Source organism: Aeromonas sp. 603757, from assembly GCF_049171255.1.
Classification (GTDB): Bacteria; Pseudomonadota; Gammaproteobacteria; order Enterobacterales; family Aeromonadaceae; genus Aeromonas; species Aeromonas veronii_A.
In genome coordinates this window covers 1-57,337 of the sequence record NZ_JAAKOE010000013.1, presented here as the reverse complement: position 1 = coordinate 57,337, position 57,337 = coordinate 1, and the positions used below count along the sequence as shown (strand labels likewise).

At 58.0% G+C, this 57,337-nt stretch carries 53 protein-coding genes and 1 pseudogene (1 of these 54 cut by a window edge); 39 read left to right on the top strand and 15 right to left on the bottom strand.

Translation table 11 applies throughout. The features are described 5' to 3' along the window. From rnpA to G5332_RS13470, 5 genes are all read left to right on the top strand, one after another. Positions 1 to 136, top strand: partial view of a ribonuclease P protein component gene (gene rnpA, locus G5332_RS13490; RefSeq protein ID WP_005342318.1) — the final stretch only. 224 nt of this gene lie to the left of the window's left edge; the window shows 136 of its 360 coding nt (coding positions 225–360); its start codon lies beyond the left edge, outside the window; the stop codon is at positions 134 to 136. Next, positions 103 to 351 carry a membrane protein insertion efficiency factor YidD gene (yidD, locus tag G5332_RS13485; protein ID WP_075116235.1) on the top strand — a complete coding sequence of 83 codons (249 nt, stop codon included), beginning with the start codon at positions 103 to 105 and terminating at the stop codon, positions 349 to 351. Before rnpA ends, yidD begins: the two co-directional genes overlap by 34 nt. 5 nt (positions 352 to 356) lie before the next feature. Then, positions 357 to 2,003, top strand: a complete 1,647-nt coding sequence (gene yidC, locus G5332_RS13480; protein ID WP_088868083.1) for a membrane protein insertase YidC — start codon at positions 357 to 359, stop codon at positions 2,001 to 2,003. A gap of 99 nt (positions 2,004 to 2,102) precedes the next feature. Then, positions 2,103 to 3,464, top strand: coding sequence for a tRNA uridine-5-carboxymethylaminomethyl(34) synthesis GTPase MnmE (gene mnmE / locus G5332_RS13475; RefSeq protein ID WP_139459600.1), 1,362 nt, complete (start codon positions 2,103 to 2,105; stop codon positions 3,462 to 3,464). Positions 3,465 to 3,626: 162 nt separating this feature from the next. Further along, on the top strand, positions 3,627 to 3,818 hold the full coding sequence (locus G5332_RS13470; RefSeq protein ID WP_227341694.1) for a hypothetical protein: 192 nt from the start codon (positions 3,627 to 3,629) through the stop codon (positions 3,816 to 3,818). Here G5332_RS13470 and G5332_RS13465 read toward each other — a convergent pair. The 9 genes and pseudogenes from G5332_RS13465 to G5332_RS13425 all read right to left on the bottom strand — a co-directional run bounded on the left by G5332_RS13465 (position 3,771) and on the right by G5332_RS13425 (position 15,935). After that, entirely contained in the window at positions 3,771 to 4,751 is a 981-nt protein-coding gene (locus tag G5332_RS13465) for a hypothetical protein (RefSeq protein WP_421172839.1), read from the bottom strand. The genes G5332_RS13470 and G5332_RS13465 overlap by 48 nt on opposite strands. Positions 4,752 to 4,767: 16 nt before the next feature. Continuing rightward, the gene (locus G5332_RS13460) at positions 4,768 to 6,042 is read right to left on the bottom strand and encodes a hypothetical protein (RefSeq protein WP_227341693.1); all 1,275 of its coding nucleotides are present in this window, start codon (positions 6,040 to 6,042) and stop codon (positions 4,768 to 4,770) included. A 40-nt stretch (positions 6,043 to 6,082) separates the two neighbouring features. Further along, entirely contained in the window at positions 6,083 to 7,957 is a 1,875-nt protein-coding gene (locus G5332_RS13455; RefSeq protein WP_421311284.1) for an HAD-IB family phosphatase, read from the bottom strand. 189 nt (positions 7,958 to 8,146) lie between these two features. Continuing rightward, positions 8,147 to 8,380, bottom strand: a pseudogene (locus G5332_RS13450) (IS3 family transposase); the annotation flags it as partial. Positions 8,381 to 8,404: 24 nt separating this feature from the next. Then, positions 8,405 to 10,387 (bottom strand): Fe(3+)-hydroxamate ABC transporter permease FhuB, encoded by a 1,983-nt coding sequence (gene fhuB, locus G5332_RS13445; RefSeq protein WP_421172840.1) that lies wholly within the window; start codon positions 10,385 to 10,387, stop codon positions 8,405 to 8,407. Continuing rightward, positions 10,384 to 11,268 carry an ABC transporter substrate-binding protein gene (locus G5332_RS13440; RefSeq protein ID WP_421172858.1) on the bottom strand — a complete coding sequence of 295 codons (885 nt, stop codon included), beginning with the start codon at positions 11,266 to 11,268 and terminating at the stop codon, positions 10,384 to 10,386. Before G5332_RS13440 ends, fhuB begins: the two co-directional genes overlap by 4 nt. 33 nt (positions 11,269 to 11,301) lie before the next feature. Further along, entirely contained in the window at positions 11,302 to 12,066 is a 765-nt protein-coding gene (locus tag G5332_RS13435; RefSeq protein WP_421172841.1) for an ATP-binding cassette domain-containing protein, read from the bottom strand. Between the two features lie 46 nt (positions 12,067 to 12,112). Beyond that, a complete protein-coding gene (locus tag G5332_RS13430; protein ID WP_421311283.1) occupies positions 12,113 to 13,759 on the bottom strand; it encodes a multidrug ABC transporter permease/ATP-binding protein in 1,647 nt (548 codons plus the stop codon). Positions 13,760 to 13,838: 79 nt separating this feature from the next. Further along, positions 13,839 to 15,935 carry a TonB-dependent siderophore receptor gene (locus tag G5332_RS13425; protein ID WP_421172843.1) on the bottom strand — a complete coding sequence of 699 codons (2,097 nt, stop codon included), beginning with the start codon at positions 15,933 to 15,935 and terminating at the stop codon, positions 13,839 to 13,841. A gap of 396 nt (positions 15,936 to 16,331) precedes the next feature. On the opposite strand from G5332_RS13425, the gene mioC reads away from it, so the two are divergent. From mioC to G5332_RS13295, 26 genes are all read left to right on the top strand, one after another. Next, on the top strand, positions 16,332 to 16,781 hold the full coding sequence (mioC, locus tag G5332_RS13420; protein ID WP_201959052.1) for an FMN-binding protein MioC: 450 nt from the start codon (positions 16,332 to 16,334) through the stop codon (positions 16,779 to 16,781). A 508-nt stretch (positions 16,782 to 17,289) separates the two neighbouring features. Continuing rightward, positions 17,290 to 19,179: a tRNA uridine-5-carboxymethylaminomethyl(34) synthesis enzyme MnmG gene (gene mnmG, locus G5332_RS13415; protein WP_075116263.1), complete on the top strand. Its 1,890-nt coding sequence runs from the start codon at positions 17,290 to 17,292 to the stop codon at positions 19,177 to 19,179. A gap of 8 nt (positions 19,180 to 19,187) precedes the next feature. Then, the gene (rsmG, locus tag G5332_RS13410; protein ID WP_421172844.1) at positions 19,188 to 19,814 is read left to right on the top strand and encodes a 16S rRNA (guanine(527)-N(7))-methyltransferase RsmG; all 627 of its coding nucleotides are present in this window, start codon (positions 19,188 to 19,190) and stop codon (positions 19,812 to 19,814) included. A 26-nt stretch (positions 19,815 to 19,840) separates the two neighbouring features. Further along, positions 19,841 to 20,644 carry a ParA family protein gene (locus tag G5332_RS13405; protein ID WP_005357226.1) on the top strand — a complete coding sequence of 268 codons (804 nt, stop codon included), beginning with the start codon at positions 19,841 to 19,843 and terminating at the stop codon, positions 20,642 to 20,644. Continuing rightward, positions 20,641 to 21,549 (top strand): ParB/RepB/Spo0J family partition protein, encoded by a 909-nt coding sequence (locus tag G5332_RS13400; RefSeq protein WP_005342343.1) that lies wholly within the window; start codon positions 20,641 to 20,643, stop codon positions 21,547 to 21,549. Before G5332_RS13405 ends, G5332_RS13400 begins: the two co-directional genes overlap by 4 nt. Before the next feature lie 190 nt (positions 21,550 to 21,739). Then, complete coding sequence (locus tag G5332_RS13395; protein WP_216952492.1) at positions 21,740 to 22,150, top strand: ATP synthase subunit I; 411 nt, start codon at positions 21,740 to 21,742, stop codon at positions 22,148 to 22,150. 8 nt (positions 22,151 to 22,158) lie between these two features. After that, positions 22,159 to 22,941, top strand: coding sequence for a F0F1 ATP synthase subunit A (gene atpB, locus G5332_RS13390; RefSeq protein WP_216952488.1), 783 nt, complete (start codon positions 22,159 to 22,161; stop codon positions 22,939 to 22,941). Positions 22,942 to 22,999: 58 nt separating this feature from the next. Then, complete coding sequence (gene atpE / locus G5332_RS13385) at positions 23,000 to 23,242, top strand: F0F1 ATP synthase subunit C (RefSeq protein ID WP_005307205.1); 243 nt, start codon at positions 23,000 to 23,002, stop codon at positions 23,240 to 23,242. A gap of 55 nt (positions 23,243 to 23,297) precedes the next feature. Continuing rightward, positions 23,298 to 23,768: a F0F1 ATP synthase subunit B gene (atpF, locus tag G5332_RS13380; protein ID WP_204480536.1), complete on the top strand. Its 471-nt coding sequence runs from the start codon at positions 23,298 to 23,300 to the stop codon at positions 23,766 to 23,768. A gap of 13 nt (positions 23,769 to 23,781) precedes the next feature. Next, positions 23,782 to 24,315, top strand: coding sequence for a F0F1 ATP synthase subunit delta (gene atpH / locus G5332_RS13375; protein WP_204480539.1), 534 nt, complete (start codon positions 23,782 to 23,784; stop codon positions 24,313 to 24,315). A 15-nt stretch (positions 24,316 to 24,330) separates the two neighbouring features. After that, positions 24,331 to 25,872, top strand: a complete 1,542-nt coding sequence (gene atpA, locus G5332_RS13370; protein WP_216952485.1) for a F0F1 ATP synthase subunit alpha — start codon at positions 24,331 to 24,333, stop codon at positions 25,870 to 25,872. A 42-nt stretch (positions 25,873 to 25,914) separates the two neighbouring features. Next, a complete protein-coding gene (gene atpG, locus G5332_RS13365) occupies positions 25,915 to 26,781 on the top strand; it encodes a F0F1 ATP synthase subunit gamma (protein ID WP_041210471.1) in 867 nt (288 codons plus the stop codon). A gap of 33 nt (positions 26,782 to 26,814) precedes the next feature. Continuing rightward, positions 26,815 to 28,203, top strand: coding sequence for a F0F1 ATP synthase subunit beta (gene atpD / locus G5332_RS13360; protein WP_026455856.1), 1,389 nt, complete (start codon positions 26,815 to 26,817; stop codon positions 28,201 to 28,203). Positions 28,204 to 28,221: 18 nt separating this feature from the next. Beyond that, entirely contained in the window at positions 28,222 to 28,650 is a 429-nt protein-coding gene (locus G5332_RS13355; RefSeq protein ID WP_005339345.1) for a F0F1 ATP synthase subunit epsilon, read from the top strand. A gap of 93 nt (positions 28,651 to 28,743) precedes the next feature. After that, positions 28,744 to 30,111 (top strand): bifunctional UDP-N-acetylglucosamine diphosphorylase/glucosamine-1-phosphate N-acetyltransferase GlmU, encoded by a 1,368-nt coding sequence (gene glmU / locus G5332_RS13350; RefSeq protein ID WP_227341682.1) that lies wholly within the window; start codon positions 28,744 to 28,746, stop codon positions 30,109 to 30,111. A 20-nt stretch (positions 30,112 to 30,131) separates the two neighbouring features. Continuing rightward, on the top strand, positions 30,132 to 31,535 hold the full coding sequence (locus tag G5332_RS13345; RefSeq protein WP_421172845.1) for an undecaprenyl-phosphate glucose phosphotransferase: 1,404 nt from the start codon (positions 30,132 to 30,134) through the stop codon (positions 31,533 to 31,535). Further along, positions 31,519 to 32,838 (top strand): outer membrane beta-barrel protein, encoded by a 1,320-nt coding sequence (locus G5332_RS13340; protein WP_421172846.1) that lies wholly within the window; start codon positions 31,519 to 31,521, stop codon positions 32,836 to 32,838. Before G5332_RS13345 ends, G5332_RS13340 begins: the two co-directional genes overlap by 17 nt. Position 32,839: 1 nt before the next feature. After that, entirely contained in the window at positions 32,840 to 33,379 is a 540-nt protein-coding gene (locus G5332_RS13335; RefSeq protein ID WP_266135142.1) for a polysaccharide biosynthesis/export family protein, read from the top strand. Positions 33,380 to 33,394: 15 nt separating this feature from the next. Continuing rightward, complete coding sequence (locus G5332_RS13330; RefSeq protein ID WP_421172847.1) at positions 33,395 to 35,536, top strand: GumC family protein; 2,142 nt, start codon at positions 33,395 to 33,397, stop codon at positions 35,534 to 35,536. After that, positions 35,533 to 36,747 carry a lipopolysaccharide biosynthesis protein gene (locus tag G5332_RS13325; protein WP_421172848.1) on the top strand — a complete coding sequence of 405 codons (1,215 nt, stop codon included), beginning with the start codon at positions 35,533 to 35,535 and terminating at the stop codon, positions 36,745 to 36,747. Before G5332_RS13330 ends, G5332_RS13325 begins: the two co-directional genes overlap by 4 nt. After that, complete coding sequence (locus G5332_RS13320) at positions 36,744 to 38,123, top strand: capsular biosynthesis protein (protein ID WP_421172849.1); 1,380 nt, start codon at positions 36,744 to 36,746, stop codon at positions 38,121 to 38,123. Before G5332_RS13325 ends, G5332_RS13320 begins: the two co-directional genes overlap by 4 nt. Beyond that, positions 38,120 to 39,130: a glycosyltransferase family 2 protein gene (locus G5332_RS13315; protein WP_266135138.1), complete on the top strand. Its 1,011-nt coding sequence runs from the start codon at positions 38,120 to 38,122 to the stop codon at positions 39,128 to 39,130. The genes G5332_RS13320 and G5332_RS13315 overlap by 4 nt, the downstream gene beginning before the upstream one ends. Beyond that, entirely contained in the window at positions 39,127 to 40,341 is a 1,215-nt protein-coding gene (locus tag G5332_RS13310) for a glycosyltransferase family 4 protein (protein WP_421172850.1), read from the top strand. Before G5332_RS13315 ends, G5332_RS13310 begins: the two co-directional genes overlap by 4 nt. After that, positions 40,338 to 40,829 carry a serine acetyltransferase gene (locus G5332_RS13305; RefSeq protein ID WP_266135136.1) on the top strand — a complete coding sequence of 164 codons (492 nt, stop codon included), beginning with the start codon at positions 40,338 to 40,340 and terminating at the stop codon, positions 40,827 to 40,829. Before G5332_RS13310 ends, G5332_RS13305 begins: the two co-directional genes overlap by 4 nt. Continuing rightward, positions 40,816 to 41,943 carry a glycosyltransferase family 4 protein gene (locus tag G5332_RS13300; protein WP_421172851.1) on the top strand — a complete coding sequence of 376 codons (1,128 nt, stop codon included), beginning with the start codon at positions 40,816 to 40,818 and terminating at the stop codon, positions 41,941 to 41,943. The genes G5332_RS13305 and G5332_RS13300 overlap by 14 nt, the downstream gene beginning before the upstream one ends. Next, entirely contained in the window at positions 41,940 to 42,347 is a 408-nt protein-coding gene (locus G5332_RS13295; protein ID WP_201963356.1) for a hypothetical protein, read from the top strand. Before G5332_RS13300 ends, G5332_RS13295 begins: the two co-directional genes overlap by 4 nt. A 32-nt stretch (positions 42,348 to 42,379) precedes the next feature. Here the strand turns inward: G5332_RS13295 and G5332_RS13290 are convergent, their stop codons facing one another. The 5 genes from G5332_RS13290 to blrA form a co-directional block, all read right to left on the bottom strand. Further along, entirely contained in the window at positions 42,380 to 43,777 is a 1,398-nt protein-coding gene (locus tag G5332_RS13290) for a DUF4832 domain-containing protein (protein ID WP_421172852.1), read from the bottom strand. Positions 43,778 to 43,911: 134 nt separating this feature from the next. After that, entirely contained in the window at positions 43,912 to 45,267 is a 1,356-nt protein-coding gene (gene creD / locus G5332_RS13285; RefSeq protein WP_421249747.1) for a cell envelope integrity protein CreD, read from the bottom strand. A gap of 120 nt (positions 45,268 to 45,387) precedes the next feature. Continuing rightward, a complete protein-coding gene (blaOXA, locus tag G5332_RS13280) occupies positions 45,388 to 46,182 on the bottom strand; it encodes an OXA-12 family class D beta-lactamase (protein WP_421249748.1) in 795 nt (264 codons plus the stop codon). A gap of 81 nt (positions 46,183 to 46,263) precedes the next feature. After that, positions 46,264 to 47,685 carry a two-component system sensor histidine kinase CreC gene (blrB, locus tag G5332_RS13275; protein ID WP_204480542.1) on the bottom strand — a complete coding sequence of 474 codons (1,422 nt, stop codon included), beginning with the start codon at positions 47,683 to 47,685 and terminating at the stop codon, positions 46,264 to 46,266. Then, positions 47,682 to 48,356, bottom strand: a complete 675-nt coding sequence (gene blrA / locus G5332_RS13270) for a two-component system response regulator CreB (RefSeq protein ID WP_204419943.1) — start codon at positions 48,354 to 48,356, stop codon at positions 47,682 to 47,684. Before blrA ends, blrB begins: the two co-directional genes overlap by 4 nt. Before the next feature lie 122 nt (positions 48,357 to 48,478). Between blrA and G5332_RS13265 the strand changes: the two genes are divergently transcribed. Together G5332_RS13265 and glmS are read left to right on the top strand one after the other, a co-directional pair. Then, positions 48,479 to 49,252, top strand: a complete 774-nt coding sequence (locus G5332_RS13265) for a DeoR/GlpR family DNA-binding transcription regulator (protein WP_005355851.1) — start codon at positions 48,479 to 48,481, stop codon at positions 49,250 to 49,252. A 56-nt stretch (positions 49,253 to 49,308) separates the two neighbouring features. After that, positions 49,309 to 51,141, top strand: coding sequence for a glutamine--fructose-6-phosphate transaminase (isomerizing) (glmS, locus tag G5332_RS13260; protein ID WP_421172855.1), 1,833 nt, complete (start codon positions 49,309 to 49,311; stop codon positions 51,139 to 51,141). A gap of 59 nt (positions 51,142 to 51,200) precedes the next feature. Here glmS and G5332_RS13255 read toward each other — a convergent pair whose 3' ends face one another. Continuing rightward, on the bottom strand, positions 51,201 to 51,977 hold the full coding sequence (locus G5332_RS13255) for a helix-turn-helix transcriptional regulator (protein ID WP_227341671.1): 777 nt from the start codon (positions 51,975 to 51,977) through the stop codon (positions 51,201 to 51,203). Between the two features lie 210 nt (positions 51,978 to 52,187). On the opposite strand from G5332_RS13255, the gene G5332_RS13250 reads away from it, so the two are divergent. Genes G5332_RS13250 through G5332_RS13225 form a run of 6 tightly spaced genes read left to right on the top strand, consistent with a single transcriptional unit; the run spans position 52,188 to position 57,015 of the window. Next, positions 52,188 to 52,949: a DUF3450 domain-containing protein gene (locus tag G5332_RS13250; RefSeq protein WP_005357258.1), complete on the top strand. Its 762-nt coding sequence runs from the start codon at positions 52,188 to 52,190 to the stop codon at positions 52,947 to 52,949. Beyond that, positions 52,946 to 54,250 (top strand): MotA/TolQ/ExbB proton channel family protein, encoded by a 1,305-nt coding sequence (locus tag G5332_RS13245; protein ID WP_421172856.1) that lies wholly within the window; start codon positions 52,946 to 52,948, stop codon positions 54,248 to 54,250. Before G5332_RS13250 ends, G5332_RS13245 begins: the two co-directional genes overlap by 4 nt. Continuing rightward, positions 54,247 to 54,777, top strand: coding sequence for a MotA/TolQ/ExbB proton channel family protein (locus tag G5332_RS13240; RefSeq protein ID WP_323894045.1), 531 nt, complete (start codon positions 54,247 to 54,249; stop codon positions 54,775 to 54,777). The genes G5332_RS13245 and G5332_RS13240 overlap by 4 nt, the downstream gene beginning before the upstream one ends. Then, the gene (locus tag G5332_RS13235; protein WP_005339369.1) at positions 54,774 to 55,175 is read left to right on the top strand and encodes an ExbD/TolR family protein; all 402 of its coding nucleotides are present in this window, start codon (positions 54,774 to 54,776) and stop codon (positions 55,173 to 55,175) included. The genes G5332_RS13240 and G5332_RS13235 overlap by 4 nt, the downstream gene beginning before the upstream one ends. Then, positions 55,172 to 55,834 (top strand): energy transducer TonB, encoded by a 663-nt coding sequence (locus G5332_RS13230; protein ID WP_005339371.1) that lies wholly within the window; start codon positions 55,172 to 55,174, stop codon positions 55,832 to 55,834. The genes G5332_RS13235 and G5332_RS13230 overlap by 4 nt, the downstream gene beginning before the upstream one ends. A gap of 2 nt (positions 55,835 to 55,836) precedes the next feature. After that, positions 55,837 to 57,015: a hypothetical protein gene (locus tag G5332_RS13225; protein ID WP_421311282.1), complete on the top strand. Its 1,179-nt coding sequence runs from the start codon at positions 55,837 to 55,839 to the stop codon at positions 57,013 to 57,015. Positions 57,016 to 57,337: the final 322 nt, after the last annotated feature.

The following is a 57,337-nucleotide window of genomic DNA, read 5'->3' as shown; positions in this document are numbered from 1 at the left end:
CCTCAAACAACATCAGCTGCCCGCTATCGACATCGTGGTGATCGCCAAGGCCGGTGTGAAAGAGATGGATAACGAGGAACTGTTCAAGTTACTGGAAAAGCTATGGCGCACCCTGTCACGCCGTTGCAATGGGTAGCTATCAAACTGATACGCCTGTATCAGCTAATCATTAGCCCTCTGCTCGGGCCGCGCTGCCGTTTTACCCCGACTTGTTCCCAATTTGCGATAGAAGCCATCCGACTTCACGGTTTCATAAAAGGCGTTTGGTTAGCCAGCAAACGTCTATTAAAATGCCATCCCTTATCCGAGGGTGGTTATGACCCGGTTCCGCAACCAAAGCGAAGAAACTGAAAACTATGGAATCACAACGCAATCTACTCCTGATCGGTTTGCTGTTCGTGAGCTTTCTGCTCTGGCAACAGTGGGAGTCCGACAAGGCTCCGAAGCCGGCCCCGACTACCGTGGCCCAAACCGAACATTTCGTACCTGAAGCCGGTCAGACCGGTGATATTCCTCAGGTTTCCGAGCAAGCCAACGCGACTGCCGCACGCAAGCTGATCACAGTCTCCTCTGACGTGCTCAAGCTGACCCTGGATACCCAGGGTGGCGACATCGTGTCTGCCGAACTGCTGTCTCACAAACTGGAAGAGGGCAAGGACCAACCGTTCGTGCTGCTGACCAGCAAGCCTGAGCACCTCTATATCGCCCAGAGCGGTCTGGTGGGTCGCAACGGTCCGGACAGTCAGGCCGAAGGTCGTCCTACCTATGAAGCCGCCCAGACCAGCTATCAGCTGGCCGATGGTCAGGATCAAGTCGTCGTTCCGATGACCTGGACCGACAGCAAAGGCGTGGTCTTCACCAAGGAGTTCATCCTCAAGCGTGGCGACTATGCCGTTGGCGTTGATTACAAGATCGACAACAAATCTGCCGAGCCGGTTCAGGTGCAGTTCTATGGTCAGCTGAAGCAGACCGTAGCAACGCCGAAGGATCAGGAAGGTCATGCCATGGTAGCCAGCGCTTACCGTGGTGGTGCCTTCTCCACTGAAGATACACGCTACAAGAAGTACACCTTCGACGAGATGAAGGATGCCGACCTGAACAAGACCACCAAGGGTGGTTGGGTCGCCATGCTGCAACACTACTTCGTCTCTGCCTGGGCTCCGAATGCCGACGATACCAACAGCTTCTACAGCCGCGTGATCCCGGGTAAAGGCCAGGCCATCATCGGTTACAAGGCGCCAATGGTTGACGTGGCTGCCGGTCAACAGGCCGAAGTGACCAGCAAACTGTGGGTCGGCCCCAAGCTGCAAGACCAGATGGCCAAGGTAGCTAACCACCTCGACCTGACTGTCGACTACGGCTGGCTGTGGTTCATCGCCCAACCGCTGCACTGGCTGCTGACCGTGTTCCACGGTTTCGTCCAGAACTGGGGTCTGGCCATCATCATGCTGACCCTGCTGGTGCGCGGCATCATGTTCCCGCTGACCAAGGCCCAGTACACCTCCATGGCCAAGATGCGCATGCTGCAACCCAAGATTGCGGCCCTGCGCGAGCGCTTCGGCGATGACCGCCAGAAGATGTCTCAGGGCATGATGGAGCTGTACAAGAAGGAGAAGGTCAACCCGCTGGGTGGCTGCCTGCCGATCCTGGTTCAGATGCCCATCTTCATTGCCCTCTACTGGGCACTGATGGAGTCTGTTGAGCTGCGCCACGCGCCGTTTGCCCTGTGGATCACTGACCTGTCAGTGAAGGACCCCTTCTTCGTGCTGCCAATCCTCATGGGTGCCTCCATGTGGTATCTGCAGAAGATGAGCCCGACCACCGTAACCGACCCGATGCAGCAGAAAGTGATGCAGTTCATGCCGATCATCTTCACTTTCATGTTCCTCTGGTTCCCGGCTGGCCTGACTCTCTACTGGCTGGTGAGCAACGTCATCTCCATCATCCAGCAGACCATCATCTATCGTCAGCTGGAGAAGAAAGGACTGCATTCACGCAGCTAATCTTCCCGTGATGACAAAAGAGGCGGCCTTCGGGCCGCCTTTTTTATTACAATGTCCCCCACTACGTTTTCCTATCAGCGAACAAACGAGCCAAGCAAGATGACAACAGATACGATCGTGGCCCAGGCCACCGCGCCAGGCCGTGGTGGCGTCGGCATAGTCCGGGTCTCCGGCCCCGCCGCCGAACAGGTCGCCGGGATAGTGCTCGGCAAGCTCCCTCGGGTGCGCTACGCCGAATATCTGCCGTTCAAGGATGAGCAAGGCCAGGTACTGGATCAGGGCATCGCCCTGCTGTTCAAAGCCCCCAACAGCTTCACCGGCGAGGATGTGCTGGAGCTGCAGGGCCACGGCGGCCCCGTCATCATGGACATGCTGATCCGCCGCATTCTGAAAATCGATGGCATCCGCCCTGCCCGCCCCGGCGAGTTCAGCGAGCGCGCCTTCATCAACGACAAGCTGGATCTGGCCCAGGCCGAAGCCATCGCTGACCTTATCGAAGCCTCCAGCGAACAGGCCGCTCGCAGCGCCATGCACTCCCTGCAGGGGCAGTTCTCCAGCAAAATCCAGCAACTGGTGGAGAGCCTGATCCGGCTGCGCATCTATGTGGAAGCGGCCATCGACTTCCCGGACGAGGAGATCGATTTCCTCTCTGACGGCAAGGTGGCGGGCGACCTCTACAGCATCATGTCCGAGCTGGACGACGTGCGCAGTGAAGCCAAACAGGGCGCTCTGCTGCGGGAAGGGATGAAGGTGGTGATCGCAGGTCGTCCCAACGCCGGCAAATCGAGCCTGCTCAACGCTTTGGCAGGGCGCGAGTCAGCCATCGTCACCGAGATTGCCGGTACCACCCGCGACGTGCTGCGCGAACACATCCATCTCGATGGCATGCCGCTGCACATCATCGACACCGCCGGTCTGCGCGACACTCAGGACAAGGTGGAGCAGATCGGTATCGAACGCGCCTGGGCCGAGATTGAACAGGCCGATCGGGTGCTGTTTATGGTGGATGGCACCACCACAGATGCGGTTGACCCGCGGGAGATCTGGCCGGAATTTGTTGATCGGTTGCCAAAAAACATCGGCCTCACCGTCATTCGCAACAAGGCAGACCTGACCGGCGAGGATCTGGCACCGAGCCAGGAGCTGGGCCACGCCGTCTACCGCATCTCCGCCAAAACCGAACTGGGGCTGCCCGCCCTGCGCGAACACCTGAAAGCCTGCATGGGCTTCCAGGGCAACACCGAGGGGGGCTTTATGGCCCGCCGCCGCCATCTGGATGCACTGGAGCGCGCCGCCGAGCGCCTGCTGGTGGCCAAGGAGCAGCTGGAAGTGTTCGTGGCCGGCGAGCTGGTGGCCGAAGAGTTGCGCCTGGCGCAGGAGTCCCTCTCCGAGATCACCGGCGAATTCAGCTCCGACGATCTGCTGGGCCGCATCTTCTCCAGCTTCTGCATCGGCAAGTAATGTGGTGAAAAATCAGCAATAAAAAGCAGCCAGCGAGAATATAAGACATTGTAAATATTGAACTTTGTTTTTTACTGACTATTCTTGCCTGATCTTGTTTCGTGAGAATTTACCCCGAGAGTACCCCGAAGTAACCTCTCGGGGTACTTTCGGGGGACAATTATGAAGATCAGCATCGAATTCCGCGAACCTGACGCCGAAGGCAAGCGCGCTCTGCGCTTAACCTATTACGCCGGCTCCTACCTTGAACCAACCACGGGCATCCGCAAGCACAAACGCCACTGCGCCATCACAATGACCACAGCATCACTTGCTGATGATGTTTTCCACTACACCATAATCAAAGTGGGCTGACGGGAAGTTGCTGTGATATTTCATCGCCTGCTCGACAAACTCATCTGCCAATGGTGCTCGTTGCCGATAGTCATGAAACAGAATGGCCTGGAGATGTCCCAGCTTGCTGCGCTGCTCATCGGAGGGCAAGCCCTCATCATCCAACAGGCAGACTGTGGGCCGCCCCATTAGAATGGACTCGGCGTGTATGGAGGAAGCACCGTTGCACAACACAACATCAGCCTCCTGAATCGCTCGGATCGAGCACTCCTCAGCGGGAATGATGCAATCGGGAAAACGATTATTGAATAATTTCTCTACCTGCGCCACGTCCCGCCAAGCAGGTAACTTGACTCTGACATTTTCCGTTATAAGCGGAGCAAAGTAATCGACTATTCCTGAATCACCAAATCTCAGACGCAAGTGTTCAAACATACTGATGAACAGTACAATCCTCGGTTTATTTTTTTGGGCTGGCTGGCTAGGACGAGCACTTTTTGTATGCTTTATCCATCCACTTTCTATGACTTTCGTATGACGACCCAAGGTCGCCTGGAGTGCAGAGGATGAAAAAGGCGTAAGTATGTAGTCAAAAAGATCCAAAAACCTTAGTTCATTGAGATTTTTATCTCCAAAAGGAGTAAGAAGATCATGTGGAATATATATGGATTTCTTAGGTTTTAATTTTTGAATTATTTCTAATGGCGATGAATAATTTGGGTAGTGTTCATTAAATTTTGGCGCCAAAAACTTTGCAACATCTCTAGTTAAATTAGTATGTGCTGATGTAATGTAGACAACATCCTCACCAATAAAGGGGGCAAGTAAATCTTCATCCTGCGCTGTGAGTTGGCCAAAATCCAACTCTGTGACATCATAACCAACCGCCCTAAGGTATTTGCATAAATCAGCCAACACATACTCAGAATCTACGCCTGAGGTAACAATTTTCATGAGGTCTGGCCTTTTATTATGTGGTAATTTGAGAAACAGCAAACTGATTATCGCTTGCTCTTATCCCCACTCGCGGTGTACGCGTCAACTTGGTGTCAATGACATCAATAATGAGAGTGCTGCCAACCTCAACCATTACCTTGGTAGACATGACAGAGAGTGCAATAATAGTAGAGTACTGCCCAGCGGTAACATTCACCTCTTCACATGGTATAAATTTAGGCTCACTTATTATCCTCCAACTACCATCATTAACCCATAATGTGATAACAGGCATATCTGCCGTGGATGCCTGAAGCATACAGGCATACATATGACTATCTTGCGGGCCTGAATAGCAAGCGACCAGAGAAGCATGTCCACTCCCAGCCCCCAACCACGAAAATTTAGCCTTTATACTAATCACATCATCTACAGCAGTTTTTGCCTGAGCAATGGCCAGAGAAAAACCATCAGCTGGCGCCATAAAACCAATCTTGGTCGAATCAAATGGTGTTATCATCAAATTCTCCCAATAGAAATTTTCGGTATTGCAAATTGGGAGTCTAGCCGCCCTAAGTGTTACACAGCTGGGCGACTCAGTATAAATCGCCGGTGCAGAACCAAATACAGAATAAGAACCATCAGGCAAACATCCAATAGAGACAAAATCACATTTTTGATTTTCCGAAAGCTGTGCTATCTCATAGAAACCAACCTTATGAAGACGTTTTCTAGTGTTCTTGCTATGTACCACAAAATGGCAATTATCGATATATAAAATATGACTTTGACAAGCCCTCAGAAGTAGATTTAGGATATGTCGCTCACCAATAAAATCCTGCATCAGCCAAGGTGATGTGATACCAATACTTGTTACATGACGATCTTTCAAATGCAATACAAAATCGTCAACATTGCGAACATAAATAACTTCCTGATCTTGCAACAGTAACGAGACACCATCATGTAGCACTGGACATGCAAAAACTATATTGCACTGCTGCCAACTCTTGATATTTTTAGAAATACCAACAAAAACATCTTCAAGCTCAGCCGCTGTAACTATCACATCGTGGACATTGGCTGATGACATCACCGGTAATGAACTGACTTTCTCGCACAGAAGTTCTGTTATAGCCTGAAGTCTGGAGATATCATCACGCAGAGTTAGCTGCACCTCTGACAGTTGCTGGTTACCTTGCTCAATCCCCTGACTCAGATTAACCAGCTGTTCTGAAAAAATGAGATCAGCATCGCACTTTCCTGAACGCCTCAGGAATGATTGGAGAAAACGCGTAAATCGACTCATGGTATCGTCATCCAATAATTATTATTCAGTACAGTTTTGCCTAACTGCTCTCTTCAGGTATACAGACAAGGGCATAGAAATGGGTGTTATCCCATCGGTTGTACTCTTTTGGATAAATATCAACAACTTCCTTAATGCTGAAACCGGCTTGACGTATAAGATCTATCTCATGCTGTAGCCATCTATATTCAGAGTAGTAATCTGTTCCTAGCTCTTTGGAGTAACCATCAACAATGACATCTTCAGTACACCCCATCTGATGCTTGACTATCAAAGTACCAGCAGGTCGTATCCATGAGCGAGCCTTCTGATAAATCCGTTCCGCCTCTGTTCTATTAAAGAAATTCATCACACCAAAAATGGTAACAAGATCAAATTTCTCTGCCACATCAAATATATTGAGATCTTCATTAATAACTTTCAGGTTGTCCGTTCTTTTTATAAAATCGCTAAAGTTAGAATATTTTTCTACAGCGACTATTTTAGAGAAATCTTCTGTAAGGTGATTAACAAGCAGCCCAGTACCAGCACCAAGATCAAGCAGGGTTTTACTTTTATCTGAGAAATGTTTGACTAACTCAATATCAAAAATAGAAAAATCGGGGGCTTTATTTCTAGTCTCTATTGGTGATTTTATTTTGCTGGCTAGTTTTTCATAATAACTATTTATTTTATGATTACCACTACTCCACGAGTCCACAAAATCAACAGCTTTCTTATAGTCTTCATAAGTGTCAATATCTTGCGCTCGTATTATCTTCGCAGACATTGGCAATAATGGTTCTAAAAGATTGTAAAGATGGCCCGAGGTAAATCTTATATTTTCCCTGCGGATGGCAGCAGGTCCAGACCACTCGTAATCACCATCATCTCTGGAAAATGAAACAACTTGTTCTTGTTCATTAAGCTTCACAAAAACTGCGTCTTCGCTCACTTTTTGACTCACCCCAATAAATTCTTGCTCTGCTTCAATGCACTGAGCAATATCATCTGGGTGAACTAATAGATCCCCATCCCAAGCAATAATCATTTCATTAGCATGTTTACCACCAAGATAGAGACTAGCGCCAGTTTTAGAGTGAAAATAATCGTGATTGAAAACAAAAATAATATCTTTTCTGATCGAGCATACTTCATCAATAAGACTGCTAGCCTGAAAACCAACAACTATTCTAAGATCACTTACATGCCGGAATTGTTCTAGCTGTAGATGAATAAGTGGCACCCCTTGTAGCTTAATAAGCGACTTTGTTTGTCCCAGCCCAAGGCGCGAACCAACCCCCGCAGCACTAATTACCACTGACCTTCCATTTTGAGGTGATTTTATCTGTTGCAGTAACCTGAGCATAGCAACAGAATCATATACTGCATAATCTGCAACTTGCATGACCGTATTTGCCGGTTGGTGAATCAAGCCGCAAGCAATAGAAACATCAGCGATCCTCATGGCCTCAGCATCATTATTTCCATCACCGATGAAAACGACTTGCTCACCTTGCGCTTGATACTCTTTAACAATATCTTCTTTCTTTAGTATTTTGGTTAATCGAACCTTGCCATTGGCATCAACTTCCCCTTCTGATGAACGAATTACGCACTCTATTTTTTTGGCTAATTCTGCGATCCAGCCATTATAATTTCCAGTGGCAATAATACAGTCATCACGGTTACTATTGATAAAATCGAGCAGAGACTGGTTAAGGGGAATATCCGCTACGATGCGAGCAACTTGAGCCACATCTAGGTGACCAAGTATGTCAACCCGCTTGATGAAACTTTCCATGAATGGGATCTGACCATTAATAGTCTGGGCAGTTAACTCTTCTATTTGCGTAGTGACATTGAAACTTTTAGCTATGATAGGCAATGTTTCACAGCAGCTAAGAGTTCCGTCGAGATCGAAAATAAATTTCATCCTTTGCCTCGCTAGATTGGCAATATCTAAACGTTTGTATTTATAAGACAATAAGCAAGTGAAGTCGAGACAATCTGGCGCAGGATCATACCCAGATCAGATGGACTTAGCCCACGATGGTAGACATATTCTGTTCTCACGACGAGACTTATTCGAAGACCTCTGGTGTGACGCGCATCCAAGGTGGCTCTAGCGTCGCACTCTGTAGTAGAACGCTTCAATGCAATCGAAGATTTCGGCGCGGACCAGATCGTGGGTTTTGTTGATCCTTTTTATGATGCGATCTTTTTTTCAGCGAACTGAAGAACGATTCAGAGACAGCATGATCCCAACAGTTGCCACGTCGGCTCATATTGGGGGCCAAGTTATTGGCCCCAAAAAACACTGCCTATCGTTACTGCCATATTGGCAACCCTGATCCGACTACACGATAGCCAATCCACAAACCTAAAGGCGGCGCAGGCACCACATGAAGTAAGCGCCCCCTAATAGGGTGGAGACCAGCCCGACCGGCACCTCCTGCGGGAAGAGGATCTGCTGGCCGACCCAGTCCGCCGATACCATCAACAGGGCGCCGGAAGCGGCGGCCCCAAGCAGGTGCCAGCGTGCCCGCACCAACCCCATCAGCTTGGCCATATGTGGTGCCAGCAGACCAACGAAGGAGAGCGGCCCCACCACCAGTGTGGCGCTGGCAGTGAGCACGGCCACCAGCAGCAGGATGGCGAGCTGGGCACTGTTGAGGCGAATGCCCAGCGCGGTCGCCACCGCACTCCCCATTGGCAGCAGATCGAGCCAGCGGCTGACAAGCAGGCAGGCGGCCAGCATCAACAGCGCCAGCCCCACCAGCCCATAGGCCACCGGCAGGGTGACGTAGTAGGTGGAACCGGACATCCATGAGAGCAGTTGCTGCACCCGCAGGTCACCGTTGGCCAACGCGATGGCCTGCAGCGGCTCAAACAACGCCGTGATGGCGATACCTGAGAGCAGGATCCGCTCCGGCTGGAAGCCGTGCTTGCGATTGACCACTACCAGCAGCAAGAGACAAGCGAAGGCCCCGATCAGGCCGCCCAGCAGCATTATGGGCAACGGCAAAGCTGGCAGCAGTAAGGCCGTCGCTATCACCCCCATAAAGGTGCCGCCGCTAACCCCCAGCAACTCCGGGCTCGCCATCGGGTTGTTGCTGACCCGCTGCAACAGGGTGCCCGCCAGCGCCAGCAGCACGCCAGCAGCCCCCGCCGCCAGAGTGCGCGGCAGCCGCCACTCCAGCTGGGCCTGCCAGCGCAGCCAGCTTGGCCAACTCCAGCCCATCATCCCCTGTCCAACCAGCAGGGAGGCGACCACGGCCAGCATCAGCCCGACCAGCAACAGGCCAATAAGGCGAGCCGGTGCCGGATGGCGGGCCACCAGCAGGCCGGCGTTTGCCTTTGGCGTACCCGACTTGATGCCAAGGCGCGGGATCAGCCAGAGCAGCAGCGGCGCGCCCAGCATGGCGGTCATGGCGCCAGTGGGGATCAAGACTGGCCAGAAGCGGCTCAGACTCTGCAGCAGCAGATCGGTCGCCGCCAGCAGCAGGGCGCCGAGGATCGGTGTCCACAATAGCCGTTGGCCAAGCTGACGGATCCCGAGCAGCCGCACCATGGCGGGCGCTGCCAATCCGATAAAGCCGATTAGCCCAACCACGCTCACCACGCAAGCGGTGACAAATACCGCCAAGCCAAGCCCCGCCAGTCGCAAGTGTTGGAGGGAGACCCCCAGACTGCGGGCGCTGGCATCATCCAGCTCCAGCACCGCCAGCGGGCGCACCAGTACTGCGGCCAGCAAAGCGGCTGCCAGCAGGCGGGGCAACAGATAACTCACCCCGCTCCAGCTGTTCTGCACTAGCGAGCCACTGCCCCACACCAGCAAGCCTTTCAGCTCCTCCTGAAAGAACAGCAAGAGCCCCATGCTGATGGCCGCCAGATAGAGGTTGATCACCAGCCCGGCAAAGACGATGACCACCGGATTGAGCTGGCGACGCCAGGCCAGGGCAAACACCAGTGCCATCGCAAGGCTGCCGCCGGCCATGGCGATCCACTCCCGCCCCAGCAGCAACCAGGAGGGGGCAAATAGGGTCACCATCATCAACGCCAGTTGAGCGCCGGAGGCTACCCCCAAGGTGGTCGGTGACGCGAGCGGGTTGCGCAGCACCTGCTGCATCAGGGTACCCGCCAGCCCGAGCGCCGCCCCGGCCAGCAGGGTGACCGCCAAGCGGGGCAGCCAGCTGAAATGCACCACCGCTTGGCTGACGTCATTCAGATTGGGGGTGAACAGGCTCTGCCACCAGAGCGCACTGGGCAGCTGGCGAGCCAGCTCCCAATACGCGAGCGAGAGGGTCAACCCCAGCAGGATCGAGACCGACCGCAGCAGCGGCGATGTGAGCAGTCGCTTCATCGGCTCGCCTCCATACGCTGGGCATCTTGCAGCAATGCATCGCTGAGCAGACCGGCGAAACGGCGGGCGGCAAGTACGCCGCCAAAACTCCAGACCGCAGGCAGATGCAGCACGGGGGCTTGGCGTACCAGCGGCAGATGCTGCCACAGCCCAGGCTCCTGCAGCCGTTCGCTCACCCCTACCGGGATGGGATCGACCACCACCAGCCGCGCGGTTGGCAAGGTCATAAACTGCTCGATGCTGACCACCGAGAAACCCCAGTCATTGGTCTGCTCCTGCCAGCCATTACGCAGCCCGAGCCGCGTCATCACCGCATCGAACAGGCTGTGGCGACCAAACACCCGCACATGGCGCTCATCGATAAACTGCACCACCAGCAGGGGCGGCAGATCCGCAGGCAATCCGGCCTGCATGCTGGCGAGATCCCGATCCAGCCCGGCCAGCAGCCGTTCGCCCTCGGCAGTTTTGCCCACCATACGGGCGAGAGTCAGGGTCACCTCGTGCAGTCTCTGCCACAGATCGGTTTGCCCATCATAGAGGGCGATGGTGCTCACCGGCGCGATGCGGGAAAGAGTTGGCGCCAGCGGGGCCGCCAGCGGCGAGATGAGGATGCGGTCGGGTTTGAGCTCTGCCAGCAGCTCACGGTTGGGCTGGGTGCGCAGGCCGATATCCACCACTCCGGCGGGTAGCCGTGGCTCGCCAACCCATGCCTGATAGGGGCCAACATCCCCAACGGCCAGCGGAGTCACCCCGAGTGCCAGCAGGGTCTCGGCTATGGTCCAGTCGACGGTGGCGACACGGGGTAGCGGCGCAGAGGCGATCGGGGATGTGTCGGCCTGCGCCGCAAGTGGCAGCAGCAGGCTAATAAGGCAGGGTGCCATCTTCTTCAATAAACGGTTCAAGAGAGCCCCCGGTCAGACGATGGCGATGGGATGAGCATGAGCCGGGTGGCGAATGACCTCCATCGGAATGCCATAGATGGCGTGCAGGGTCTCACTGGTCATGAGCCCCTCAGGTTCGCCGTGGGTAAGCAGGCGGCCGGAGTGGAGCGCCACCAGCCGATCACAGAAGCGGGAGGCCATATTGATGTCGTGAATGACGATGATGACCCCGAGGTTTAGCTGACGGCTCAACTGCTTGACCAGCGTCAGCACCTCCACCTGATGGGCCACGTCCAGCGCGGCCAGCGGCTCGTCCAGCAGGATGAAGCGGCTCTCCTGGGCCAGCAGCATCGCCAGCCAGACCCTGCCCCGCTCGCCGCCGGAGAGGGTATCCACCAGCCGATCGGCAAAACGTTCGGTATGAGTCAGAGCGATGGCACGCTCGACCTGACGGAGATCCTCCGCCCCCATCCGGCCCAGCAGGCCACGCCAAGGGTAGCGGCCCATATCCACCAGCTCCCGCCCGAGCAGATTCTCGGCGCTCGGCAGATGCTGGGGCAGATAGGCCACCTGACGGGCAAACTCCCGGTTGCCCCAGTCGGGCAGCGGCTTGCCATCGAACAGGATCTCGCCGTCGCTGAGGGGTTGCTGGCGAGCCAGCAGCTTGAGCAGGGTCGATTTACCCGAACCATTGTGGCCGATGAGGCCATAGACCTGTCCCTGCTCGAAACGCAGGTCGGTGGGGTGCAGCAGCGCGCGGTCATTGACCGTGAAGCTGGCTGATTTCATCTCGAACATAAGCAATTCCTGTGCTGGCTTGCCGCCAGTCTCATCGGTGCCGGCATCAAGCCGGCACCTCGCAATCCAGATGGGCGATCGCATCGCGGCTCACTGCGGCGCGGCGCGCCCCGGTCAGTTCAGTGAGCTGGCCCTGACGCATCTCCAGCAGGCGATCGGCCTGCGGGAAGTAGTGATCGTCGTGACTGATGGCAATCACCGTCTTGCCCATCTCCTTGAGGCGCGGCAGCAGCACCTGATAGAAGATGCGGCGGAACTGGGGATCCTGATCCGCGGCCCACTCGTCAAACAGCATCACTTCGCGCTGCTCGGCCAGCGCCAGCAGCAGAGCGACCCGCTTGCGCTGCCCTTGGGAGAGATCGATATCGGCGATAAAGCCATCCTCGATGGTGAGCTTGCTGCCCATCTGCAACCGCTCCAGCCACTCGGCCACCAGCTCATCCTTGGGTTCCGGCCCCAGCAGGTGCTGGAACAGGTGATAGTCGGTAAAGATGGCGGAGAAGAGCGCCATATAGCCGTTGCGATCGGTGATCGGCTCACCATCCAGCAGGATCCGGCCCGATACCGGCTGGTAAAGGCCAGTCAGCAGCATGGCCAGCGTCGACTTACCGGAGCCATTGCCACCGATGATGAAGATCTGCTCCCCCTTTTCGATGACCAGATCGATGGGGCCAACGGCAAAGCCGCCCTCCCCCTGATAGTGAAAGCTCACCTGCTCCAACTCGATACGCTGCCAGGGGCGGATGGCGGGCAGCAGCGGGAAGTCCGCATCCGGCTCGGCCAGATTGAGGGCGGCGATCTTGTCGAACGCCACCTGAGCGGCAAGCAGGGTCGGCAGGGCGCCAATCCCCTGCAACAGCGGGGTACGCAGGAACAGCAGGGTCAGCGCAAAGGTGGCGGCCACATTGGTGTTGGCCCAACCAAGGCCGTTGGCCAGAAAGAAGACCAGACCGATCGCCCCCAGCATCATGATATTCGACCAGTTCACCGCGCTCAGGTGATAGGTGTCGGCGCGGATGATCTGCTGGCGGTAGTCACGGGCATTTTGCTCATAGAGCTGGTGGTAAACGAAGTGAGCCCGCTCGCGGTTGAGCGCCAGCTCCTTGCTGCCCGCGATGATGGCCTGATAGTTCTGATAGAGCCGATCTTCGGCCTGACGCATGTGGGAGAGATGGCGATAAACACGGTTCACCAGCAACCAGCCCACCACCATGGTGACGGTGACCCAGAGCGCAGTCACCCCGAGCAATGCAGGAGAGAGCCAGCCAAGGTAAAGGGCAGAACCCAGCGTGAGCACCAGCCCCTGCACCAGCTCAGGCAGGCGCACGAAGGCGATGGTGATCTGGCCGATATCGCTGGAGAGGGAGGCCAGCAGTGGCCCCTGACCAATCTGGCGGATGCGGGCGACATCGGTATCCAACAGTTGCTTGAGCAGACGGCCACGCAACCGGTAGACAAAATGGTGACCGAGAGTGGTCAAGGCCAGCTGAGATCCGAGCGTGATCACCAGCAGCAACACAATCAGGCCGACCAGCTGACCGAGGATCGGCAGCGGATCACCTATAGATTCGATAAGAGACTGATTGATAAAAGCAATGACGCCAATCCCGCTGACGGCACTGAGCAGACTGAGCAGGGTAATGGCGATAAAAGGCCAACGATATTGGCGATAAACCAGAGACAAGAGTTCCATAACGGACCGGTATTCCAGATATATCAGAACAACTGCGGGTGAAAAGAAGGGCGGGAACCCGGTTCCCGCCCGACTTCGATTACCAGCGGTAGTTGATGCTGCCCACTACGCTGCGCGGCTCGCCGTAGTAGCAGTAGTAGTCACAACTGGCCACGTAGGTTTCACCCAGCAGGTTGTTGACGTTGAGCTGGGCGCGCCAGTTCTTGGCAAAGTCATACCCGATCATCGCATCCCACACGGTATGGGCCGGCACCTCGGCAGAGCCGTAGATGGGGGTGTAGTCCGCATTCACGGCGCCAATACCCACGCTGGAACCGATATAACGTACACCGGTACCCAGCTCCAGACCCGAAGCCACCCCTTGCTGCACCTTGTAGTTACCCCAGAAGGAGGCCTGGTGGCGAGGGATCAGGCTGGCACGGCGATCGCCACTGCCGGTGTCGTTGGTCTTGGCATCGGTGTAGGTATAAGCAGCGGTCAGACGCAGCGCATCGGTCACCTGCACGCTCCCTTCCAGCTCAACCCCCTGAGAGGTCACTTCACCCGCCTGGGTCTGCTGGCCGGAACCGGTAGAGACCAGCGAGTTGGTCTGGGCCAGATCGAACAGCGCCAGATTGATGTAACCGTCGAGGAAGGCTGGCGCATACTTCACGCCGGTCTCGTAGAGCTTGCCCTTGAGCGGCTTGTAGGAGTTTCGGGTGTTAGGATCGATCCCCGGCAGCACCTCGAACGACTCGGCATAGGCAAAGTAGGGAGAGAGGCCGTTGTCAGCCAGATACATCAGGCTGCCCGAGAGGGATAACTCGTGATCGTACTGGCGCTCGTCCTTGCTGGTATTGGTGTTGTGGGTTTCCACATAGTCGAAACGGCCACCGCCAGTCAGCAACCAGCGATCGTCCCAGCGGATCTGGTGCTGGGCATAGAGGCCGCTCTGGCCCTTGGAGCTCTTCTGGTGAGTGGCGGTCGACTCGTCAAAACCGGGGAAGCCGCTGTAATCCGGGTTCATGGTATTGATGGTGCCCATGGCGTAGTTGTCGGCCTCGACCCCTTCATTGACGTGACGCTGCAGATCCACCCCCAGCAGCAAGGTCTGCTCGGTGCTGTCGGTGTTCCAGTAGCCCACCATCTGGTTATCCATGGTGGCACTCTTGGTATTGCCATCACGGTAAACCAGGCCACGACTGGCAGTTGTGCCTTCATAGGTCGGGAAGATATAGGTCTGGCGCAGCAGCAGATCGTTATAGTTGAAGCGGACGTTCTGCTTGAACTCCCAGGTCTGGTTGAGCTGGTGGGCCAGCTCGTAACCGGTGGAGATCTGGGTATTGCGGTTGCGATCGTAATCCGGTTGGCTCAGGTTGGTGGAGGGATCAATCTGGCCACCTGACGTATTCAGGGTGCCATAGACCGGGAAGAAGCCGTTGGTCGGGACCCCTTCGTCGTGCAGGAAGCTGGCCAGCAGGGTCAGGCTGGTACGATCCGAAAGATCGAAGGTGACGCTCGGCGCCAGATAAACCCGATCGTTGTAGGTGCCGGTGAGCACACCATCACGCTCTTTATAAAGAGCAACCATGCGGTAACGGCTGTTGTCGGAGAGCGCGTCAGAGACGTCCACCCCGACTTGACGATGATCCCGGCTGCCAAGCTGCAGATCCACCTGCCCTTGCGGCGTGGCGGTCGGCCGCTTGCTGATGGCATTGATCACCCCGCCCGGAGGCGCCTCACCGTAAAGGATCGAGGCTGGCCCCTTCAGCACTTCTACATTCTCCAGACCAAACGGTTCCGGCGTCCAGACGTAATAGCCGGTGCCAAACAACCGGTTACCATCCAGATAAGAGGCGGCATCGAAGCCACGGACTTTGAACCAGTCGGTGTTGTTGTCGGAACCATAGAGACCGGTCAATACGCCGGAACGGTAGCGAATCGCTTCATCCAGCTGCAACACGGCGTGCTGATCCAGCTCCTCGCGATTAACCACGGAGACGGCGCGAGGGGTCTCGGCCATCGGCACTTCCACCTTCATAGCCGTACCTGTCACCACCATGGTTTCGCTGGCTTTGGGCAGCTCAGCGGTGGTTTGTTCGGCCATCAGCGGCAGGGAGACGAGCAAACCGGAGAGCGAAAGCACGCCGAAGGCGCCCTTCTTGCCGGGTCCTGTAGTGTATTTTTGCGCAATCATATTAAAGTCTCGTTTATCAATGAGTTATGTTGTTTTAATTGTTATTTGTGGTCGTTTGTCACGACATCACCCTGTTCCATGGGCGAATAAAACAGCGCAATCCTACTACAGGAGCCGTGATCGAATCGATTCAATAATTGCTAATCATTTGCATCTACATTGTTATCTGACTGCATCGTTGGCAGGATTTCGCGGGAGATGGGAGCCATCAGGAGAGCCATTAGCGGAGAAGAAAATTGAGAGGAAAATAAAGAAGCAGAAAAAAGATCGGCAGGATGGATCCGGCGGCATTATCTGACTGGATCCATTATCCCCAAGCTTTATCCATATTTATCCACACCCTTTGGCGGTAGAATCCGGCTTTCCGTTTCTTTGTCTGAAATCAGGATCCATTCCATGGCCAAACTCAATCTCGTCGTCGGCTCCATGCTGGGCGCCGCCGAATATGTCGCAGACCACGTCGCCAACCTGCTGGAACAGGCTGGGCACCAGACCCGGATCCACAACCCGGCCAAGCTGGCAGAGGTGCTGGATGATACGGGATCCATCCTGCTGGTGGTCACTTCCACCCATGGTGCCGGTGATGTACCCGACAACCTGCAACCCTTCGCCAAGGATCTTGCCGAGCAGCATCCGGATCTTAATTCATTGAAATATGGCGTGATCGCCCTTGGTGACAGCAGTTATGACACCTTTTGCCAGGGTGGCAAGACGCTGGATCGCCTGCTGGCCGAGTGCGGTGCCAGCCGGATCGGCGAGCGGCTCGACATCGATGTGACCCAACACGAGATCCCCGAAGATGCAGCAGAAGTGTGGATCCGCGACTGGATGACGATGATCGCCTGATCAGAGTGCGGGAGATCCTGAAAAAAAGCTTGATCTCCCCACTTATCCCCAGATCGACTATCCACCATGTTATTAACAGATTGATCCGGGGGAGTTGTTCTACAAGGTTACCCACAATGCCCAGGGGTAATGTGCATAACTACGGTGTAAAGCTCTGCAAAACCTATAGTTATCCATGTATTAGATCCAGACCGACAGACCTCTGTGTATAAAAGTCCTGGTTATCCCCTCGTTCACCGGGCCAGGATCCAAGCTTTTCCACAAGCTAGGATCGTCCTTAAATTAATGATCTTTATGATCAAAAAGTGCTTATCAACAGAAAGGGCGGATCCTAATAAGAGATCCAGTAAAAGATCGATCTAAAGATCCTTAAGATCTAATTAGTGGATCCTCCCTTCATACTGAACGTTAAGTAGACGTTCCCCTCAGGACGCGAAACAGATAGAATGTTCCGCCCTTTAGCCCAGGCAAATAAAGATCTTCAGGCGTGCAGATCAAGGTGATCCCAATGCAATACCATGAACAATTTGATGTGATCGTCGTCGGTGGCGGTCATGCCGGAACCGAAGCAGCAACAGCGGCAGCCCGTATGGGCATGAACACCCTGTTGCTGACCCACAATATCGATACGCTGGGACACATGTCCTGTAATCCGGCGATCGGCGGGATCGGCAAGGGACACCTGGTCAAGGAAGTTGACGCACTCGGCGGGATCATGGCGCGTGCCATCGATCTTGGCGGGATCCAGTTCCGCACCCTCAACTCCTCCAAGGGCCCGGCAGTGCGAGCCACTCGTGCCCAGGCGGATCGCCTGCTCTACAAGGCCGTCGTTCGCCAGATGCTGGAGAACTACCCGAACCTGAAGATCTTCCAGCAGGCTTGTGACGATCTGATCATGGACGGGGATCGTGTTGCCGGTGTGGTCACCCAGAGCGGGATCCGCATCAGCGGCAAGACAGTGGTGCTGACGGTCGGTACCTTCCTGAACGGGTTGATCCACATCGGGATGGAAAACTACAAGGGCGGCCGTGCCGGGGATCCTCCCTCGATCGCCTTGGCCCAGCGCCTGCGCGAACTGCCGCTGCGCATCGATCGCCTCAAGACGGGCACCCCGCCGCGCATCGATGCCCGCAGCGTCGATTTCTCCGTAATGCAGGAACAGCACGGCGACGATCCGCGTCCGGTCTTCTCGTTTATCGGCGATGCCAGCCAGCATCCCCGTCAGGTGCCCTGCTACGTCACCCATACCAACGAGCGTACCCACGAAGTGATCCGCAATAACCTGGATCGCAGCCCCATGTACGCCGGGGTGATCGAGGGGATAGGTCCGCGCTACTGCCCGTCGATCGAAGACAAGATCACCCGTTTCGCCGACAAGACTGCACACCAGATCTTCGTCGAACCGGAAGGCCTTACCACCCACGAACTCTATCCGAACGGGATCTCCACCAGCCTGCCGTTTGACGTGCAGGTGCAGATCGTCCGTTCCGTGCGCGGCTTCGAGAACGCCCACATCACCCGCCCCGGCTATGCCATCGAATATGATTTCTTCGATCCGCGGGATCTCAAGGCCAACATGGAGAGCAAGTGCATTCCAAACCTGTTCTTCGCCGGCCAGATCAACGGCACGACCGGTTACGAAGAGGCAGCGGCACAAGGCCTGATGGCCGGTTTGAACGCGGCCTTGCGTGCCCAGGACAAGGATCCCTGGAACCCGCGTCGGGATCAGGCCTACATGGGCGTGATGATGGATGATCTCTCCACCCTGGGGACCCGCGAGCCTTACCGCATGTTCACCAGCCGCGCCGAATATCGCCTGCTGCTGCGTGAAGACAACGCCGATATCCGCCTGACAGCCATTGGTCGCGAGCTGGGTCTGGTGGATGACGAGCGCTGGAGCAAATTCAACGCCAAGATGGAACAGGTCGAGCTGGAGCGTCAGCGCATGCGTTCAACCTGGATCCACCCGCAACATCCGTCACTGGAAGCGGTCAACGCCCTGGTCAACACCCCGCTGACCCGCGAACAGAGTCTGGAAGAGCTGCTGCGTCGTCCCGAGGTGACCTATGATGCGCTGATGGCCATCGAAGGTGTCGGTCCTTCCGTGACCGATCCTGCCGCGGCCGAACAGGTTGAGATCCAGATCAAGTACGCCGGTTACATCGAGCGTCAACACGATGAAGTGGAAAAGCAGCTGCGCAACGAGAACACCCTGCTGCCGCTGGATCTGGACTATCGCGAGGTGAACGGCCTCTCCAACGAGGTGAAAGCCAAGCTGAACGATGCCAAGCCGCAGACCATTGGTCAGGCTTCCCGCATCTCCGGCATCACCCCGGCGGCCATCTCCATCCTGCTGGTTCACCTGAAAAAACACGGCCTGCTGCGTAAAACCGCCTGAGGAATCCCATGTTGGAAAGATTGAACGGCCTGCTCAAGCAGGCCGAAATTGTTATCACCGATACCCAAAAGAGCCAACTGGTGCAGTTGGTCGAGTTGCTGCACAAGTGGAACAAGGCTTACAATCTCACCTCGGTGCGAGATCCGGAAGCCATGCTGGTCAAGCATATCCTCGATAGCCTGGTGGTAAGCCCCCACTTGCACGGTGAGCGCTTCATCGACGTGGGGACCGGTCCCGGCCTGCCGGGATTGCCGCTGGCGATCATCAATCCGGACAAGCAGTTCGTCCTGCTCGACAGTCTGGGCAAGCGGATCAACTTCATCCGTCAGGTGATCCAGGAGCTGGGTCTGACCAATGTGACGCCGGTCAAATCCCGGGTTGAAGAGTATCAACCTGAGGTGGGATTTGATGGTGTACTGAGTCGGGCATTTGCCTCGCTGGAGGACATGCTGAGCTGGTGTCACCACCTGCCGTCAGAACAGGGCAGCTTCCTGGCGCTCAAGGGACAATATCCCGAGCAGGAGCTTGCCCAGTTGCCTGCCAATATCCGTCTGGTAGCCTGTCATGAGTTGCGGGTGCCGGAGCTGGAAGGCGAACGTCATCTGCTGGAATTCAAACATATCCAGCCCGAATAGGGTCGCAGTTTCATTTAGGGGATCGTGTGGGAAAAGTCATCGCCATAGCCAACCAGAAGGGTGGAGTAGGTAAAACCACCACCTGTGTGAATCTGGCCGCCTCCATGGCTGCCACCCGGCGCAAGGTGCTGGTGATCGATCTGGATCCGCAGGGCAATGCCACCATGGGCAGCGGTGTCGACAAGTATGACGTCGAGCGCACCGCCTATGAGCTGCTGATCGAGGATGCCCCCATCAGCGAAGTGATCATCCCCGAAACCACCGGGGGGTATCACCTGATCGCCGCCAACGCCGACGTGACCGCGGCCGAAATCCGTCTGATGGAATTTTTCGCCCGCGAAATCCGCCTGCGCAATGCGCTGGCTTCGGTGCGGGACAAATACGACTACGTCTTCATCGACTGCCCGCCCTCTCTCAACATGCTGACCGTGAACGCCATGGCCGCCGCCGACTCCGTGTTGGTGCCCATGCAATGCGAATATTACGCGCTGGAGGGGCTCACCGCCCTGGTCGACACCATCAGCAAGCTGGCCGCCGTGGTCAATCCGGAGCTCAAGATCGAAGGGGTGCTGCGCACCATGTTCGATCACCGCAACCGGCTGGCCAATGATGTGTCCGATCAGCTAAAACAGCACTTTGGTGACAAAGTCTACCGCACCATCATTCCCCGCAACGTTAGACTGGCTGAAGCCCCGAGTTTCGGTGCCCCGGCCATGCACTATGACAAATCATCGGTGGGCGCCAAGGCCTACCTGGCACTGGCTGGCGAGATCCTGCGCCGCCAGGAGCAGGAACGTCAGGCGACCATCGCAGACCGAGAGAGCATATGACTCCGAAAAAACGTGGACTGGGCAAGGGGCTGGATGCCCTGCTCAGTACCAGCACGGCTGCCCGCCAGAAACAGGTGATGAGCGATCAACGTACTGAAGAGGCCATGGCCCCCACCAATCAGGGCGAGCTGCGCAAGCTGCCGGTGGAGTGGTTGCAGTCCGGCAAGTACCAGCCCCGCAAGGATATGTCCCAGGATGCACTGGAAGAGCTTGCCAACTCCATCCGCGCTCAGGGGGTGATCCAGCCCATCGTGGTACGCCCTCTCGGCGAACAATCCTTCGAAATAATTGCCGGTGAGCGGCGCTGGCGCGCGTCCCAGCTGGCGCGGCTCGAGGTGGTGCCCTGCATCGTCAAGGATGTACCCGACGAGGCTGCCGTTGCCATCGCGCTGATTGAGAACATCCAGCGGGAAGACCTCAATGCCATCGAAGAGGCGGTCGCTTTACAAAGACTACTGACCGAATTCGAACTCACCCACCAGCAGGTGGCCGAGGCGGTGGGCAAGTCCCGCACCACGGTGACCAACCTGCTGCGTCTCAACCAGCTCAACGACGACGTGAAGCGTTTCGTCGAGCATGGCGACCTCGACATGGGTCATGCCCGAGCCCTGCTGGCCCTGAGCGGTCAGGCTCAGTCCGAACTGGCCAAGCTGGTTGCCCAGAAAGGGCTGACTGTACGCGATACCGAGAAGCTGGTGCAAAAAGCGCTTGAACCGGCAAAAGCCAGGGTCGAACCGGCCCGTGATCCGCAGATCGGCTACCTGGAGCGCCAACTGGCAGAAAAAATTGGCAATCAGGTGCAACTTCAGCCTGGCAAGCGGGATAGCGGAAAGTTAGTAATAAGTTACGAGAATTTATCCGATTTGGACCGTATATTGGGCTATTTTGGCGTGTCAGAATCGTGATTCTTACGCTTTTTGTAGTAATAAAACATCCATTCCTTTTGATATGGCCATAACCTTGATTTGCCGCGGAAAGCCGCAAAAATTAAGGATTTTTGTCATATTGCAATAGCGGCCCTCAAGGGTATAATTTGACCGGCTTTAAGAGCTGTTAACATGGGGTCTTCGGATCCCGATTTTTTACAGTTCTGTAATGTTCAGGGGTAGGTTGGTGAAGCAGAAAATAGCCTTGGAAGGTTTTACGCTAGCCTGGGTTATGCTCGTTTGTCAGCTCATCCTGATCCTGGCGATGAGTGCTGTCTGGTTTTATCAGATTAGTGCCAGCGCCGGTTATTCCGCCCTTTACGGAGGGGGGATGTACTGGGTTCCTCAAGCCTTGTTTACTGTCTGGGTGCTGCGCCGCAAGGTGACAACCGAGAGTGTGGGCCTGGTTTTGCGGGACTTTTATGGTGGGGCTGGGATTAAGCTCGTTTCGACAGCAGGTCTGTTTGCTCTGTTGTTTGGTGCGAAAGTCGAGGTCGTTACCGTCTCGTTTTTCGCCACTTATATCCTCGCCCTCGTTGTACAGTGGATAGTCTCATTCACGCTTAACAACCACTATTAGGAAAACTCATGTCTGCAACCGGAGAAGTCCTGACTCCTCAGGGATATATCTCCCACCACCTGACCCACCTTCAAGTCGGGTCCGGGTTCTGGACGGTGAATATCGACTCAATGGTATTCTCCGTCGTGCTAGGCGCCCTGTTTATCCTGCTGTTCCGCAAAGTAGCCGTTAACGCTACCAGCGGGGTGCCGGGTAAGCTGCAGTGCTTTGTGGAGATGCTGGTCGAGTTTGTGAATGGTAACGTCAAAGACATCTTTCATGGTCGCAACAAGGTCATCGCACCTTTGGGGTTGACTGTGTTTGTCTGGATCTTCCTGATGAACCTGATGGATCTGATCCCCGTTGACTTTATCCCTCACGCTGCACAATTGATGGGTATTCCCTATCTGCGTGTGGTTCCCTCTGCTGACGTTAACATCACCATGTCCATGGCTTTGGGCGTGTTCTTCTTGATCCTGTATTACAGCATCAAGGTCAAGGGTATCGGCGGGTTTGTGAAGGAGCTGACGCTTCAGCCTTTCAACCACCCGGCGGCCATCCCGGTTAACCTCATCCTGGAAACTGTTACGCTGGTATCCAAACCGGTCTCTCTGGGTCTTCGACTGTTCGGCAACATGTATGCTGGCGAACTGATCTTTATCCTGATTGCGGGTTTGCTACCCTGGTGGTCACAGTGGATCCTGTCCGTGCCTTGGGCAATTTTCCACATCTTGATCATCACTTTGCAGGCATTCATCTTCATGGTTCTGACCATCGTCTATCTGTCGATGGCACAGGAAGATCATGGTTGATGCGACTCAAATAATCCTTTTTATACAATCAATTACATCTAAATAAATGGAGATCCTCATGGAAAACTTGAACATGGACCTGCTGTACATCGCTGCTGCAATGATGATGGGTCTGGCTGCTATCGGCGCTTCCATCGGTATCGGTATTCTGGGTGGCAAGTTCCTGGAAGGTGCTGCTCGTCAACCTGATCTGATCCCTGTTCTGCGTACCCAGTTCTTCATCGTAATGGGTCTGGTGGATGCGATCCCGATGATCGCCGTTGGTCTGGGTCTGTATGTGATGTTTGCGGTTGCTGGCTAAGTCGTTACGACATATCCAGGCATAACCCATTAACTAACTAAAGAGGACATCGGCTGTGAATATCAACGCCACCCTCCTCGGCCAAGCAATTGCTTTTTTCTTCTTCGTTGTGTTTTGCATGAAGTATGTATGGCCGCCGCTGATGGCTGCCATCGAAGCCCGTCAGAAAGCTATTGCTGACGGTCTCTCTTCTGCCGAACGAGCCAAGAAAGATCTGGATTTGGCCAAGGCCAACGCCGTCGATCAGCTGAAAGAAGCCAAGCTGCAGGCTGCTGAAATCATTGAACAGGCCAACAAACGCAAGGCCCAGATCATTGATGAGGCAACTGTCGGTGCTCAGGCTGAGCGGGAAAAAATCCTGGCTCAAGGCCGTGCCGAGATTGAAGCTGAACGTCATCGTGCCAAAGAGGAACTGCGCAAGCAGGTTGCTGCTCTTGCCATTGCGGGTGCAGAGAAGATCCTGGCGCGCCAAATCGACCAGGCTGCCAACAGCGACATCGTCGACAAACTGGTAGCTGAACTGTAACGGGAACGGGGCTATGTCTGAACTGACTACAATCGCTCGCCCCTACGCCAAGGCTGCTTTCGAGTTTGCCGTTGAGCACAAGGCGGTTGATCAGTGGCTGGGGATGCTCAGCTTCGCTGCGGAAGTAGTGAAGAACGAGACCATCCACTCCCTGGTTAACGGCTCTGTGGCTGCCGACGAGCTGGCAAAACTGTTTGTCAGCATCTGCGGGGAGCAACTCGACGAGCATGGCCAGAACCTGATCCGGGTAATGGCAGAGAATGGTCGCTTGGGTGTGCTGCCGGCGGTCGTTGCCGAATTTGTGGTGTTCAAGTCTGAACTGGACAAAGAAGTTCAGGCTGACGTGATTTCGGCGATTGCACTGACCGACCAGCAGAAAGCCAATATTCAGGCTTCTCTGGAACAACGTCTCGCGCGCAAAGTGAAGCTGAATTGCAGCATCGACGCGTCCTTGATGGCCGGGGTGCTCATCAAGGCCGGTGATCTGGTTATCGACGGAACTGTCCGCGGCAAGCTGGATCGCATGGCTGACGCGCTGCAATCTTGATTGGGGTATTAGAGCATGCAACTGAATTCCACTGAAATCGCCGAGCTGATCAAGCAGCGCATTGCGCAGTTTGATGTAAAGAGCGAAGCGCGTAACGAAGGTACCATCGTCTCCGTGAGTGACGGTATCATTCGTATCCACGGCCTGGCCGATGCCATGCAGGGTGAGATGATCGAGCTGCCGGGCAACCGCTACGCTCTGGCATTGAACCTGGAGCGTGACTCCGTTGGTGCCGTAGTGATGGGTCCCTATGCCGATCTGGCCGAAGGGATGAAAGTAAAAGGTACTGGCCGCATTCTGGAAGTGCCGGTCGGTCGTGGTCTGCTGGGCCGGGTGGTCAACACCCTGGGTCAGCCTATCGACGGTAAAGGTCCGGTCGAGCACGATGGCTTCTCTCCGGTAGAAGTGATTGCCCCGGGCGTTATCGAGCGTAAGTCTGTTGACCAGCCTGTCCAGACCGGTCTGAAAGCCATCGACTCCATGATCCCTATCGGTCGTGGCCAGCGTGAGCTGATCATCGGTGACCGCCAGGTAGGTAAAACTGCCATTGCGATCGACACCATCATCAACCAGAAAGACTCCGGTATTAAGTGTGTCTACGTTGCGATTGGCCAGAAGGCCTCCACCATCGCCAACGTGGTGCGCAAGCTGGAAGAGCACGGCGCCCTGGCCAACACCATAGTAGTGGTTGCCTCTGCTTCCGAAGCGGCTGCCCTGCAATACCTGGCTCCGTATTCAGGTTGCTCCATGGGTGAGTACTTCCGTGACCGCGGTGAAGATGCCCTGATCATTTATGATGACCTGTCCAAGCAGGCCGTTGCATATCGTCAGATTTCCCTGCTGCTGCGCCGTCCGCCAGGACGTGAAGCATTCCCGGGCGACGTATTCTATCTGCACTCCCGTCTGCTGGAGCGTGCAGCTCGCGTCAACGACGAGTACGTAGAGAAGTTCACCAAGGGTGAAGTGAAGGGCAAAACCGGTTCTCTGACCGCGCTGCCGATCATCGAAACCCAGGCGGGCGACGTATCCGCGTTCGTTCCGACCAACGTGATCTCCATCACCGATGGTCAGATCTTCCTGACTTCCCAGTCTTTCAACGCCGGTATTCGTCCTGCGGTTGATCCGGGTATCTCCGTATCCCGTGTGGGTGGTGCCGCCCAGACCAAGATCGTCAAGAAGCTGTCCGGTGGTATCCGTACCGCGCTGGCCCAGTATCGCGAACTTGCTGCCTTTGCCCAGTTCTCTTCCGACCTGGACGATGCAACTCGCAAGCAGCTGGACCACGGTCAGAAAGTGACCGAGCTGATGAAACAGAAGCAGTACTCTCCGATGAGCGTGGCTCACCAGTCTCTGGTGCTGTTCGCCGCGGAAAAAGGCTATCTCTCTGATGTCGAGTTGAGCAAGATCCTCGACTTCGAAGCCGCTCTGCTCTCTTTCGCCGATACCCAGCATGCTGAGCTGATGGCTGAAATCAATGCCAAGGCTGACTACAACGACGCGATCGTTGGCAAGCTGACTGCGTTGCTGGATGACTTCAAGGCAACCCAGACCTGGTAAGCGAGTGTGGCAGCGCAAGCTGCCACCTGATGGAGAGAAGAGATGGCCGGCGCAAAAGAGATACGTAACAAGATCGGGAGTGTTAAAAACACTCAAAAGATCACCAGCGCTATGGAAATGGTGGCAGCAAGCAAGATGCGCCGTGCGCAGGATCGCATGTCTGCCAGCCGTCCGTACGCTGAAACCATGCGCAAGGTGATCGGCCATATCGCTCAGGGGAACCTGGAATACAAACACCCCTACCTCATCGAACGTGAGGTCAAGCGAGTGGGTTACATCGTCGTCTCCACCGACCGTGGCCTGTGTGGTGGTCTGAACATCAACCTGTTCAAGGCTGCCCTCAATGATATGAAGCAATGGAGCGCGAAAGGTGCCAAGGTTGACCTGGCTCTGATCGGCAACAAAGCCTCCAACTTCTTTGAACGGCACGGCGCCAAGGTGAAAGCTCACGTCGCAGGACTGGGCGATAACCCGAGCGTCAATGACCTGATTGGTTCAGTCAAGGTCATGCTGAAGGCTTACGACAACGGTGAGATTGACAAGCTGTATCTGGTGTACAACAAGTTCGTCAACACCATGGTGCAGCAACCACGGGTCGATCAACTGCTGCCTTTGCCCGTAACTGAAGACAGCAAGCTGGCCAAGAAACACCACTGGGATTACCTCTATGAGCCGGATCCCAAGAAGCTGCTGGATACCCTGCTGGTTCGCTATGTCGAATCTCAGGTCTACCAGGGTGTAGTGGAAAACTTGGCCAGTGAACAGGCAGCCCGAATGGTTGCCATGCAAGCCGCGACTGACAACGCCGGTAACCTGATTAACGATCTGCAACTGGTATACAACAAGGCCCGTCAGGCCAGTATTACCCAGGAGCTGACAGAGATCGTATCCGGTGCTGCTGCGGTGTAAGGCAAGGGTTATCAAAGGTTTAGAGGATTTGACATGAGTAACGGTTTCATCGTCCAAATCATCGGCGCTGTAGTGGACATCGAGTTCCCGCAGAATGCCGTGCCCCAGGTGTACGATGCACTGAAGGTCGTTAGCGAAGGTCAAGGCCAGGGTCTGGTGCTGGAAGTTCAGCAACAGATCGGTGGCGGCGTCGTTCGTTGCATCACCATGGGTTCCTCCGACGGTCTGCGTCGTGGGTTGGAAGTAATGAATAGCGGTAAATCCATCCAGGTTCCGGTCGGTACTGCGACACTGGGTCGGATCATGAACGTACTGGGCGAGCCAATCGACGAGAAAGGCCCGATCGGTGAAGAAGAGAGCTGGTCAATCCACCGTGAAGCCCCCAGCTACGAAGATCAGTCCAACAGCACCGAGCTGCTGGAGACCGGCATCAAGGTTATCGACCTGGTATGTCCGTTCGCCAAGGGTGGTAAGGTTGGTCTGTTCGGTGGTGCCGGTGTAGGCAAAACCGTAAACATGATGGAGCTGATCCGTAACATCGCGATCGAACACAGTGGTTACTCTGTATTCGCCGGTGTAGGTGAGCGTACCCGTGAGGGTAACGACTTCTACCACGAGATGATGGAGTCCAACGTACTGGACAAAGTATCTCTGGTTTACGGTCAGATGAACGAGCCGCCCGGAAACCGTCTGCGCGTTGCGCTGACCGGCCTGACCATGGCCGAGAAGTTCCGTGACGAAGGTCGTGACGTGCTGTTCTTCGTGGACAACATCTACCGTTACACCCTGGCCGGTACTGAAGTATCCGCACTGCTGGGCCGTATGCCTTCCGCAGTAGGTTACCAGCCGACCCTGGCCGAGGAGATGGGGGTTCTGCAAGAACGTATCACCTCCACCAAGACCGGTTCCATCACCTCCGTACAGGCCGTTTACGTGCCTGCGGATGACTTGACTGACCCGTCTCCGGCGACCACCTTCGCCCACCTGGATGCGACCGTCGTACTGTCCCGTCAAATCGCGGCACTGGGTATCTACCCGGCCGTTGACCCGCTGGACTCTACCTCTCGTCAGCTGGATCCGCTGGTGGTTGGCAAAGAGCACTACGAGACCGCTCGTGGCGTTCAGACCGTACTGCAGCGCTACAAAGAGCTGAAGGACATCATCGCCATCCTGGGTATGGATGAACTGTCAGAAGAAGACAAACTGACCGTAGCCCGTGCCCGTAAGATCGAGCGTTTCCTGTCCCAGCCGTTCTTCGTAGCAGAAGTGTTTACCGGTTCTCCGGGTAAATACGTGCCGCTGAAAGAGACCATCCGTGGTTTCCAGGGCATCCTGAAAGGCGAGTATGACGATCTGCCCGAGCAGGCGTTCTACATGGTTGGCGGTATCGACGAAGTCGTCGAGAAATCCAAGAAACTGTAAGCCTCGACAGGAGGGCCCATGGCAGAGATGATCTCCTTTCACCTGGACGTGGTGAGCGCCGAAGGAAAACTGTTTTCCGGTCGCGTGCAATCCGCTCAGGTATCAGGCTCCGAAGGTGAGTTGGGTCTCCGCCACGGTCATGCTCCGTTGCTGACTGCCATCAAGCCGGGCCTGGTCCGCTTGGTGAAGCAGAACGGAACTGAAGAGGTGCTGTACATCTCCGGCGGTATGCTGGAAGTACAACCTGAATCCGTGACCGTGCTGGCGGACACCGCGATTCGTGCTGACGACTTGGATGAGGCGAAAGCCCAGGAAGCCAAGCGCGCAGCCGAAGAGCGGATCCACAGCTCCCATGGTGATATCGACTACGCCCAGGCCGCCACCGAGCTGGCCAAGGCGATGGCTCAACTGCGAGTCATCGATATCGTCAAAAAGAATTACCGCTAATAACGGTGATGTAAAAAGCGACCTTCGGGTCGCTTTTTTTTTACCCGTTGGATAGACTCCGCCGAGTATTTCTCATGTTCCAAAGGCCAATTTATGTCCCTCAACGTCGTGATCCTGGCTGCGGGTAAAGGTACCCGTATGCGTTCCATTCTGCCCAAGGTACTGCACCCGGTAGCCAACAAACCCATGGTTTCCCATGTGATCGATACCGCTCGTCAGGTCGGTGCCGAGCAGCTGCATCTGGTCTATGGCCACGGTGCCGAGCTGCTGAAAGAGCGGATCGTGGCGGCCGATGTGAACTGGGTGCTGCAAGCTCAGCAGCTGGGAACCGGTCATGCCGTCGCCCAGGCCATCCCGTTCTGGAAGGATGAAGACGATGTGCTGGTGCTCTACGGCGATACCCCGCTGATCCAGCCCGAGACCCTGCAGCGCTTGCTCGCCGCCAAGGCTGAAAACGGGATGGCACTGCTGACCGTGGTGCTGGACAACCCCACCGGCTATGGCCGCATCGTCCGTGAAAATGGTCAGGTAGTCGGTATCGTCGAGCAGAAGGATGCCAATGCCGAACAGCTGGCCATTCGTGAGGTGAATACCGGCGTGCTGGTGGCCAATGGGGGCCAGTTGCGTCAATGGTTGTCTCGTCTCGACAACAAAAACGCCCAGGGCGAGTTCTATCTGACCGATGTGATCGCCATGGCTCACAGCGATAATTGCCCGATTGCCGCCGTTCATCCGGAGCGTGCCGCCGAGGTGGAAGGGGCCAACAATCGGGTGCAATTGGCTCAGCTTGAGCGCAGCTATCAGCAGATGCAGGCCGAGAAACTGATGATTGCAGGTGCAACCATGATCGACCCCGCACGCTTTGATTTGCGTGGGGTTTTGGAAATTGGTGAAGAGGTTGTTATTGATGCAAACGTCATCATAGAGGGCAAGGTGACTCTCGGCAATCACGTTCGTATCGGAGCCGGTTGCGTACTGAAAGATTGTGTCATTGGCGATCACACCGAGGTGAAACCCTACTCGGTTATCGAGGGTGCACAGGTGGCAGATCAGTGCTCAGTGGGTCCGTTTACCCGCTTGCGTCCGGGGGCGGTTCTGGAGCAGGATGCGCACGTTGGCAACTTCGTCGAGATGAAGAAGGCCCGTCTGGGGGTTGGTTCCAAGTGCGGTCATCTGACCTATCTGGGTGATGCCGAGATCGGAGCCGGGGTGAATATCGGTGCCGGTACCATCACCTGCAACTACGACGGGGTCAACAAATTCCAGACCATCATCGAGGACGATGTGTTCGTCGGTTCTGATACCCAACTGGTAGCGCCTGTTCGCATCGGCAAGGGGGCCACCCTGGGTGCCGGCTCTACTATTACCAAGGACGTGGGTGAAAATGAACTCGTGATTACCCGGGTACCCCAGCGTCACATCAAGAACTGGGCTCGTCCGGTCAAGAAAACTGATAAGTGATATCAGTATGAAGGCGACCCATGAACAAGCGAATCATCAAGCTCGCAGACGCGAGCCACAGTCTGTTTTCCCGCTTTGTCGATCTGGTGGGAATTTCAGTCTCAATGGTGCTGCTCGCACGGCACTTTGGCTTGTTTCATGGGTTGGACGAGATGTCCCTGGTCACGCTGGGCATGGTGGTCTTCTTTCTGGTCTCCCAGAATACCGGGCTCTATTGCAGCCGGGTTCGTAAACATCTGGCGCAGTCTCTGCTGCGCCTCATCTTCTCCTGGTTGGTAACTGCTACCCTGCTCTACCTGCTGGTCTATCTGGTTCCCATCTTTAAACCCTACCACCCCTTCCCGCTGGAGCTGGCGGTGCTCTGGCTTGCCATGGCCTGCCTCATTTCCACCGGCTATCGGGTGTTGTACCGACTGGTGACCCTCTGGTTCAGCGATGCCTCCTGCTGTCGGCGTGTGGCCATCATTGGCGTGACTCCGGCCGGACTGGCGCTGGAAAAATCCCTGTGGGAGAGCCCGCGTCACGATATTCAGATGCTCGGATTTTTCGATGCCCGTAGCGAAGAGCGCTTCGGTTACCCGACTCGCAGTCCTCTGTTGGGTGATGTCGATGAGCTGCTTGAGCTGGCACGCAAAGGGCTGGTCGACGAAATCTATCTGGCGCTGCCCCTGACCGCCCGGGAGCGTATCAATCACTACCTCTACGAACTCTCCGACACCACGGTCAATACCTATCTGGTTCCCGATTTCTACGAGTACGGCCTGACCGTGTCCCACATCGATCGGGTAGGCGATATCTATACCTTCAGCTTTTTCGATTCCCCGTTTGAAGGGGGGGCCGCCCTGCTCAAACGCATTGAAGATCTGGTGCTGGGTTCACTCATTCTGCTGCTCATCTCCCCGATCATGGTGCTGGTGGCACTCGGAGTGCGTCTCTCTTCCCCTGGACCCGTACTCTTCAAACAGGATCGCTACGGCTTGGGGGGGAAACGGATCCAGGTCTGGAAATTCCGCTCCATGCGCGTCATGGAGAATGATGCCGTGGTGACTCAGGCAACTAAAGGCGATCCTAGAGTGACGCCATTCGGTGCGTTTTTGCGTCGCACCTCGCTGGATGAGTTGCCGCAGTTTTTTAATGTGATTCAGGGCTCCATGTCGATCGTGGGGCCACGTCCTCATGCCGTGGCGCACAACGAGCAGTACCGCTCACTGGTGGAGCGGTACATGCTGCGCCACAAGGTCAAACCGGGGATTACCGGGCTGGCCCAGATAAATGGATTTCGTGGTGAAACCGACACCCTCGACAAGATGGAGATGCGGGTCAAGTTCGATCTCAAGTACATCCAGTACTGGTCGCTCGGACTGGATTTCAAAGTCATTTTCCTGACTGTATTCAAGGGGTTTGTCGGTGCATCTGCTTACTAGCCTCGTTTGCGCCGGACTGCTGCTCTCCCCCTCTCTTTCAGTCCGCGCCGAGGTCACCCCCGTATCCCATCAGGGGCCGCTTGGTCTGGAGATCCAGACCGAGGTGGAGAGCCGTTACGGCCACGACAGCAACCTGTTGTGGCAGCGTGACAGTGGTCAGGCGATTGGCTCCGATTTCGTCGGGATCACCCCGGAATTTCGCATGGTGGGCGAACGCGGCCTGGATCGCTATCAGTTCAGCTATCTGGGTGATTATCGTCGCTATGGCAGCAGCCATGGGGATGGCTATGCCGATCACCAGTTTCAGTTTGACGGCAGCTGGCGCTTCTCCCTGCGCAACGCCTTCCAGCTGATGTACCAGTATCGGCTGGGCCATGAGGCGCGTGGCGAGGGGCTGACCGAAGGCTTTATGTTGCAGGGGGATGAGAAGGCTGGCGGTGATGCCACTTTCGGCTGGTTCAACATTGCCGAGCCGTTGCGCTTCAAACGCAGCGAAGTGGGTGGCCGTTACAGTTACGGCGCTCCCGATGCCAGAGGCAAGCTGGAGCTGGCGCTCTCCCACAAGGATCTGGGCTATCTCGACAAGCACCTCTACCAGCATGACTTTGAACGCTATGTGGCCGAGCAGGAGTGGCAGGAGAACACCGCCATTGTCGAGCTGTTCGATCAGGTGAGCCATGTCAGCCGTTTTCGTTACACCCTGCAGACCAATCTGCGACGCTATCCGGCCAATCCGCGCAAGGATTCCGACGAATTTTTCCTCATCACCGGGGTGATGAGCCAGCTGACCGGCAAGACCCGGATCGATGCCAATATCGGCGGGATCTACAAGCGTTTCGTCAACGATCCGCAGGCAGAGAGTTTCAAAGGGCTGAACTGGGATCTACGTCTGGAGTGGCAACCGCTCGATTACAGCAAGCTCGCGCTGCTCTCCAGCCGGACCATTCGTGATCCGGGTGGTGACGGCGGCTATGTCAGCAGCCAGCTATATGGCGCCGAGTGGCAGCACCACTGGTCACCCGGAGTGGCGACCACGCTCTCTTATCACGATATCCGGGATGATTATCACCAGTCGGTGGTCTGTGGTAACGACAACCGCCACCGTCAGGACGACATCCATCGCTGGGGCATGGGCATCAGCTACGACATTCGTCCCTCCGTCAATCTGGGGCTCCACTACCTGCAGGCCGACTCCGGCTCCAGCTTTGCCGGGCAGCCCATCGACATCGGCGGCAATTGCTATGGCCGTGCCCTCGGTTACGACAAACAACAGCTTTCTCTTTCACTCAAGGTAGCCATTTAACATGAACAAAAGCGTGATGGTGCTTCTGCTTGGCTGGTTGTTCAGCCTGTCGGTCTGGGCTGGCCAGAGCCCGCAAGGCAACGATTCCGCCTACCGGCTGGCGCCGGGGGACGAGGTCGAAATCCGGGTGTATGGCGAGCCGGATCTGTCGATGAAGTTCAAGGTCGATACCAGTGGCCACGTCAATTACCCCTATCTGGGTCAGGTGTTGCTGATGGGCCATACCACCGCTGAGGTGGCCGAGCTGCTGACCAGAGGGCTCAAGCACGGCGTGCTGCTCGATCCCATGGTGACGGTCAACGTGACCACTTTCCGCCAGGTGTTTGTTGCTGGCGAGGTGGCTCACCCGGGGGGCTACGAATACCAGCCCGGCCTGACGGTGGAGAAGGCCGTCGCGCTGGCGGGTGGTTTCACCGATCGCGCCGCCAGACGGGATATCAGCCTGCGCCTCAATGGCTGCGATCAGTTGCTGGAAGAGGTGAGCCTGCAACGGCAGCTCAATCCCGGCGACATCATCATCATCGAACAAAGTTTCTTCTAATCCAGGACGCTCTTCATGACTTCATTGTTGGTTGAAAATGGCCGTGCGCTAGAGAGTCGCCTCGATTTCAGCGGCCCCTGGCGGGTGCTCAAGGCAAACTGGTGGAAGGTGGTATTGTTTGCCGCCGTGGTGACCTTGGCGGCAGCCCCCTTTATCCTCAGCATGCCGCCCTATTATCAATCCAGTGCGACCCTGCTGCTGAAGGCAGATGCCAACAGCGCTTCCCCTATCGAGCCCGTCTACCGGGTCGATACCAGCCGCCGCGAGTACTACAACACCCAGTTCGAGCTGCTCAAGTCACGCCGGGTAGCCGAGAAGGTGGTTACTCATCTGGGTTTGGCCGAGTTGCCGGAATTCAACGGACAGCCCAATCCCGACAGCTGGCTGAGCCGCATCAAGGGGCTCTGGAGTGCCGCACATCAGGAGGATGCCTCCTCACGCCACCAGCATGCGCTGGAGTATCTGGCCAGACACCTGACCGTCTCGCCGGTGCGCGATACCCAGCTGGTCAGCATAGGGTTCGAATCCCGCTCTCCCGAGCTGGCCGCCAGCGTCGCCAATGAGGTGGCCCAGACTTACATCGATCTCAATGTGGAGGAGCGGGTCGATGCCAACACCACGGCATCGCACTGGAACCAGAGCCGGCTGGTGGAGATAAAGGCCAGTCTGGAGAAGCAGGAGAAGCAGCTCGGCGATTTTCTTGCCCGCAATGATCTGCTGACGTTTCGCGGCGTAGATGGTCTGCAAACCGAAGAGCTCGGTATCATCACCAACAAGTACGCGGATGCCCGCGAGCGGCGGCTGGCGGCGCAGGCCGAATTCCAGTCCATTCAGGAGTACGGCCGCAATCCGGCGGCGCTGGCTTCCCTGCCCGAGGTCTCCAACCACCCCCAGATGCAGGATCTGCGCATCGCCCTCATCAAGGCCCAGCAGGAGCTCTCCGAGCTGGCCAAGCGTTATGGCCCCAAGCATGACCGTATTCTGCAGGCCGAGGCGCGCATCAAGGCGCTCAATACCCAATCAAACCAGCTGATGCGGGAGATTGCCGACGGTATCGAGGATCGCTATCAGAGCAGCCAGCGCAAGGAGCAGGAGTACCTCGCCCAGCTTGACGAGAAGAAGCGGGAGTTCTCCTCGCTGGCGGTCAAGAAGGATGAGTACAACAACCTGAAGAACAATATCGACAAGACCCGTCAGCTCTATAACGAGCTGTTTCGCCGTCAGGAAGAGACCCGCCTGAACGCTCAGCTGCACGAGTCGAATGCCATCCTCTACGACGCGGCATCGGTGCCCTTGCTGCCTGCCAAACCAAACAAGATGCTGTTTCTGCTGATGGTGGTGATCATGGCGGGCATGGTTGCCGTGCTGGTAGTCATCACTGCCGGAGCGCTGCGCAATACCCTGGATCGTCTGAGCCAGCTGGTCTCCCAGCTCGGTGGTCGGGTGCTTGGTGAAATCCCGCGGCTGGCGGCCCTGCAGGATCAGAGTGCCCTGCTGCGGGTGGGGGCGGTCAATCCCAGAGTAGGTGCCAGTGCCGATGACCTCTACGCCATTATGCGGCTGGAGTCGGGTCAGCTGCAGCGCATCATGATCACCTCGACCCGTGCTGGTGAGGGCAAGTCGACGCTGGCGGCTCTCTGTGCCGCCAGCTTTGCCCGCCATGAGCGAGTGCTGCTGGTGGATGGGGATCTGCGCCGGGGCTCCCTTGGTCGCCAGTTGCTGGGGCAGGCAGCCAGACCGGGGTTGGCCGAGCTGCTCGCAGGCGAAGCCGATTTGGCTGCCTGTCTGGTGCCAAAAGAGGGATTGACCCTGCTGCTGGCTGGCCAGCCGGTCTCCTCCCCGCTGGCACTGCTTGGCTCGCCACGCTGGAGCGAACTGCTGGCAACTCTGGCCGGGCAGTTTGACCGCATCATAGTGGACACCCCTGCGCTGGAAGTCGGCAAGGATGCCCTGCTGCTGGGGCAGCCGCTGGATGGTGCCATTCATGTGATCCAGTCCGGCCAGCTGCCGGCCAGTCGGGTGCTGAGCGTGCTGGCACAGCTGCGGGATGCCAGAGTGGCGGTGTTGGGGACAGTGCTGACCCAGGTCTCCGAGCGCGATCTGGAAGGAGCGGAGAACCTGAGATTCTGTGGTGCACCCACCCGGGGCGCGCTATGAAACTGCTGCGCAGCATCACCACCATAGGTGGTGCTTCCGTGCTATCCCAGCTGATCGGGGCGTTCTCGGTCTGGTCACTGTCGCACAAGTTCGACATGGTTGCGGTCGGGCTCTATGCCCTCAGCTACAGTCTGGTGCTGATCGGTGCCCAGCTTGCCACCTTTGCCTCGCAACTGCTGTTGCCCAAGCTGGAGGAGGCCGAGCTGCCCGGCAATCTGATCTTTTCCCTGTTGCAGGTCTGGCTGCTCCCCATCCCCTATGTGCTGGTGGTGGTCTGCTTTTTCTCGCTGCCGCTCTGGCCGCTCTACCTGCTGACCGTGACCCACGGGCTGATCCTCATCGCCGAGAATCTGGCCCTGCGGGCCGGCCACTACCAGCTGCTCGGTCTGCAACGTATCTCGGCCTCTGCCGTGGTGTTGCTCTGCCTGCTGCTGGCCCCTGACATGGCGTACTTCTATCAGTTATGGGCCTGTCTGTTGCTGGTGGTGATCGGTGGCTGGTTGTGGTCTGCCTTTGCCTGGCACAGTTCCATGCTGAGAGAGGCGGCCCCGCGCCGCCTGCTGCACTTCTTCTCCCGCCATAAAGCGCATCTGGCTGGGGTTGGCAGTGCCGAGGTGCTGGCGATGGTGACGGCCAATCTGCCGACCGTGCTGATCAACTTCTGGTTTTCCCCTCTGGTGGCGGGCTACTTTGCCGTGGTCAACCGCTTCTGTCTGGCGCCCGTGGTGATTGTCGGCAACGCCATCCGCCACTCCATCTTCTCGCGATGGTCGGAGGATTTCCGCCTGCGCCGTTTCAACGGGGAGGAGTTTCGCAAGGTGAAGCGGCTGCTGCTGGCGATGGGCAGTGCGGCCACCCTCGGGATCCTCATCTGCTATCCGCTAATGATGAAGTGGTTCTTCAATGCGGAGTGGATCGCCTCCATCGATACCTCCCGCTACATGTTGCCCTATGTGTTTACTGCGGTAGCCATCTGCCCGCTGACCGTAATCGAGCTGGTGTTTGGCTCGCCCGGCTACTTTTTGCGGATCCAGCTTGAGCAGCTGCTGGCCGTGGTGATCGCCTTCGTGCTGTTGCCCTGGTTGCATCAGGAGTACGAGCTCTGCGTGCTGGCCTTCTCTCTGCTGACTGCGGTGCGCTACGGCTTCGTCTTTTTGCGGGTCAACCGCCGGGCTGCCGAGTTGCAGGGGCGGATGGAGCTGGCCTCGTGAACAGTGCTCTCATCATGCAGGCCAATCTGCTGCTGTCGCTGGTGATCTGCGGCCTGGCCCAGTACGTCACCGGCATTACAGCCTTCCTCTGGCTGCCCTTCCTGCTGGCGATTGCCACCTTGATGTTGCTGCCGCTGCAGACGCGTTACAGCCCGCTGCGGCTCGACTATCAGGAGAAGGTGCTGCTGCTGCTCTACAGTGGCTTGCTGGTGCTGGCGCTGCTGGGCACCCTGCTTCAGCAGGGGGGCATGGTGACTATCATCGGTTTCAAGAACGAGCTGGCGCTCTCTCTGCTGCTCCCCTGCCTGTTACTGGGCTTCTGCCGCGAGTCACAGATTTACCGCATCATGAAGCTGGTGGAGTGGGTCTTCTACCTGCAGATCCCGGTGGTGCTGTTTCAGGTGCTGGTGGTGGTGCCGAAGCGGGTGGCAATGCGCGGCGAGTTTGAGAAGTGGGACTCGGTGGTCGGTACTTTCGGGGGGGATCCCATGGGGGGCGGCAATACCGGTGCACTCGGCTTCTTCTGCTTGCTGGTGATGCTGATCAAGCTCTCCGAGTTTCGCCACGGCCTCATTTCGCGTCGTTCGGTCGCTTTTCACATTCTTGCCGCCTTTGCCATTTGCGTGCTGGCCGAGGTGAAGTTCGTCATCCTGTTGTCCCCCTTGCTGCTGGCCTGGGTCTGGCTCTCGCCAAGCTATGTCAGGGGGATGAAGAGCTATGACCTCAAGCGTCTGTTGCTGATTGCGCTGGCGATGACTGCACTGGTGGCCGTGGCCGTTCTGGTGCTGGCTGCCTCCTACTCATCCGCGTTCGAGGGGGCCGGGCAACAGGGGGCCATTGAGCTGTTTATCGACTCCCTCGGCTATATCTTCGATCCCAACCACATCAACCCGGAAACCGGCGAGCTGGGGCGGGTGACGACGCTCTTTTTCTGGGCCAGCAACGGTGATCACCACGGTCTCAGCAATCTGCTGTTTGGTTATGGCCTCAACACCACCAACCATGGCAGCACCCTGCCCGGTTTTCTCAACCCCCTGTTCAACGTGCTGCTCGACTCCACCTCCCTCAGCGTGTTGCTGTGGGAGGTGGGGCTGATGGGCACCCTGATCTTCATCGCGCTGATCGTTCTGCTGCTCTGGTGCTGCCGTCCCCGCCCGTTGCTGGATCGCCAGCTGCTGAGCGCGGCAGATGTGCGTCTGCTCAGCTACCAACCCGCTTTCATCGCGTTCGGGATCGCCTGCCTGCTGAGCTTGCCTTACAGCCAGCTGCTGATGCTGATCCCGGTGCAGCAGTTCCTCTTCTATTTCGTGCTGGGTGCCGCCCTGGTGATCCGTTCTTCGGTTCGGCAGGCCACCAGCTCTTGTGAGGTGTCATGACTCCATCCCCCCTTATCTCCGTCATCATCAAGACCTACAACGAGGAGGCTGGGATTGCCGACACCATAGCCAGCATCAGGAGCGCTCTGGCTGACTACTCCCACCAGATTATCGTGGCGGACAGTCTCTCGACCGACCGTACCCAGTCGATCGCCTGCCAGCTGGGGGTGACTGTGGTGAGCCTGACCAACCCGGCCGATCGCTGTTGTGGTGTGGGGCCACAGCTTGGCTACCTCTTCAGCGAAGGGGAGTTCCTGCTGCTGCTTGATGGCGACATGAAGCTGGAGCCGGAGTTTGTGCCGGCCGCTATTGCGCACATGCACTCCCACCCCGAATGCGGTGGCGTGGCCGGGCGGGCCGAGATGGATGATGCCCACAGCTATGAGTTCAAGTCGCGCAAGCAGCGCATCAACCAGATCTACCCGCTGGGCGAGTCGCGCTGGCTGTGTGGTGGCGGCCTGTTTCGACGCCGCGCCATCGAGCAGATCGGCTATCTCACCAATCGCAACCTGCACGGTTACGAAGAGGCGGAGCTGGGCATCCGGCTGCGTCAGGCTGGCTATCGGCTGGAGCGGCTCGATGTCCCCTTCTTCTTTCACACCTCCCACACCATGGACTCCTTTGCCCTGATCCGTTACCGCTGGCGCATGGGGTATCTGTTTGCCAGCGGGGAGCTGGTGCGCTCGGCGTGGGGACAGCCCTATTTTCGCGAGGTGCTGTCGGTGATCCGCTCCGAGCTGCTGTTCGGGCTCTACCTGCTGACACTGCTGTTCTGCGTACTGCTTTTCGTAGCCGGGCTGCCGTTCTGGTTGCCGTTGCTGACGTTGGCACCGCTGGGTGGCTTCATCGCTCTCAAGTGGTTGAAGAACCGATCCCTGCAAGATGCCCTGCGCAGTGTCATGAACCTCTCCATCTATGCAGCCGGGCTGGTGCGCGGCCTGCTGTTGCCCCAGCGCTCCCCGCGCGAGGCGCCCGCCCATCGTCTGATCCAGGAGTCATTGCCGTGAAGGTGCTCTTTGCCAACAAGTTCTTTTTCATGAAGGGGGGGGCCGAGACAGTCCTCTTTCAGGAGCGGGAGATGGTGCGTCAGGCTGGTCATCAGGTGATCGACTTTGCCATGCAGCATCCGGATAACCTCCCCTCGCCCCAGAGTGGCTACTTTCCGGCCAACGTCGATTATCACCAGCGGCACGGGCTCTTCGATCGGCTGAAGATCGCCGCTCGCTTCATCCACAATCAGGGGGCCTGTGATCGGCTGGCGGAGCTTATCCGTGCAGAGCGGCCCGATATCGTTCACTTTCATAACATCTACCACCAGCTCACCCCGGCGATCATCCGGGTGGCCAAATCCCTGGGCTGCAAGACAGTGCTGACAGCCCACGACTACAAGGTGGCCTGTCCCAACTACAGCATGCTGGTCGATGGCGAGCCGTTCGAGCTGACCCGGATCGAGGGTTCTTGGCTCAAGCTGTTTCGCCATCAGTGGCAGGAGGGTTCGTGGGGCAAGAGCCTGCTGCTCTCTGCTGAGGCGGCCTGGCAACAGTGGCGCCGCAACTATGAGCAAGTCGATGCATTGGTGGCGCCGAGCGCCTTCATGGCCGGGATGCTTCGCACCCGGCTGCCCGCTTCCCGCATCGAGGTGATCCTCAATGGTATCGATGTCGAGTCGAGCCGTGAAAGCGGAGAGGATCGGGGGTACTTTCTGTTCCTCGGCCGCCTGATGGCCGAGAAAGGGGTCGAGACGCTTGCCCGTGCCCATCAGCGCATGACGCGGCCGGCGGGCCTCAAAATTGTGGGCGGTGGCCCGCTGCTGGCGCACATCGGGCAGCATTATCCCAATGCCGAACTGCTGGGGTTCAAGCAGGGGGAAGAGTTGCTCGATCTGCTGCGTCACGCCAAGGCCGTGGTGGTGCCGTCCGAGTGGTACGAGAACTGCTCCATGTCGGTGCTGGAGGCGATGGCCTATGGCAAACCGGTGATCGGGGCTCGAATTGGCGGGATTCCGGAGCAGATCCGCGACGGTCTCGATGGCCTGCTGTTCGAGGCGGGCAATGCCGACGAGCTGGCCCGCTGCATGGACAGGCTGGTGGCCGAGCCGGAGCAGACGGCGGCCATGGGGCGTTCGGCCCGTCAGCGGCTGATCGACAACTACTCCCTCGCCAGCCATCAGCAAGCTCTGCTGGCGCTCTACCAGTCGTTGCTTGAGGAGCAGAGATGAGTTTCTGGCACGAGTTAAAAGCCGAACTGGCGCTCAATCCGAGCAAGACGGCGCGCCTGTTCCTGCTCTGCTACCGGCTGGCACAGGGAGACCGCTTTATGAGGCTGCCCGGCTTGTTGCTGCTCAAGGGATTCAAGCTGCTGTGTGGCCTCGATATCTCGCCAAGAGCCCGGCTGGGTTGGGGTCTGCGCCTCTATCACCCGCAGAATATCGTCATCGGTGACGGCGTGCAGATGGGGCGTGACTGCACCCTGCGCCACAACTGCACCCTGGGTAACAAGCCAGATCGTGAGAGCGGCCAGCTCCTCTCGCCCACCGTGGGGGACGGGGTCGAGTTCGGCACCGGCGCCATCGTTATCGGGGCAATCGCCATTGGTGATCATGCCTGTGTCGGTGCCGGCGCCGTCGTCACTCGTTCCGTCCCGGCTCGCGCCGTTGTTGCGGGCAATCCCGCCAGAATCATTCGAGAAGATCATGAAGCAGATTAGTGTGACCGTGCTCGGTACCCGGGGGATCCCCCATGTACTGGGCGGTGTCGAAACCCATTGTCAGTCCCTCTATCCGGAGCTGCACCGCCAGTTCGACGTGGCGGCGACCGTGCTGGCTCGTGCCCCCTATGTGAATTACCGAAGCGGCGAGTTTGAAGGGGTGGCTCTCAAGGCGTTGCCCGCCCCCAAAAAGAAGTCGCTGGAGGCAATCCTTCACTCTCTGCTCGCGGCTTTTTACTGCCGCCGTCATGCCTGCGATCTGGTGCATGTCCATGCCATCGGCCCGGGTCTGGTGGTACCGCTGCTGAGGTTGCTTGGCAAGCGGGTGGTCTTTACCCATCACGGTCCCGACTATGACCGCCAGAAGTGGGGGGCGCTGGCCAAGTGGGTATTACGCCTTGGCGAGCGCTGGGCGGTACGCTATGCCAGCGAGGTGATCGTCATCTCTGAAGTGATCAACGAGGCGATCCGCCGCCAGTACGATCGCCAGGATGCCCACCTCATCTACAACGGGGTGAAACGGGTCGCGCTGCCTGCTGCGGACAAGAGGGCGCTGACGCTGGCCCGTTTCGGGCTGAGTGCAGGCAACTATCTGGTGGCGGTGGGCCGCTTCGTCGAGGAGAAGGGGCTGCACGACCTCATCGCAGCCTATCGCCAGCTCGATACCAAGCTGCCGCTGGTGCTGGTGGGGGATACGGATCACCCAACCCCCTACAGCGAGCACTTGCAGCGGATAGCGGATGAAACACCAGGGGTGATCCGTACCGGTTTCCTCAATGGCGAGGCGCTGATCAGCGTCTTTTCACAGGCGGCCCTGTTTGCCATGCCCTCTTATCACGAGGGGTTGCCGATAGCCCTGCTGGAGGCGCTCTCCTTCTCCCTGCCGGTGGTGGTGAGCGACATTCCCGCCAATCTGGCGGTGGCACTGCAACAGGAGTGTTATTTTCCGGTCGGCGATGTGAGTGCGTTGGCAGAGCGACTCAACGCCCAGTTGACTCGCGGCAAGGTCGATTACAGCGACTATCTGCAGCGGTATGACTGGCAGCGGATCGCCGGCCAGACCATGGCGGTCTACCGCAAGGCCATGGGCCAGCCGCAAGGAGAGAAGCAATGAACTCGCTACAGCAGAAGTCGCAGGGGGCGATCGACCGCTTCTACCGTGCTCTCTCCCCCGAGGTGGCCGAGAGCCTGAGTGAAACCCAGCGCGACGGTATCGAGCAGGCGCTGCGGCTGATGAGTGACGGCAAGTCGCACGCCATCAACGTCAACAGCGCCTTCGGCATCGGTCGCTGGCGCTGCTATCTGGTGGTGTTGATGGGACGGGATCGCCGTCATCGCGGGCGGGAAAGCGGCTTTCGCTTTCACCTCAAGGTGCTGTTGACCACCCTGCTATTGCTGCTGGCGATCTGCGGCATGGTGCTGCTGCTCTATCTGGTGAAGTCGGCCCTTGGCATCGACATTTTCAAGCACTTCTCGTTCGGGGTGTGGGATCTGTTCAAAAAGAGCGTGCTGATGTGATGAAAGAGGGCTCCTGCGGGAGCCCTCTTGCGTTACTGGATGTCGAGCTCGGCCAGACGATACCAGCCACTCTCTTCCAGACCTGCAATACCGAGCTGCAAAGCGGGTTGCTTGTCCTGACCGATGAAGGCCAGCTCGAGATAGTAGTGACCGCGTGCCATCCGGCCCGGCAGGGTCAGGCTGTCGCGAGTGGTAGCCTTGCTGCCCGGGATCCAGCGGGTCATGTCGTTGCGGGTCACCAGCATGGCGCCGACCTGCCCTTCCTCGTTGACCAGCCGGTAGGTGAGAGGCCAGTTGCGATAGGCCGGCGCGACTCCGTCGTTGTGCCAGTCACCGTTGAGGGCAAGGGTAGCCCCCGGCTTCATGGTTCCCTTGAGGGTCAGCTGGTCCAGCACGATGCGATAGCCCAGCTTGCGCAGGGCATTGTCGACGATGGGTCGATATTGGGGCGGAACCGGATCCGATTTGAGATTGATGGTGGAGGCGTGTTGGGCCAGCGCCCAGTCAAAGGTGGCCTTGACCTCCTCCATGGTGTACTGCTGTTGGCCTGGCCACTCGCTCAGCTTGCCGCACACCTCGAAACTGACCGGCGCCCGCTGCCAGCTGGAATCGAAGTTCGCCACATCGGTGCGGGCGCTCGCCAGTCGTTCCGGGTAGGCGTTGCGCATGTGGCTCCAATTTTGGGAGAAGTGGTGCCAGTCGCCGAGGCAGTCTGCCCGCCAGCCAGCTCCCTTGCCCACGGCATATTCGAACATGGGCAGGTTGTTGATGAGCATCAGCTTGGGGGGGCGCGGAAAAGCGGCCATCTGCAGGTCAACATAGGGTTTGAGCTGCTCGCTGCTGTAGCGCTGTTCCAGCGTCGGGCCGGGGAAGTTGCTCATGTGCCACTCCCCCCATGAACCTATCATGCCGATGTCGACATGACTCAGCGCCGGATTGCCATCGTAATGGTCTCCCAGCGCCTGGAACAGCCGGGTGGCCCGAGCGAGGAACTGCGGGTCGCTGTAGTCGGGCACAAAGGTCTGGTGGTTGTTCACCCACTCTCCCCGAATCCCCTTGTTGATGAGCCACCCCGGGATCTTGCTGCCCGAGAAGGGCTCATCAAGGGTCATGACCCTGAGGGCAATCGACTGTTTCGGGGTGGCGTGCTGTGCCTGATCGATGGCCCTGTCGATCAGAGCAAAGTTGTATTCGCCCTCCCGTGGCTCCAGCTCGCTCCAGTAGAAGCGGAAGTAGTCGACCGTGCTGACCGGATGTTCAGCCAGAGAGAGGGGATGGCCCCAGCTGTTGTGAAACTCTTCGATACCGACGCCGGGATTGTGCAAGAGGTCGTCGACCGGTTCGGGATGAATGGTGAGGGTACCGGCCAGAGCTCCCTGAGCCCATAGCAAGCCGGAATAGAGCAGGATCCTGCCCGGATGCATTTTCATGTGATCGTCCGCCAGTGGAACATGATTGCATGCTAGGAAATTGGCGGACAAAGGCCCAGCCGGTTCCGCTGTTTTCGAGAAGAACCGACTGAAGCCTTTGTTGTTTCGGTCAGAGATTGACGGAGGTTGTGCCCTCAGTCGTCATTGTCATGTCCGGCTGGGCGGGTCTCGACACTCTGTTGCCCCATCACCTGATACCAGTCGAGCTTGCGGGTCAGCAGCATGATCAGCGCCAGGGTGGCGAACAGCAGCAGGGCGCCGAGCAGCAAGGCGATCTCTTCGGCCTGCAGCAGGCTGTAGAGGATGGCATAGACCAGCCCGAGCAGCGCCGCGAAGCCGATCCCCTGCTTCGGGCCGCCCAGCACATGGCTTAGGTAGAAGCCGTTGAGCAGCACACTGGCCAGCGCGGCCACCAGATAGGCCCAGCCAAAACCGAGGTGTTCGGTCAGTGCCAGCAGCACCAGATAGAAGATGGCCAGCCCCATGCCTACCAGCGCGTACTGGATCGGGTGAACCCTCAGCCCCTTGAGCAGCTCGAACATGAAGAAGCTGATAAAGGTGAGACCGATGAAGAGCAGAGCATACTTGGCCGCCCGTTCGTTGAGCTGATAGTGATCCACCGGCTGCACCAGACTGACGCTGAAGGTGGAGAGATTGCTATCGCCCCCGTTCATCATCCGGTTGAAGCGGGTCTCCATGTCGCTGGCGAACCAGCTGGTTTGCCAGTTGGCCTCAAACCCTTGTGGGCTCAGGGTGCGACTGCCCGGCAGAAAGTCGCCGATAAAGTTGGGGTGGGGCCAGTTGCCCGCCAGCTGCAGGGTGCTCTCCTTGCCCAGCGGGACTATGTCGAGGGCGTTCATCCCCTGTAGATTGAGCTCCAGATGGAAGGTGCCATCCTGCTGCGGCAGGCTGTCGATCGGGGCATGGATACCCGCGAGCGCATCACCGAGGCGGGCGCCGGGGGCAAACGGGATCCGCTGTGTGCCGAGCTGCAGCTCGGGGACGCTGTTGATACCGCGGGCATCGGAGAGCACCAGGCTCAGGTAGGGTTTGCCCGCCACCAGCTCGGCCGTTTCACCGAGCGGTGAGGTCGCGTCATTCAGCAGACTCTGCCGGGTTGGCAGGCGGCCCGAGAGGGAGAGCCGGGTCTGATAGACCTGCGCCTGATAGATGCCCAGCTTGCGCGGGGTCACCTCCATGTTGGCCCTGATGTCCAGTTGCTCCGGCAGCAGGTAGCGGTAGATCTGCTCCTGACGGACGAAGCGCTTGCCCTCCTGCTCGACCGTCACCGAACGGGTATAGGGCTGCACGATAATGGGCCCCATCAGTCGTTGCGGGCCGCTGCTGCTGGCCATGATGCTGTGAATGGCCTGATTACGGTAAGCCTGACGCTCCCGGTTCAGCTCCATGATGGATTGCACCGGCACCATCAGCAGCAGGCTGAGCAACAGCAGCAGAAATATCTTGTGGGTGAATATCTGTTTGACCATGACACGTCTCCTTGTTGGATGGAGTGAGTCTGTCAGTCCGGCGTGAAGTGGTGATGGGCTTGTGTGAAGTGGCGGTGAAGGGGGATAAAAAAACCGGCATTGCGCCGGTTTCTGGAGGAATTACAGGGTCTTCAGCTTCCCGGGCAATGCGGCCAGCACCTCTTCTTTTGCCTTGAGGGAGGCGAACTGCTTGCCGGGCTTGTGCACCACGGTATGGACGAAGATCAGCTGTTTGCCCAGTTTGCTGGCCCAGCCGACGAACCAGCCGATCTGCTGATCGCGGTTTAGGCTGCCATCCAGCTTCTTCGGGTAGCCCATGCCGGTCTTGCCGTGGATCTGCCAGCCGTCGATCTCGCTCACCTTGAGGATATTGGCGGTGTACTGCAGGGTCTGCGCCGAGACCGGCAGCTTGCCGCTGAGCATCTTGCCGAGGAAGCGGGCCTGCTCCTCCGGACTGATGGCGAGGCTGGAGCTGAGCCAGGCCTGGGTCAGGCCGTCATGTTTGCCCGGATTGCCGGAGAGATCCCGGTTGCCGTAGTCGAAGCGGTCGACATATTGCTGGAAGCGCTCCATCCCCAGCCATTCGGTGATCTGCTGGGAGAACCAGACGACCGAGTAGGTTTCCCAGCGGCGCGGGGTGGTGGTTTCACGCCAGGCGGGCAGCCAGCCGTCATAGCTCGGTTTGTAAGGCAGTGCTGGATGCTCTTCATCCACCAGATAGCCGCTGTCGTAACCCATCAGCGCCAGCGGGATCTTGAAAGTGGACGCGGGCGGCAGCTGGCTGGAGCAGTCCCCTTCGCTGGAGAGGGTCTGGCCGTTGCCGTCAGCATAGAGAAAGCAGCCGCTGGCGGCGGAGGCAGGCTGGGCTGCGAGCAGACCGGCAGCCAGCAGGCTGGAGAGAAGCAGGCGGGGCATAGCATTTCCTTGAGCAAATGGATGAGAGAAAGCGGCAGTCTAATGCCGCTTTGTGTGGGGAATGTGAAGTTGCGGGGGGGACTAGGCGAACGGCAGCCAGAGTTCCGCCAGCGCGCCCCCTTCCGGCCGGTTGCTCAGGGTCAGACGGCCGCCATGCTGGTGGGCCACCTCATGGGCGAAACTGAGCCCGAGACCGCTGCTCTTGCCCTTGTCCGGGCGCGGCAGGGAGTAGAAGCGCTCGAAGATGCGCGGCAGGGCGTAGTCTGGAATGCCGGGGCCGCAGTCGGTGACCCGAAAACAGTAGCCCTCCTCCTGCTGGCTGCCGCTCAGGGTGACTTGCCCGTTGGCGGGAGAGAAGTCGATGGCGTTATCCAGCAGGTTGCCGATGGCCTGCTCCACCAACAGCGGATCCCACTTCTGTTTCGGCGCGCTGGCCAGCTCGGCTACCAGCACCACCTGACGGCGCTGGGCGATGATCTGGCGGGCGTCGAGGGTGCGCTTGCCCAGTTTTGCCGGTTCCACCGACTGGCGATCCAGCCCCTGCCCCGACTCCAGCCGCGCCAGTTGCAGCATTCGCTCGATCAGCTGCTGCATGCGGGCGGTTTCCAGATTGATGTTGCCGATAAAGCGTTTGGCAACTTCGGGGGGCGGCGTTTCGGCCAAAATCTCCCCTGCCCCGCGAATGGCGGCCAGCGGGCTCTTCAGCTCGTGGGTCAGGCTGTGCACATAGGCTTCGATGTAGCTTTTGCCATCGAGCTGGTGGCGCATGGTCTCCAGTGAGCGGCCGAGCCGATCCAGCTCGACGGTGTGCAGCCGTGGCAGCGGTGCCGCCTCCCCCTTGCTGACCGAGTCGGCGTAGTGCACCAGCTTGCCGATGGCACGGTTGAGCCACCACACGAGCAGGCTGCCGATCAGCAGCGATATGAGCAGCATCTGGCCGCCGGCCCGCAGCAGCTCCTGTTCCCCCCGCTCAATGGCTGGCATCAGGGTGCGGTTGGGTTTGGCGACGGTGAGGGAGCCGATGATCTCGGCCCCTTCCCGCAGCGGCGCCGCCACATACATGGTCGAGCTGGCGGCATCGTCGGGATCGGTGCGGGTGCTGCGGGCGCCATACTGGCCGCGCAGGGTGCGGTAGACATCGTTCCAGCGGGAATAGTCCTTGCCCAGATCCGTGCCGTCGGAGTCGTAAATCACCATGCCCTTCTGGTCAGTGACATAGATGCGGTACTCCGCCTGCTGCTTGAGGTGGCCATCGATCATCGCATTGATGGGATTCTGGTTGAGGCGGGCGAAGGCACTGGCCAACCGCCCGTTCATCATATTGCCCTCTTTCAGATCATCGAGGGCGAGCGGCGCCAGCAGCTGGGTCATGTCTACCAGAGTATCTTCGGTGGCGCTGCGCACCCCGGGTTTTATCTCCTCGACGAAGATCTCCAGCACGAACCAGGCGGCCAGCGCGAAGATCAGCAGCAGGCCGCACAGCAGTTGCAACCCGAGTCTCATGCCAGCTCCAGGCTGTAGCCCAGCCCGCGGTGGGTGAGGATCAGGTTGGCTTCTGCATCATGTTCGCGCAGCTTGGCGCGGATGGTCTTGATGTGGGTATCGACGGTGCGATCCAGACTCTCCTCCGCATCCTGCCACACCAGATCCATCAGCTGTTGGCGGGAGTAGACCCGGCCCGGCGCCTGCATCAAGGTCTTGAGCAGCAGATATTCGTAGCGGGTGAGGGCCAGCGGTTGGCCGCGAAAATGGATGCGGGCCCGTTCCTCATCCAGCACCAGCAGGGCGCTGGGCTGGGGGGCGACGGGCTGGCTGCGGCGCAGGATGACCCGCACCCGGGCACACACTTCCCGTGGCGAGAAGGGTTTGGCCACATAGTCGTCGGCACCGATCTCCAGCCCGATCAGCCGGTCTATCTCCTCGCTGCGGGCGGTGAGGAACATCAGGGGAATATCGGTCAGCGCTCTCACCTGCTTGCAGAGTTCGAAGCCGCTGATGTCGGGCAGCCCCACATCGAGGATCAGGAAGTCGGGTCGCGTCTGTTCCAGTCGTGTCAGCAACTGCTGGCCCAGCATGAACCACTCCACCTCGAACCCGTCGGTCTGCAGGGCGTAAATCAGGGTGTCGGCGATGCTGGCCTCATCCTCCACCAGCCAGATGACTCTCTTTTGCATGGCATCCTCGTCGCAAATTGGCACCCCATTCTGGCATCGAACCAAATCGGATCCTATTTGCTGTTTTATTTTTCCGAAAAAGGGGCTAATATTTCGATGTTCTTTCGAATCGAAACTTAAAAATGACCAAACGTAATACTCAACAACGCCGACACACCATAGTGACCCTGGTACAAGAGCAGGGTGAAGTCAGCGTCGACGCCCTCGCCAAACACTTTTCTACCTCCGAAGTGACCATCCGTAAAGATCTGGCGGTACTGGAGACCGGCGGTCTGTTGCTGCGCCGTTACGGTGGTGCTGTCCCTTTGCCGAGCGAGATGGTGGTCGAGGTCAACCCTGAACAAGTTTCGAACCGAAAGTTAGCCATTGCCCGTGCGGCGGCCGAGCGGCTGCGTGATCACAACCGCGTCATCATCGACAGCGGCAGCACCACCAGCGCCATGATCCCCATGCTGGGCAACAAGCGCGGCCTCATCGTGATGACCAACTCCCTCAATGTGGCCGGTGCCCTGCGCGAGCTGGAAAATGAGCCTACCCTGTTAATGACCGGTGGCACTTGGGACCCTCACTCCGAATCCTTCCAGGGGCAGGTGGCGGAACAGGTGCTGCGCTCCTACGACTTTGACCAGCTCTTTATCGGTGCCGACGGCATCGACCCGGAGCGTGGCACCACCACCTTCAACGAGCTGGTGGGCCTGTCGCGGGTTATGGCAGAGGTATCGCGGGAGGTCATTGTGATGGTCGAATCGGAAAAGATCGGCCGCAAGATCCCCAATCTCGAACTTCCCTGGTCGAGCATCCATACCCTGGTGACCGACGAGGGGCTGGCCAGCGAGGCCAGAGAACAGATTCAAGCCCAGGGGGTGACGCTTATCTGCGCCCCGGTCACTTGCTGACATCGAGCTCTGAACCATCCAACTGACTTTACGATTTGCATCTCAAGGAGAAGTGTATGTGTGGCATCGTCGGGGCTGTCGCCCAACGTGATGTGGCTGAAATTCTGGTAGAGGGCCTGCGCCGTCTGGAGTACCGCGGTTATGACTCCGCTGGTGTGGCCGTGTTCAGCGCCAACCAGCCGTTGCAGCGGGTTCGCCGTCTGGGCAAGGTGGCCGAGCTGGCCAAGGCGCTCGACGAGCAGTTCGTTCACGGTGGTACCGGCATCGCCCATACCCGCTGGGCCACTCACGGCGAGCCCTCCGAGCGCAACGCCCATCCCCACGTTTCCGAGCATATCGTGGTGGTGCACAACGGCATCATCGAGAACCACGAAGAGCTGCGGGAAAAGTTGAAGGCGCTGGGTTATGTGTTCAGCTCCGACACTGACACCGAAGTGATTGCCCATCTGGTCCATCACGAGCTGAAGAGCGCCGGTAGCCTGCTGGCCGCCATGCAGACTGCGGTGAAGCAGCTGCGCGGTGCCTACGGTACCGTGGTGATGGACAGCCGCGACGACAGCCGCGTGGTGGTGGCCCGCTCCGGTTCACCGCTGGTGATCGGCCGCGGTATCGGCGAGAACTTTATCGCCTCCGACCAGATGGCGCTGCTGCCGGTGACCCGTCGTTTCATCTTCCTGGAAGAGGGTGATGTGGCCGAAGTGACCCGCCGTGACGTGCACATCTTCGATACCAACGGCAACGCCGTGGTGCGTGAAGAGCAGGAGTCCGAACTCTCCCACGATGCCGGTGACAAGGGTGAATACCGTCACTACATGCTCAAAGAGATCCACGAGCAACCCAAAGCGATCACCAACACCCTGGAAGGGCGTCTGGGCAGCGATCACGTGGTGGTCGAATCGTTCGGCAACGGTGCGCGCGCCATCTTTGACAAGGTGGAGCACGTGCAGATCGTCGCCTGCGGCACCTCCTACCACTCCGGCATGGTGGCTCGCTACTGGTTCGAAGAGATCGCTGGCGTCTCCTGCGATGTGGAGATTGCCTCCGAGTTCCGCTATCGCAAATCGGTAGTGCGTCCCAACAGCCTGCTGGTGACCCTCTCCCAGAGTGGCGAGACCGCCGATACCCTGGCGGCGCTGCGTCTGGCCAAGGAATCCGGCTACATGAGCTCGCTGGCTATCTGCAACGTGCCGGGCTCCTCGCTGGTGCGTGAATCGGATCTGGCCTTTATGACCCGCGCGGGGGCAGAGATTGGTGTGGCCTCCACCAAGGCGTTCACCACCCAGTTGGCTGGCCTGCTGATGCTGGTGGCCTCGGTCGGTCACTGCCGTGGCCACCTTAGCGCGTCCGCCGAGGCTGAACTGGTCAAGGCGCTGCAAGCCCTGCCGCTGCGTATTAAAGAGAGTCTGGCGCTGGCCAAGGATATCGAAACCCTGGCCGAAGAGTTTGCCGACAAGCAGCACAGCCTGTTCCTCGGCCGCGGCAGCCAGTACCCCATCGCCATGGAGGGGGCGCTCAAGCTCAAAGAGATCTCCTACATCCACGCCGAAGCCTACGCCGCTGGCGAGCTGAAGCACGGCCCGCTGGCGCTGATCGATGCCGAGATGCCCATCATTGTGGTGGCGCCGAACAACGATCTGCTGGAGAAGCTCAAGTCCAACGTGGAAGAGGTGCGCGCCCGTGGCGGTATCCTCTACGTGTTCGCCGATGCCGACACCGGCTTCAAGAGCGACGAGACCATGCGGGTCATGAACCTCAACCATGTGGAAGAGGTGATCGCCCCCATCGTCTATACCGTGCCGCTGCAGCTGCTCTCCTACCACGTCGCCCTGATCAAGGGCACTGACGTCGACCAGCCGCGCAACCTGGCAAAATCGGTGACTGTTGAGTAAGTCACTTTCTGAAATGAAAAAGAGCCGCTATTGCGGCTCTTTTTGTTTCGGCTGAGGGGTTACGACAGCCGCAGGTTGGTGATGGTGACCTCATCGAGGGAGGGCACTATGATGCCGCTGGTGATCCCCTTGGCGATGGCCTGGCTGCGGTTCTTCGAGTCGGTCTTGTTGGTCACCTGGGTCAGGTGAAAGTTGACCGTCCGCTCGCTGATGCCGAGGATAGTGGCGATCTCCCAGGAGGTTTTGCCCTCGCTGGCCCAGAACAGGCACTCCTTCTCCCGATCCGACAGTTCGGTCAGGTACTTCATCAGGTCAGGCCGGCTTTTGATCAGTTGCAGCGCGGAGTTGAAGATGTAGCTGGCGCAAAACGACAGCAGGGGAACGTTTTCAAACATCAGATCGGTGTTGGATTTGTCCTTGGTGATGAATGAGAGGATGCCGTGCTCTCCCTGCGGGGTGTGCAGCGGGAAGGAGACGCCGTTGCGCACCCCGAAATCGGCAGCCAGATTCATCACATCGCGGCTGGCGCTGGGCAGCCAGGGCGAGTCGCAGTCGAGCTTGTTCCAGAAGATAGGCTGGGTCTGTTTCAGCCCCAGATAGACCACCGGATCCTGGGTCAGATACTGGTTTTCGCTGTAGGCGTCAAACCAGCTGGTCGGACAGTTGTTGAACAGTGCCACGTGGGATTTCTGCATGCTGATGGGGAAAATAATCAACAGCCGGAAGTAATCAAAGCCCATTTGATGACTGAAGCGTTCCAGTTGTTGCTGGATATCGCTGGTTTTTGTTGCCTTGGTGAACTTGTCGATATGTTCCCAGATCGCATCGTTGAGCATGACTTTCTCCTTTTTCGATCTCTATCACACTGATCGAAAAGATTTTTTCTCGTTATTTATATTTGTGCGGTGGCTATTGGCGCCACTTATTCCGTGCGTGTCTAAAAATTATCCTGTTTTTGTGCATAAAGGCCAAGAAAATCCTCTCGTTGCCAGTCCGCCCTGCATTTGAGATAATGATAATAGTTATCATTAGTAAGATGTATTTCAATGAACAAATTATGGGGTGTGGCCCTGCTGCCACTGTCAGTCCACTTTGCTGCCATCGGGGATGAGCTGGTTGCTCCCGCCCTCAAGAACAGCATAGCTGCCGGGAAAGCCTCCCAGCAGCGGGTGGAAAAAGCCGCCGATGCCGCTGTTGCCGCACGACTGGAGCTGCAAAATGCCCAGCTGCAACTGCGTGACCTCGAAGCCTACAACCGCTACATGCAATCTCTGGTGGCCGATCAGCAAAATGAGCTGGGTAAATTGAGCCAGCAGCTGGAAGCGGTGCAAGAGACCCGTCAGGGCTTGATCCCGCTGATGTTGCAGATGCAGGCAGATCTGGAACAGCTGGTGCAAAACGACATCCCGCTGCGCAAGGAAGATCGGCTGGCGCGGGTTGAACAGTTGAAAGCGACCCTGGCTCGCGCAGACGTTAGCGAGGCAGAGAAATTCCGTCAGTTGCTGCAGGCCTATCAGATTGAAGCCGAGTACGGCAGCCGGATGGACAGCTATTCCGCCGAGCTGGAGCTGGATGGTGCTCCGCGTCGGGTCGATGTGCTGGCGCTGGGTCGGGTCTCCCTGCTGGCGATGACTGCCGATCGCAGTCAGGCATGGCGCTGGTCTGCCGAGGCGAAGCAGTGGCAAGCCCTCGATAGCCAGTGGCTCTCCCCCATCGCCGAGGCGATGGATGTGGCCGCCGACAAGAAAGTTCCCCAGTTGCTCAATGTCCCCCTCTCTGTCAGCCGTAGTCAGGAGGCCCAATCATGAGAGTCACCATGAAGTGGTTCCCCCTCCTTATTGCCCTATCCTGTGCTGCCAACGCCGCTGTCGCCGATGAGTGGCAGCAGCAGGAACAGGCTCGCGAACAGCAGGCTCAACAAGATCTGGCATCTGTTTCCAAAGAGCTGAACAGTGCCCGCGCCAAATTGGCCGAGGCCCAGCGCCTGAGCAAGGAGCTGGCCGGCAAGTTCGCCAGCAACGAGAAGCAGCTGGTCGAGCTTAACGCCCGGTGGGAGCAAGCCTCCGGCGATATGAACGAGATCTTCGCGGTCACCCGTCAGGGGGCCAGCGATGCAGTCAAGCTGCTGAGCGAATCCGCCGTCGAGGGTCAGTACCCTGAGCGTCTCGCCCCACTGAAAGCCATGGCACAGGATAAACAGGTGCCGGATCGCGCCGCCCTCGCCCTGCTGCCCGCTACGCTGCTGCAGGAGATCCGCGAATCTGGCCGGATTGCCCAGTTCAACGGCAAAGTGCTCGATGCCCAGGGGGCTGCAAGCGAGCAGTCGCTGACCCGGGTTGGCAGTTTTGCCCTGCTGGGGAGCGAAGGCTTCCTGCAACCGACAGCCGAAGGCTTGAGCCCGGTACTGGGTCTGCCCGGTAGCGTGCTCTCTGCCGTTGCGGCTTATCAGGGTCAGGAAGGGGAAGCGCTGCCGCTGGATCCTTCTCATGGCACTCTGCTGGCGATGCTGGCACAGGCGCCCACCTTCTGGCAGCAGGTACAGCAAGGTGGTCAGGTCGGCGCCATTATCGTGCTGCTGGCTGCTATCGGTCTGGGAATTGCGGCGGTACGGCTGTGGAGCCTCTCCCGCGAACTGGGTCGGGTGCGCCGCCAGCTCAAGAGCGGCGAGTATCACGCCGACAACGCCCTTGGCCGGGTGCTGACGGTGGCAGACAAACACCCCGAGCTGAGCATGGAGACCCTCGAGCTGCGTCTTGATGAGGCGATCCTGCAGGAGACTCCTCGTATGGAGCGCGGCATTGGCATGGTCAAGGTAATCGCGGCCATCGCCCCCATGCTGGGTCTGCTCGGTACCGTGACCGGGATGATCGGCACCTTCCAGGCCATCACCCAGTTTGGTACCGGCGATCCCAAGATCATGGCGGGCGGTATCTCCATGGCGCTGGTCACCACGGTACAGGGTCTGGTGGCGGCCATTCCGCTGATCCTGGCCCACAGCCTGCTGCAATCGCGCTTCACCGAGCTCTCCAATGTGCTGGAGCAGCAAGTAGCCGGCATTCTGGCTGAGCGCGCCGAGAGCAATAACAACGGGATGGAGCGAGCAGCATGATGCTCGACCTCTGGCAACAGCTGCAGAGCTTCATGGGCCGTGGCGGCCCGGTGCTCTGGGTCATTCTGGCCCTGCTGGTGCTGATGTGGATTTTGATGATCGAGCGGCTGCTCTACCTCAATCTGGGTTTCGGTCCCTTGCAGCAACAGCTGCTCGGCCGCTGGCAGGCCCGCAGTGAGCGCCACAGCTGGCACGCCAGGGCGATCCGCAGCCGCTGGCTGGCACTGGCGGAGCTGGAATTGAACCGTCATCTGATCTTCATCCGCACCCTGGTGGTGCTCTGCCCCATGCTGGGGTTGCTGGGCACAGTGACCGGCATGATCGGCGTATTCGATGCGTTGGCTGCGGCCAACCGCTTTAACCCGGAGAGCATGGCGGGCGGGATCTCCCGCGCCACTATCCCCACCATGGCAGGCATGGTGGTGGCGCTCTCCGGCGTGTTGTTACTCAGTCGGCTCGAGAGTCAGGCCAAGCGTGCGCTGGCCAAGACCCGGGACGGCCTGCGAGAAGAGAAGGTAATGCAATGAGACGGCAATCCAAACGCCAGCGTGACGAAGTGCAGATCGACATGACCCCCATGCTGGATATCGTGTTCATCATGCTGATCTTCTTTATTGTCACCACCTCCTTCGTGCGCGAAGCCGGGCTCGAGGTGCACAGACCCCAGGCCAGTCAGGCCAAGGCGCAGAAATCTTCCAGCATCATGCTGGCGATCGGGGCTCAGGGTCAGATCTTCCTCGACCGCAAGCAGATCGATGTGGAGCGGGTGCAGGCCACCATCGCCCGTCTGCTGGCGGAGCAACCCGATGCCAGTCTGGTGATCCAGGCCGACGAGCGAGTGCCCCATGGCAAGGTGGTGCGGGTGATGGATGAGGCCAAGGCGGCGGGTATCGCCAATATCGCCGTGGCGGTGGCGCCGAAATGAAATACAAGCTGATGAGCCTGGGGCTGGGGATCGCCCTCAGTCTGGGCATCCTGCTGTTCATGGCCACGCTGGTTGAACCGCCCCGGGGCGAGAAGGTGGCGAGCGAACAGAAGCCCATCGTCATCAATATGCAGAACGAGGTGACCGAGGTGCAGGTACGCGAGCGTCCGGTACCGCAGGAACCCGAGCCTCTGCCAGAGCCTCCCGCGGCATTGGCCTCGACACCGCTGCCGATGCCTGCCGCGGCCCCCTTGGCGGCCGTTGAGCCGAGTCTGGATCTGGTTTCCAGCCTCAGCGCGGTGCAGGTCTATGCCCCCGGAGTGGCGACCAGTACCGCACCGGTATTGAGTGGCAACTACCACGGCCAGCAGCAGGGAGCGGGTATCGGCGCAGGTGACATGCTGATGCCGCTGCAACGGATCGAGCCGGTCTACCCCTATCGTGCCCAGCAGTCAGGGATCGAAGGATTCGTCACCCTGCGTTTTAGCGTGAATGCTGAAGGTGGCGTGCAGGATGTGGAAGTGGTCGAGGCCAAGCCCAAGCGTCAGTTCGAGCGGGCGGCCATTCAGGCGATCAACAAGTGGCGCTATCAGCCGAGACCGGGCGCCACCGACAAGCTGGTGCAAGTCATCACGCTCAAATTCAAACTGGAGTCATAACTATGTTGCGGATCTGGATCTGTCTGCTGGCCCTGGTCGGCCAAGCCTGTCTGGCGATGGAGGTCAGCCCTCACTTCTCCCGTCAGCTTGAACCCGTGATGAAGCTCTATCAGTCTGGTCAGTGGCAACAAGCCCAGAGCAAGGCATCCGGCCTCAAGCCAAATAGCGATGCCGAGCGTGCCTGGCTGGCGCAGTTGCAAGCCTCGCTGGCGGCCAATCTGCAACAGACCGCCCAGGCGAGCCGCTACGTCGAACAGGCCCTTGCCTATAAAGAGTGGCCCGAGCAGCAACAGCTCCAGCTGCTGCGACTGCGCGGCGATATTCAGGCCCAGCAATCCAACTGGTCTGGCGCCATCGCCAGCTACAAGGCGGCACTGGCACTCAAACAAGACGATGCACTGCGCCTGCGTCTGGCCGGCCTCTATTACCACAACAAGCAGTACGGTGACGCCGCCAGCCAGAGCGAACAGTTGTTGAAGAAGGGTTGGCAGAAGCAGGCCGCCATTATTCGTCTCTCCGCCCTCACCGCTCAGCAACGTTATGGCGTGGCTGCCGATCAGGCGGCCGAGTTGATCAGCCACGAACCCAAAGAGAGTAAATGGTGGCAGCAGGCGGTGTCGCTCAACCTCTCCGCCAAACGTGGCGATCAGGCGTTGGCTCTGCTGCAAACAGCTATCGACAGAAAACTGATGGATGATGCGTCTGCCCGCAATCAGCTGATCCGCCTCTATGCCTGGCAAGGGCTGCCTTATCGTGGTGCCCGTCTGCTGGAAGCGGCCATGGCCAAGGGACAGATGAAGCAAAGTGCTGAAAATCGCCAACTGCTTGCCCAATTGTGGGAAGGTGCCCGGGAGTGGTCACAAGCAGTTGATAGCTGGCAGCAGCTGGCCAGCCTACATGGTCAGCCCAAAGCTGCCATGCGCGCCGCCGAACTGATGCTGCAACAGGGCAAGACTGATGCTGCCATGATCCAGCTCGCCGCCATCAAGTCGGTAAAAGGCGAGCAAGGCAATCGTGCCAAAGCGCTGCTGGTGCAGGCACACCTTAATAAGGAGCAGTATGCCCAGGCGCTGGAACTGGCCCGTGAGCTGCAGCAACAGGATAACTGGCAGCAGAAGGCAACCAGCTGGGTCAACTATATCCGGGCACAAAGCGAAGGGTTGAGCAAAAAAGCGGCATGAAAGAGGTGCCAAGGGGCTGTTTTGGGGCGTTCAGTTCGCTTTTTCAGCAAACGAACGCATTTTTGCAAAAAGCTCTTGTCATCCCGGCGCGGCTCCCTATAATGCGCCCCTACCAGCACGGCGGAACACGCCAACCTGATGAGCCAGCTTCCTAGCGAAGTGGGCGCCGAAAGAAAAGCGAAAACAATCGCTTGACTTTCGAGGTGAGAAGCGTAATATGCGCCTCCTCAACGCGACAAGCGTGACGCTCTTTAACAATTTGAATCAAGCAATCTGTGTGGGCACTCACAGCATCGAACATCAAAACAATTTTTGATTTTCA

Bases quoted from the DNA above. Each gene is read 5' to 3' on its own strand.
- yidD (WP_075116235.1), top strand. From the start codon at position 103: ATGGCGCACCCTGTCACGCCGTTGCAATGGGTAGCTATCAAACTGATA.
- yidC (WP_088868083.1), top strand. From the start codon at position 357: ATGGAATCACAACGCAATCTACTCCTGATCGGTTTGCTGTTCGTGAGC.
- mnmE (WP_139459600.1), top strand. From the start codon at position 2,103: ATGACAACAGATACGATCGTGGCCCAGGCCACCGCGCCAGGCCGTGGT.
- G5332_RS13470 (WP_227341694.1), top strand. From the start codon at position 3,627: ATGAAGATCAGCATCGAATTCCGCGAACCTGACGCCGAAGGCAAGCGC.
- G5332_RS13465 (WP_421172839.1), bottom strand. From the start codon at position 4,751: ATGAAAATTGTTACCTCAGGCGTAGATTCTGAGTATGTGTTGGCTGAT.
- G5332_RS13460 (WP_227341693.1), bottom strand. From the start codon at position 6,042: ATGAGTCGATTTACGCGTTTTCTCCAATCATTCCTGAGGCGTTCAGGA.
- G5332_RS13455 (WP_421311284.1), bottom strand. From the start codon at position 7,957: ATGAAATTTATTTTCGATCTCGACGGAACTCTTAGCTGCTGTGAAACA.
- fhuB (WP_421172840.1), bottom strand. From the start codon at position 10,387: ATGAAGCGACTGCTCACATCGCCGCTGCTGCGGTCGGTCTCGATCCTG.
- G5332_RS13440 (WP_421172858.1), bottom strand. From the start codon at position 11,268: ATGGCACCCTGCCTTATTAGCCTGCTGCTGCCACTTGCGGCGCAGGCC.
- G5332_RS13435 (WP_421172841.1), bottom strand. From the start codon at position 12,066: ATGTTCGAGATGAAATCAGCCAGCTTCACGGTCAATGACCGCGCGCTG.
- G5332_RS13430 (WP_421311283.1), bottom strand. From the start codon at position 13,759: ATGGAACTCTTGTCTCTGGTTTATCGCCAATATCGTTGGCCTTTTATC.
- G5332_RS13425 (WP_421172843.1), bottom strand. From the start codon at position 15,935: ATGATTGCGCAAAAATACACTACAGGACCCGGCAAGAAGGGCGCCTTC.
- mioC (WP_201959052.1), top strand. From the start codon at position 16,332: ATGGCCAAACTCAATCTCGTCGTCGGCTCCATGCTGGGCGCCGCCGAA.
- mnmG (WP_075116263.1), top strand. From the start codon at position 17,290: ATGCAATACCATGAACAATTTGATGTGATCGTCGTCGGTGGCGGTCAT.
- rsmG (WP_421172844.1), top strand. From the start codon at position 19,188: ATGTTGGAAAGATTGAACGGCCTGCTCAAGCAGGCCGAAATTGTTATC.
- G5332_RS13400 (WP_005342343.1), top strand. From the start codon at position 20,641: ATGACTCCGAAAAAACGTGGACTGGGCAAGGGGCTGGATGCCCTGCTC.
- G5332_RS13395 (WP_216952492.1), top strand. From the start codon at position 21,740: ATGTTCAGGGGTAGGTTGGTGAAGCAGAAAATAGCCTTGGAAGGTTTT.
- atpB (WP_216952488.1), top strand. From the start codon at position 22,159: ATGTCTGCAACCGGAGAAGTCCTGACTCCTCAGGGATATATCTCCCAC.
- atpE (WP_005307205.1), top strand. From the start codon at position 23,000: ATGGAAAACTTGAACATGGACCTGCTGTACATCGCTGCTGCAATGATG.
- atpH (WP_204480539.1), top strand. From the start codon at position 23,782: ATGTCTGAACTGACTACAATCGCTCGCCCCTACGCCAAGGCTGCTTTC.
- atpA (WP_216952485.1), top strand. From the start codon at position 24,331: ATGCAACTGAATTCCACTGAAATCGCCGAGCTGATCAAGCAGCGCATT.
- atpG (WP_041210471.1), top strand. From the start codon at position 25,915: ATGGCCGGCGCAAAAGAGATACGTAACAAGATCGGGAGTGTTAAAAAC.
- atpD (WP_026455856.1), top strand. From the start codon at position 26,815: ATGAGTAACGGTTTCATCGTCCAAATCATCGGCGCTGTAGTGGACATC.
- G5332_RS13355 (WP_005339345.1), top strand. From the start codon at position 28,222: ATGGCAGAGATGATCTCCTTTCACCTGGACGTGGTGAGCGCCGAAGGA.
- glmU (WP_227341682.1), top strand. From the start codon at position 28,744: ATGTCCCTCAACGTCGTGATCCTGGCTGCGGGTAAAGGTACCCGTATG.
- G5332_RS13345 (WP_421172845.1), top strand. From the start codon at position 30,132: ATGAACAAGCGAATCATCAAGCTCGCAGACGCGAGCCACAGTCTGTTT.
- G5332_RS13335 (WP_266135142.1), top strand. From the start codon at position 32,840: ATGAACAAAAGCGTGATGGTGCTTCTGCTTGGCTGGTTGTTCAGCCTG.
- G5332_RS13330 (WP_421172847.1), top strand. From the start codon at position 33,395: ATGACTTCATTGTTGGTTGAAAATGGCCGTGCGCTAGAGAGTCGCCTC.
- G5332_RS13325 (WP_421172848.1), top strand. From the start codon at position 35,533: ATGAAACTGCTGCGCAGCATCACCACCATAGGTGGTGCTTCCGTGCTA.
- G5332_RS13315 (WP_266135138.1), top strand. From the start codon at position 38,120: ATGACTCCATCCCCCCTTATCTCCGTCATCATCAAGACCTACAACGAG.
- G5332_RS13305 (WP_266135136.1), top strand. From the start codon at position 40,338: ATGAGTTTCTGGCACGAGTTAAAAGCCGAACTGGCGCTCAATCCGAGC.
- G5332_RS13300 (WP_421172851.1), top strand. From the start codon at position 40,816: ATGAAGCAGATTAGTGTGACCGTGCTCGGTACCCGGGGGATCCCCCAT.
- G5332_RS13295 (WP_201963356.1), top strand. From the start codon at position 41,940: ATGAACTCGCTACAGCAGAAGTCGCAGGGGGCGATCGACCGCTTCTAC.
- G5332_RS13290 (WP_421172852.1), bottom strand. From the start codon at position 43,777: ATGAAAATGCATCCGGGCAGGATCCTGCTCTATTCCGGCTTGCTATGG.
- creD (WP_421249747.1), bottom strand. From the start codon at position 45,267: ATGGTCAAACAGATATTCACCCACAAGATATTTCTGCTGCTGTTGCTC.
- blaOXA (WP_421249748.1), bottom strand. From the start codon at position 46,182: ATGCCCCGCCTGCTTCTCTCCAGCCTGCTGGCTGCCGGTCTGCTCGCA.
- blrB (WP_204480542.1), bottom strand. From the start codon at position 47,685: ATGAGACTCGGGTTGCAACTGCTGTGCGGCCTGCTGCTGATCTTCGCG.
- blrA (WP_204419943.1), bottom strand. From the start codon at position 48,356: ATGCAAAAGAGAGTCATCTGGCTGGTGGAGGATGAGGCCAGCATCGCC.
- G5332_RS13265 (WP_005355851.1), top strand. From the start codon at position 48,479: ATGACCAAACGTAATACTCAACAACGCCGACACACCATAGTGACCCTG.
- glmS (WP_421172855.1), top strand. From the start codon at position 49,309: ATGTGTGGCATCGTCGGGGCTGTCGCCCAACGTGATGTGGCTGAAATT.
- G5332_RS13255 (WP_227341671.1), bottom strand. From the start codon at position 51,977: ATGCTCAACGATGCGATCTGGGAACATATCGACAAGTTCACCAAGGCA.
- G5332_RS13250 (WP_005357258.1), top strand. From the start codon at position 52,188: ATGAACAAATTATGGGGTGTGGCCCTGCTGCCACTGTCAGTCCACTTT.
- G5332_RS13245 (WP_421172856.1), top strand. From the start codon at position 52,946: ATGAGAGTCACCATGAAGTGGTTCCCCCTCCTTATTGCCCTATCCTGT.
- G5332_RS13240 (WP_323894045.1), top strand. From the start codon at position 54,247: ATGATGCTCGACCTCTGGCAACAGCTGCAGAGCTTCATGGGCCGTGGC.
- G5332_RS13235 (WP_005339369.1), top strand. From the start codon at position 54,774: ATGAGACGGCAATCCAAACGCCAGCGTGACGAAGTGCAGATCGACATG.
- G5332_RS13230 (WP_005339371.1), top strand. From the start codon at position 55,172: ATGAAATACAAGCTGATGAGCCTGGGGCTGGGGATCGCCCTCAGTCTG.
- G5332_RS13225 (WP_421311282.1), top strand. From the start codon at position 55,837: ATGTTGCGGATCTGGATCTGTCTGCTGGCCCTGGTCGGCCAAGCCTGT.